The sequence below is a fragment of the Paracoccus cavernae genome (assembly GCF_042430175.1).
Taxonomy (GTDB): Bacteria; Pseudomonadota; Alphaproteobacteria; order Rhodobacterales; family Rhodobacteraceae; genus Paracoccus; species Paracoccus cavernae.
In genome coordinates this window covers 1-55,877 of sequence record NZ_JBHMDZ010000015.1, presented here as the reverse complement: position 1 = coordinate 55,877, position 55,877 = coordinate 1, and the positions used below count along the sequence as shown (strand labels likewise).

Annotated in this window: 52 protein-coding genes and 5 pseudogenes (1 of these 57 running past the window's edge); 38 read left to right on the top strand and 19 right to left on the bottom strand. The window is 59.6% G+C overall.

Annotation, left to right across the window (positions count from 1 at the left end; all coding sequences use genetic code 11):
- From ACFFUC_RS11620 to ACFFUC_RS11505, 24 genes are all read left to right on the top strand, one after another.
- Positions 1-2,159: the 3' portion of a VirB4 family type IV secretion/conjugal transfer ATPase gene (locus ACFFUC_RS11620; RefSeq protein WP_377686406.1), read on the top strand. 199 nt of this gene lie to the left of the window's left edge; only the last 2,159 of its 2,358 coding nucleotides appear in the window; its start codon lies off the left edge, out of view; the stop codon is at positions 2,157-2,159.
- Positions 2,160-2,296: 137 nt separating this feature from the next.
- Positions 2,297-3,421 carry a lytic transglycosylase domain-containing protein gene (locus ACFFUC_RS11615; protein ID WP_377686405.1) on the top strand — a complete coding sequence of 375 codons (1,125 nt, stop codon included), beginning with the start codon at positions 2,297-2,299 and terminating at the stop codon, positions 3,419-3,421.
- Between the two features lie 2 nt (positions 3,422-3,423).
- Complete coding sequence (locus tag ACFFUC_RS11610; protein WP_377686403.1) at positions 3,424-4,200, top strand: type IV secretion system protein; 777 nt, start codon at positions 3,424-3,426, stop codon at positions 4,198-4,200.
- A 3-nt stretch (positions 4,201-4,203) separates the two neighbouring features.
- Positions 4,204-4,743, top strand: coding sequence for a hypothetical protein (locus ACFFUC_RS11605; RefSeq protein WP_377686401.1), 540 nt, complete (start codon positions 4,204-4,206; stop codon positions 4,741-4,743).
- Positions 4,743-5,744, top strand: a complete 1,002-nt coding sequence (locus tag ACFFUC_RS11600; RefSeq protein WP_377686398.1) for a TrbL/VirB6 family protein — start codon at positions 4,743-4,745, stop codon at positions 5,742-5,744. Before ACFFUC_RS11605 ends, ACFFUC_RS11600 begins: the two co-directional genes overlap by 1 nt.
- A 53-nt stretch (positions 5,745-5,797) precedes the next feature.
- Positions 5,798-6,469 (top strand): VirB8 family type IV secretion system protein, encoded by a 672-nt coding sequence (locus tag ACFFUC_RS11595; RefSeq protein WP_377686396.1) that lies wholly within the window; start codon positions 5,798-5,800, stop codon positions 6,467-6,469.
- A complete protein-coding gene (locus tag ACFFUC_RS11590) occupies positions 6,466-7,167 on the top strand; it encodes a TrbG/VirB9 family P-type conjugative transfer protein (RefSeq protein WP_377686394.1) in 702 nt (233 codons plus the stop codon). The genes ACFFUC_RS11595 and ACFFUC_RS11590 overlap by 4 nt, the downstream gene beginning before the upstream one ends.
- A 4-nt stretch (positions 7,168-7,171) precedes the next feature.
- On the top strand, positions 7,172-8,530 hold the full coding sequence (locus ACFFUC_RS11585) for a TraB/TrbI/VirB10 family type IV secretion system protein (RefSeq protein WP_377686392.1): 1,359 nt from the start codon (positions 7,172-7,174) through the stop codon (positions 8,528-8,530).
- Positions 8,530-9,546 (top strand): ATPase, T2SS/T4P/T4SS family, encoded by a 1,017-nt coding sequence (locus ACFFUC_RS11580; protein ID WP_377686390.1) that lies wholly within the window; start codon positions 8,530-8,532, stop codon positions 9,544-9,546. Before ACFFUC_RS11585 ends, ACFFUC_RS11580 begins: the two co-directional genes overlap by 1 nt.
- On the top strand, positions 9,543-9,704 hold the full coding sequence (locus tag ACFFUC_RS11575; RefSeq protein ID WP_377686388.1) for a hypothetical protein: 162 nt from the start codon (positions 9,543-9,545) through the stop codon (positions 9,702-9,704). Before ACFFUC_RS11580 ends, ACFFUC_RS11575 begins: the two co-directional genes overlap by 4 nt.
- Before the next feature lie 21 nt (positions 9,705-9,725).
- Positions 9,726-10,196 (top strand): hypothetical protein, encoded by a 471-nt coding sequence (locus ACFFUC_RS11570; protein WP_377686386.1) that lies wholly within the window; start codon positions 9,726-9,728, stop codon positions 10,194-10,196.
- Positions 10,197-10,208: 12 nt separating this feature from the next.
- On the top strand, positions 10,209-12,299 hold the full coding sequence (locus ACFFUC_RS11565) for a type IV secretory system conjugative DNA transfer family protein (protein WP_377686384.1): 2,091 nt from the start codon (positions 10,209-10,211) through the stop codon (positions 12,297-12,299).
- 547 nt (positions 12,300-12,846) lie between these two features.
- Positions 12,847-13,734: a helix-turn-helix domain-containing protein gene (locus ACFFUC_RS11560; protein ID WP_377686382.1), complete on the top strand. Its 888-nt coding sequence runs from the start codon at positions 12,847-12,849 to the stop codon at positions 13,732-13,734.
- Positions 13,735-13,886: 152 nt separating this feature from the next.
- Positions 13,887-15,560: a flavin-containing monooxygenase gene (locus ACFFUC_RS11555; protein WP_377686380.1), complete on the top strand. Its 1,674-nt coding sequence runs from the start codon at positions 13,887-13,889 to the stop codon at positions 15,558-15,560.
- Between the two features lie 60 nt (positions 15,561-15,620).
- On the top strand, positions 15,621-16,796 hold the full coding sequence (gene acmB / locus ACFFUC_RS11550) for a methyl acetate hydrolase AcmB (protein ID WP_377686378.1): 1,176 nt from the start codon (positions 15,621-15,623) through the stop codon (positions 16,794-16,796).
- Positions 16,797-17,332: 536 nt separating this feature from the next.
- Positions 17,333-17,587, top strand: a complete 255-nt coding sequence (locus ACFFUC_RS11545) for a WGR domain-containing protein (protein WP_377686377.1) — start codon at positions 17,333-17,335, stop codon at positions 17,585-17,587.
- Between the two features lie 355 nt (positions 17,588-17,942).
- Positions 17,943-19,577, top strand: a complete 1,635-nt coding sequence (locus ACFFUC_RS11540; protein ID WP_377686375.1) for an ABC transporter substrate-binding protein — start codon at positions 17,943-17,945, stop codon at positions 19,575-19,577.
- Positions 19,578-19,646: 69 nt separating this feature from the next.
- Positions 19,647-20,645, top strand: coding sequence for an ABC transporter ATP-binding protein (locus tag ACFFUC_RS11535; RefSeq protein WP_377686373.1), 999 nt, complete (start codon positions 19,647-19,649; stop codon positions 20,643-20,645).
- Entirely contained in the window at positions 20,642-21,622 is a 981-nt protein-coding gene (locus ACFFUC_RS11530; RefSeq protein WP_377686371.1) for an ABC transporter ATP-binding protein, read from the top strand. The genes ACFFUC_RS11535 and ACFFUC_RS11530 overlap by 4 nt, the downstream gene beginning before the upstream one ends.
- Before the next feature lie 7 nt (positions 21,623-21,629).
- Entirely contained in the window at positions 21,630-22,559 is a 930-nt protein-coding gene (locus ACFFUC_RS11525) for an ABC transporter permease (RefSeq protein WP_377686370.1), read from the top strand.
- Between the two features lie 16 nt (positions 22,560-22,575).
- Positions 22,576-23,451 carry an ABC transporter permease gene (locus ACFFUC_RS11520; RefSeq protein ID WP_377686368.1) on the top strand — a complete coding sequence of 292 codons (876 nt, stop codon included), beginning with the start codon at positions 22,576-22,578 and terminating at the stop codon, positions 23,449-23,451.
- Between the two features lie 18 nt (positions 23,452-23,469).
- Positions 23,470-24,231, top strand: a complete 762-nt coding sequence (locus ACFFUC_RS11515; protein ID WP_377686366.1) for a glycerophosphodiester phosphodiesterase family protein — start codon at positions 23,470-23,472, stop codon at positions 24,229-24,231.
- Positions 24,228-24,908 (top strand): HAD family hydrolase, encoded by a 681-nt coding sequence (locus tag ACFFUC_RS11510; RefSeq protein ID WP_377686364.1) that lies wholly within the window; start codon positions 24,228-24,230, stop codon positions 24,906-24,908. The genes ACFFUC_RS11515 and ACFFUC_RS11510 overlap by 4 nt, the downstream gene beginning before the upstream one ends.
- Position 24,909: 1 nt before the next feature.
- Positions 24,910-25,734, top strand: coding sequence for a sugar phosphate isomerase/epimerase family protein (locus tag ACFFUC_RS11505; protein ID WP_377686362.1), 825 nt, complete (start codon positions 24,910-24,912; stop codon positions 25,732-25,734).
- Positions 25,735-25,959: 225 nt separating this feature from the next.
- Here the strand turns inward: ACFFUC_RS11505 and ACFFUC_RS11500 are convergent, their stop codons facing one another.
- A complete protein-coding gene (locus ACFFUC_RS11500) occupies positions 25,960-27,036 on the bottom strand; it encodes an IS3 family transposase (protein WP_377686360.1) in 1,077 nt (358 codons plus the stop codon).
- Between the two features lie 544 nt (positions 27,037-27,580).
- On the opposite strand from ACFFUC_RS11500, the gene ACFFUC_RS11495 reads away from it, so the two are divergent.
- On the top strand, positions 27,581-28,153 hold the full coding sequence (locus ACFFUC_RS11495) for a hypothetical protein (RefSeq protein WP_377686358.1): 573 nt from the start codon (positions 27,581-27,583) through the stop codon (positions 28,151-28,153).
- Positions 28,154-28,268: 115 nt separating this feature from the next.
- Here ACFFUC_RS11495 and ACFFUC_RS11490 read toward each other — a convergent pair whose 3' ends face one another.
- Positions 28,269-28,736, bottom strand: coding sequence for a DMT family transporter (locus ACFFUC_RS11490; RefSeq protein WP_377686356.1), 468 nt, complete (start codon positions 28,734-28,736; stop codon positions 28,269-28,271).
- Between the two features lie 73 nt (positions 28,737-28,809).
- Between ACFFUC_RS11490 and ACFFUC_RS11485 the strand changes: the two genes are divergently transcribed.
- Both ACFFUC_RS11485 and ACFFUC_RS20020 read left to right on the top strand, forming a co-directional pair.
- Complete coding sequence (locus tag ACFFUC_RS11485) at positions 28,810-29,742, top strand: IS5 family transposase (RefSeq protein WP_377686354.1); 933 nt, start codon at positions 28,810-28,812, stop codon at positions 29,740-29,742.
- 34 nt (positions 29,743-29,776) lie between these two features.
- Positions 29,777-29,934 (top strand): annotated as a pseudogene (locus tag ACFFUC_RS20020) (IS5/IS1182 family transposase); the annotation flags it as partial.
- Between the two features lie 456 nt (positions 29,935-30,390).
- On the opposite strand, the pseudogene ACFFUC_RS11480 reads toward ACFFUC_RS20020, so the two are convergent.
- Positions 30,391-30,777, bottom strand: a pseudogene (locus ACFFUC_RS11480) (ATP-binding protein); the annotation flags it as partial.
- Positions 30,734-30,922: a terminase small subunit gene (locus ACFFUC_RS11475; protein ID WP_377686485.1), complete on the bottom strand. Its 189-nt coding sequence runs from the start codon at positions 30,920-30,922 to the stop codon at positions 30,734-30,736. The gene ACFFUC_RS11475 and the pseudogene ACFFUC_RS11480, both read right to left, overlap by 44 nt.
- A gap of 499 nt (positions 30,923-31,421) precedes the next feature.
- Between ACFFUC_RS11475 and ACFFUC_RS11470 the strand changes: the two genes are divergently transcribed.
- Both ACFFUC_RS11470 and ACFFUC_RS11465 read left to right on the top strand, forming a co-directional pair.
- Complete coding sequence (locus ACFFUC_RS11470) at positions 31,422-31,856, top strand: TspO/MBR family protein (protein WP_377686353.1); 435 nt, start codon at positions 31,422-31,424, stop codon at positions 31,854-31,856.
- Between the two features lie 206 nt (positions 31,857-32,062).
- On the top strand, positions 32,063-32,551 hold the full coding sequence (locus ACFFUC_RS11465) for a YciE/YciF ferroxidase family protein (RefSeq protein ID WP_377686351.1): 489 nt from the start codon (positions 32,063-32,065) through the stop codon (positions 32,549-32,551).
- A gap of 715 nt (positions 32,552-33,266) precedes the next feature.
- Here ACFFUC_RS11465 and ACFFUC_RS11460 read toward each other — a convergent pair.
- On the bottom strand, positions 33,267-33,548 hold the full coding sequence (locus tag ACFFUC_RS11460; protein WP_377686349.1) for a DUF982 domain-containing protein: 282 nt from the start codon (positions 33,546-33,548) through the stop codon (positions 33,267-33,269).
- 112 nt (positions 33,549-33,660) lie between these two features.
- Positions 33,661-33,867: a cold-shock protein gene (locus ACFFUC_RS11455; protein ID WP_377686347.1), complete on the bottom strand. Its 207-nt coding sequence runs from the start codon at positions 33,865-33,867 to the stop codon at positions 33,661-33,663.
- Between the two features lie 740 nt (positions 33,868-34,607).
- On the opposite strand from ACFFUC_RS11455, the gene ACFFUC_RS11450 reads away from it, so the two are divergent.
- The gene (locus ACFFUC_RS11450; protein ID WP_377686345.1) at positions 34,608-34,772 is read left to right on the top strand and encodes a hypothetical protein; all 165 of its coding nucleotides are present in this window, start codon (positions 34,608-34,610) and stop codon (positions 34,770-34,772) included.
- Positions 34,773-35,059: 287 nt separating this feature from the next.
- Here ACFFUC_RS11450 and ACFFUC_RS11445 read toward each other — a convergent pair whose 3' ends face one another.
- From ACFFUC_RS11445 to ACFFUC_RS11435, 3 genes are all read right to left on the bottom strand, one after another.
- Complete coding sequence (locus ACFFUC_RS11445; RefSeq protein ID WP_377686343.1) at positions 35,060-35,725, bottom strand: hypothetical protein; 666 nt, start codon at positions 35,723-35,725, stop codon at positions 35,060-35,062.
- The gene (locus tag ACFFUC_RS11440; protein ID WP_377686341.1) at positions 35,722-35,988 is read right to left on the bottom strand and encodes a hypothetical protein; all 267 of its coding nucleotides are present in this window, start codon (positions 35,986-35,988) and stop codon (positions 35,722-35,724) included. Before ACFFUC_RS11440 ends, ACFFUC_RS11445 begins: the two co-directional genes overlap by 4 nt.
- Positions 35,989-36,298: 310 nt before the next feature.
- Positions 36,299-36,730 (bottom strand): hypothetical protein, encoded by a 432-nt coding sequence (locus ACFFUC_RS11435; protein ID WP_377686339.1) that lies wholly within the window; start codon positions 36,728-36,730, stop codon positions 36,299-36,301.
- Between ACFFUC_RS11435 and ACFFUC_RS11430 the strand changes: the two genes are divergently transcribed.
- From ACFFUC_RS11430 to ACFFUC_RS11420, 3 genes and pseudogenes are all read left to right on the top strand, one after another.
- Entirely contained in the window at positions 36,720-37,145 is a 426-nt protein-coding gene (locus tag ACFFUC_RS11430; protein ID WP_377686337.1) for a hypothetical protein, read from the top strand. The two genes, ACFFUC_RS11435 and ACFFUC_RS11430, sit on opposite strands and share 11 nt — an antisense overlap.
- Positions 37,061-37,960 (top strand): annotated as a pseudogene (locus ACFFUC_RS11425) (transposase); the annotation flags it as partial. The gene ACFFUC_RS11430 and the pseudogene ACFFUC_RS11425, both read left to right, overlap by 85 nt.
- A gap of 16 nt (positions 37,961-37,976) precedes the next feature.
- A pseudogene (locus ACFFUC_RS11420) lies at positions 37,977-38,273 on the top strand (transposase); the annotation flags it as partial.
- A gap of 44 nt (positions 38,274-38,317) precedes the next feature.
- On the opposite strand, the gene ACFFUC_RS11415 reads toward ACFFUC_RS11420, so the two are convergent.
- Entirely contained in the window at positions 38,318-38,518 is a 201-nt protein-coding gene (locus ACFFUC_RS11415) for a hypothetical protein (protein WP_377686336.1), read from the bottom strand.
- A 100-nt stretch (positions 38,519-38,618) separates the two neighbouring features.
- Here ACFFUC_RS11415 and ACFFUC_RS11410 point away from each other — a divergent pair, with 100 nt between their 5' ends.
- A complete protein-coding gene (locus ACFFUC_RS11410) occupies positions 38,619-39,287 on the top strand; it encodes a S24 family peptidase (RefSeq protein WP_377686334.1) in 669 nt (222 codons plus the stop codon).
- A 378-nt stretch (positions 39,288-39,665) separates the two neighbouring features.
- Positions 39,666-40,882, top strand: a protein-coding gene (locus tag ACFFUC_RS11405) for an IS3 family transposase (RefSeq protein WP_377686333.1) whose coding sequence is annotated in 2 segments (ribosomal slippage) — positions 39,666-40,622 and positions 40,625-40,882 — 1,215 coding nt in all. Because the reading frame shifts where the segments join, the coding sequence is not laid out codon by codon here.
- A 1,236-nt stretch (positions 40,883-42,118) separates the two neighbouring features.
- Here ACFFUC_RS11405 and ACFFUC_RS11400 read toward each other — a convergent pair.
- Complete coding sequence (locus tag ACFFUC_RS11400) at positions 42,119-42,337, bottom strand: hypothetical protein (RefSeq protein ID WP_377686331.1); 219 nt, start codon at positions 42,335-42,337, stop codon at positions 42,119-42,121.
- A gap of 96 nt (positions 42,338-42,433) precedes the next feature.
- A complete protein-coding gene (locus ACFFUC_RS11395; protein WP_377686329.1) occupies positions 42,434-42,694 on the bottom strand; it encodes a hypothetical protein in 261 nt (86 codons plus the stop codon).
- A 259-nt stretch (positions 42,695-42,953) separates the two neighbouring features.
- Between ACFFUC_RS11395 and ACFFUC_RS11390 the strand changes: the two genes are divergently transcribed.
- Positions 42,954-43,331 carry a hypothetical protein gene (locus ACFFUC_RS11390; RefSeq protein WP_377686327.1) on the top strand — a complete coding sequence of 126 codons (378 nt, stop codon included), beginning with the start codon at positions 42,954-42,956 and terminating at the stop codon, positions 43,329-43,331.
- 66 nt (positions 43,332-43,397) lie between these two features.
- Here ACFFUC_RS11390 and ACFFUC_RS11385 read toward each other — a convergent pair whose 3' ends face one another.
- A complete protein-coding gene (locus ACFFUC_RS11385; protein WP_377686325.1) occupies positions 43,398-44,330 on the bottom strand; it encodes an IS5 family transposase in 933 nt (310 codons plus the stop codon).
- Positions 44,331-44,519: 189 nt separating this feature from the next.
- Here ACFFUC_RS11385 and ACFFUC_RS11380 point away from each other — a divergent pair, with 189 nt between their 5' ends.
- Positions 44,520-45,251 (top strand): CatB-related O-acetyltransferase, encoded by a 732-nt coding sequence (locus tag ACFFUC_RS11380; RefSeq protein ID WP_377686323.1) that lies wholly within the window; start codon positions 44,520-44,522, stop codon positions 45,249-45,251.
- Between the two features lie 107 nt (positions 45,252-45,358).
- Here the strand turns inward: ACFFUC_RS11380 and ACFFUC_RS11375 are convergent, their stop codons facing one another.
- From ACFFUC_RS11375 to ACFFUC_RS11350, 6 genes are all read right to left on the bottom strand, one after another.
- Entirely contained in the window at positions 45,359-48,436 is a 3,078-nt protein-coding gene (locus tag ACFFUC_RS11375) for a glycosyltransferase (RefSeq protein ID WP_377686322.1), read from the bottom strand.
- 156 nt (positions 48,437-48,592) lie between these two features.
- Complete coding sequence (locus tag ACFFUC_RS11370) at positions 48,593-51,211, bottom strand: tetratricopeptide repeat protein (protein WP_377686321.1); 2,619 nt, start codon at positions 51,209-51,211, stop codon at positions 48,593-48,595.
- A 176-nt stretch (positions 51,212-51,387) separates the two neighbouring features.
- Positions 51,388-52,404, bottom strand: coding sequence for a Hint domain-containing protein (locus ACFFUC_RS11365; RefSeq protein WP_377686320.1), 1,017 nt, complete (start codon positions 52,402-52,404; stop codon positions 51,388-51,390).
- 2 nt (positions 52,405-52,406) lie between these two features.
- Positions 52,407-52,907, bottom strand: a complete 501-nt coding sequence (locus ACFFUC_RS11360) for a toxin-activating lysine-acyltransferase (RefSeq protein WP_377686317.1) — start codon at positions 52,905-52,907, stop codon at positions 52,407-52,409.
- Positions 52,908-53,124: 217 nt separating this feature from the next.
- Entirely contained in the window at positions 53,125-53,424 is a 300-nt protein-coding gene (locus ACFFUC_RS11355) for a transposase (protein WP_377686315.1), read from the bottom strand.
- A gap of 525 nt (positions 53,425-53,949) precedes the next feature.
- On the bottom strand, positions 53,950-55,029 hold the full coding sequence (locus ACFFUC_RS11350) for a helix-turn-helix domain-containing protein (RefSeq protein WP_377686314.1): 1,080 nt from the start codon (positions 55,027-55,029) through the stop codon (positions 53,950-53,952).
- Positions 55,030-55,534: 505 nt separating this feature from the next.
- Between ACFFUC_RS11350 and ACFFUC_RS11345 the strand changes: the two are divergent.
- Positions 55,535-55,877, top strand: a pseudogene (locus tag ACFFUC_RS11345) (transposase); the annotation flags it as partial.

Here is a 55,877-nt window from a genome sequence, read left to right as displayed (position 1 = left end):
ACCTGCGCCGCGGCTTTGCCTCGATCCTTGACGGGCTGGACGAGCGGTTCAGCTTCTATGTCCACCGCATGATGAAGCCCGCTGCCCTCGGCCTCACGCCGATCTACGGCGAGAGCTTCGAGGCGGATCTCGACCAGCGCTGGAACGCCCATCTCGAGGCCCAGAAGCTGCGCGACTTCGTGGTGGTGCTGACGGTGGTGCGTAACCTGCAAGCCCCGCTCAAGCTCCCGTTCCTTGCCCGCAAGGCCAAGCAGATCTTTGATGGTGACACCGCTGCGCGCCATGCCGAATTGCGTGAGGTGGTCGCCATTTTGGAAACCAGCCTGCCGGTCGGAACGCGTCGGCTGAACATCAGCGACGGCTCGCTTCTGGGTTTCTACAGCGCGATCAACTCCGGAATTCTTCGCCCCGAGTTTCGCGGCGATCTGAGCCTGATTGCCGAGGATGTGAGCAATGTCGGGCTGCGCTTCAAAGGCCGCGTGATCACCCTCGAAGAGGGTCTGGACCAGCCTCGCTACGCGGCCGTGCTCGCCGTCAAAAACTATCCGACCATGACCGAGCCGGGGATGCTCGATGCCCTCGATACCGGCATGGATACGCTTTTGACCCATAGCTATACCCCGATCGCGCGCCAGAAGATCGCGGATCTCGCCAAGCTGCGCATCCAGCAGATGCGCGCGGCCGATGATGCGGCGGGCTCGATCGAGGATCAGCTTGGCGCGACCTATGACGATGTGGAAAGCGGCCGTCTCGGCTTCGGCGAGCACCAGTTTACCATCACGGTTTTTGCAGATAGCCCCGATGCGCTGGAGCAGCGGGTCTCGCAGGTGCGCGGGGTGGCCGAGCAAGCCAAGCTGCGCCTGACACGGCTCACCTCCACCATGGAGGCGACGTTTTTCGCCAACCATCCCGGCAATCGCGACTATCAGGCATGGGAAACCATCGTCAGCTCGATCACCTTCGCGGATCTATGCAGCCTGCATATGACTGATAGCGGCACGCCCGCTTCGCGCCTGCCGTGGAAATCCCCGATCACGGTCTTCCAAAGCGTGACGGGCGCCGCGCACCGCTTTTCCTTCCATGATGCGGGTGATCCCAAAGCCGAGCCGACCATCGGTCACACGCTCATTCTTGGCCCCTCGAACAGCGGCAAAACCGCGACCTTGGCTTTTCTGGCGGCGCAAGCGCGCCGGACCGGCGCGCGCATGGTGCTCTTCGACAAGGACCAAGGCTTGCGCATGGCGGTCGCGGCCCTCGGCGGGCGCTATGCCGAGATCAAGGCCGGTCAGCCCACGGGGCTCAATCCGCTCGCGACCGAGAACGGCCCGCGTGGCGAAGCATGGCTGATGGATTGGCTGGCAACTCTGGTCGAGCGTGACCACGAGGTTATGACCCCACATCAGGCTGATGCGCTCAAGAATGCGGTGCGCCAGAACGGGCAGGCCGCTCCGGATCTGCGCCGCTTCGCGCATTTTGCGACCCTGATCGGTGATGCGCGTGATGATCGCGCGCTGGCGGCGCGGATTGCGGAATGGGGACCGCAGGGGCGCTATAATTGGGTCTTCGGTCAGGCAGAAGCGCCTGTGGTGGATTTTGACGGACTCGATGTGCTCGGCATCGATCTCACAGAAATCCTCGGTCTGCCGACCGAACGCTCGGCGCTTCTGTCCTATATCTTCCGCCGATTGGAGCTGATGTTCGAGGCCCGCCAGCCGATGCTGCTGGTGATTGACGAGGCATCGACGGTTTTTGACGATGCGTTCTTTGCGCGCTGGCTCCCCAAATGGCTGGTCACGGTGCGCAAGATGAATGTGGTCGTGGTGCTGCTGACGCAGTTCCCGTCGCAGATCAGGAACAGCAAATCCCGCTCGATCCTCGAAGGATTGCCGACCCAGATCCTCTTTCCGAACCGGCGCGCACAGCCCGCCGATTACGAGGGCTTCGGCCTCACGGATAACGAGACCGACTTTCTTTTGGCCGGACGGACCGGCGCCCGTCAGGCGCTTTTGCGCAGCCATAACGGCCAGACGCTTCTCGACGTCGATCTCTCGACCCTCGGCCCGCTTCTGACCGCGCTTGGCGGTGGCGAGGCAGGCCGCGCGGCCTTCGGCACCGATTTTGAAAGCAAACCGTTTTTTTGGAGAACAGACCATGCGTAAGGCCCTTTTGCTGCTTGCCCTTCTCCCGCTCCTGTCGGCCTGCGCCAGTGAGGCTCCGATCAAGAAGGCCAATTGCTGGTCCGCCATGAGTTTTGTCGAAACGCGCGATTGCGCAGCGCAGCGTTGAGGGCGGGCGCATGGGTCTCAAGCCCCTCCTTCTCGGCAGCTCGCTTGCCCTGACGGCCTTGCCGGTGGCTCTGTGGTCTCAGGGCGTTCCGGCTGTGGACATGAAGAAAGTCGCGCTGGAGATCATGATGATCGACGCCGAGCGTGCAAAGACCAGTGCGGAAGTGGACGAGAATGCCAAGCGCGCGGAGATTGCGCGCTATCAGGCCGATCAGACTGCCGCTCTGGACGAGACGCTGAAGCTTCTGACCGGCACCAGTGCCTTCATCCCCGATCTGGAAACCGGCGCGGCTTACGCCAGCGAGGCGGTCTATGCCATTGATGACGACAATCCCTATGCCGAGCGGCTGTTTGGCGATGCGCCGGCCACGATCGAGCAGATGATCGCGCAAACCGTGGTCAAATACAGCAATCATCCGGCTCTGGCGAAGGCGGGGATCAATGCGGTCGAGTTCCGCTGCTGGTTCCAAGGGCTGGTGAAGGCGGAATCCAACTTCTCGATCGGGGCCAAAAGTCCGGTCGCGGCCTTCGGCCTGACCCAGATCATGCCGGGAACCGCCAAAGAGCTCGGGGTCTATCCGGCCTATTACGATGATCCCCGCGCCCAACTGGACGGTGGCGCGCGCTATCTTCTGCAACAGCTCAACAGGTTCGGCTCGATGGAGTTGGCGCTGGCCGCCTATAACGCCGGTCCCGGCGCGGTCCAGAAGTATAACGGCATCCCGCCCTATAAAGAGACGCAGGGCTATGTCGTGCGCATCCGCGGCTATTACCAGGCCTATGCGGGGCGGGTGAGTGGTGCCGATGATCTCGGCACGCTTGATCCCAAGGATATGGTGATTGCGGAAAGCTCGAATGTCGCGGACGCTGGTTGGCATTATGCGGCACATTCCATGGATACCATGGAGGGGGCGGCCACCCGTCTGCGCTCGATTGTGACGCAGATCGAAGGCACGGGTTCCGTCAAGGAAGCCATGGATCTCAATACCTATGCGCGGGCCGAGGTCACGCGCATGGCGATTATTCAAACCCGTCTGAAAGCGGTCCGGCAACGCATTGATGCCGCGCGCTACGCGCTCTTGCTGCAAGCCTATGCCGAGGACGAGGTCTTTTTGCGCGTGTCGATGGAGGATTAATGATGAAGCAGTTTTTTGCAGCGGCAACACTCGCGCTCACCTTGGGCCTTCAGGCCGGAGCGCAAGGGGTGCCGACGATTGACGTGACCAGTCTGGCGAAGCTGACCGACCAATTGGCGGAAGCGCGTCTCCAGCTCAAGGAGCAGATCGCCGCGAACCTCAAGCTGGATGACCAGACGCTGAAGATGATCGAGCAGATCGCGCTTCTTCAAAGTCAGATCGCGGCGCTGAAAGAAGGCTTCTCGCTGGCCGATCTCGGTTTTGACCCTGCCTCATTCCTCAAGGATATTTTGCCGCAATTTGCCGATCTCACGCGCTCGCTCGATGCCGCCAAATCCGGCAATTGGGAGCGTGCTCTTGCAGGCGGCACGCTCGGCGGCGGCACGGTTGCGGCCCATGTCGATCGCACCTTTGCCTCGGCCGGCATGAGCCGCGAGCAGGTGAAAACGCTGACGGAAAGCGAGAATGCGGCCACGGCACGGATCGGGACGGCGGCCAACGTCAATGCCTTCATGTCGGCGGCTGCGGAAAGCTCGTCGCAGCAGGCCAAGGAAAGCCTGATCCGCATCGACGGTTTGGTCGGCAAGATCGAGGAGAGCGAAAACCTCAAACAGGCGATCGACCTCAACACCCGCGTCACCGCCGAATTGGGCATCGCGCTTGCCAATCTCTGGGCGATGGAAGCGGTCCAGACGGTTGGCATGGGCGAGGCTGGCGTGATGGATGCCGCGACGGCCGCTGAGGAAGAAAAATTCTTGCAAATCAAGATGGAGGAGTGAGAAATGAATAAATTGGTTTACCTCTCCATCGGAGCTCTGGTCGGAGCTCTGGTCGGAGCGCTTGCGGCGAGCGCGGCCTTCTTTTCCTTCCCGCAAAACGCGGCCGATCCGCTGGTCGACATCACGGGCGCACCGGCGCTGACCGAGGCGGAGCTCGATGCCGAGGATGACTTCCTGCGCATTGATATGGGCAAGGACGACGCGTCGGTGGCTGAAATCGAGCCGCTGAAAAACGCGGGCAATGTGCGCTATATTGCCTGCGAAAAACCCGCCGATCTTGTCGAGGTTCTCGGCAAAAAAGGCGACGAGAATTTTGTCGTTCGTCGCAACATTGATCGCTATCTCCGACTCACCAATGTTCTGGCGACGAAAGATTGTACCTGCACCGGCAAACTCGTTCCGGCCAGCGCCATTCTCGCTTTTGAAGAAGAGCTGAAAGAGATCCACGGTGTCGAAAAGCTCACGCATGAGACCGGCGCACTGCTGACGGAGACCCATGGCTTGTTCGATCAAGCCGAAGAGATGTGCGGGAGACCGTTCTGATGGGGATTGTCAGCAGTATTCTCGCCTCGATCGACCAGGCGATCCAATCCACGGGCGGGCAGTTCTTTGAATCGACCGCCCAGGCCATGGGGCCGGTTGCGGCACTGCTTGCCACCATTCTTGTCATCGCTGTCGGCCTGAATGTGGCGATTGGTGCCTATGCCCTGACAATACAGGATTCCATGCGGCTGATCTGGCGCATTGTCCTGATTTTTACCTTTGCGTTGAGCTGGCGCAACTTCGGGACCCTTTATGTGGCGCTCTCGGACGGGGCGGCCAATCTGGCGATGAGCTTTTTTGATATTGCCGGTGGCGGCCCGCGCTCTCCGGGCGCGGCGATGGACGCGTTTGCGACCCAGATGGGGAATACGGCCGATACCGTCCTGACCTCGCGGGGCGCGATTGCGCGCGGTGTTTTGGGCGCGGTTCTCTATCTGGTTCTGGCCGGCCTCATGGCCGCCTATGTGCTGGTGGTCGGTTTTGCCAAAATCATGATCGCCTTCCTGCTCGGGGTCGCGCCGCTCGCTATGGTCTTGACCATGTTCGAGCGCACCAAAGGGCAGTTCGAGGCCTGGCTCTCGGCCTTCGTCGGCTATCTGCTCTATCCGGTTGCTGCGGCGGCCCTGATCTCCACTATTGCAATGGTGGCGGAAGCGCAGTTCGCACCACAGGAAAACGTCAATGTCGTGTCGGATCTCTTGGGCTTTCTGGTCGTGGCGCTGGTCGGCATCAAGGCCTTGCTGACCATCCCGCAAGCCGCTTCCCATCTCTCGGGGCACATCCATCTTGCCTCCTTTGCACCCCAAGCGATGCATATGGCATCGGGCGGTCAGCGCGGCGCAGCCTTCCGGTCCGGTCTGATGACCGGCAAGACGCCCGAGCAGGCGGCCGCGCGACGGGATCGGGTATGGGCCGAGCATGGTGGCAACATCACCAAGGCTGCCGGACGTGGTGCCAGCCGGATCTCCGAAAAAATCCGCAACGCACAAATCCTGCGCTGATCGCTCGGTCTGACCGGCCTCTGCGCTGAACCATTCAATTCCGAGGGAATGCCATGACAGACCGTGTGTCTGAACAGAGAACGATTCTCGAAAGCGAACTCTTTCTTGAAGGAAAACGCCGCGAACGGCTCGGCTTCATCATCGGGACATTGGGGCTGGTGATCGCGGCTGGTGGCGTTGGTGCAGCCCTTTCCGTCCTGCCCTTGAAAGAGACCGAAGCTTTCGTGGTGATGGTGGACAAGGACACCGGCATGGCGAGCCGGATCGTCCAGGTCGAGCCTGCGGGCATGGCCGAGGCCGAGGCCGTGCGCAAAGGGCTGCTCTTCAACTACGTCATGGACCGCGAGACCTATGACGAAAGTGACAACGAGAACCGCCTGCTCAAGGTGTTCCGCATGTCGAGCCTCCTGGAGCAAAACAAGCTGCGCAGCCTGTGGAACCCCACCAATCCGAACTATCCGCCAACGCTTTACGGCGCTTCCGGCAAGGTCGCGATCAAGGTCCAGAGCATCAGCGAGGTGAACGAGAACACCGCCACGGTGCGCTTTACCAAGACCTTCTCGCAAGCCGGCGAGGATGATCGCGTGGGCAAATTCTACGCCACCGTCACCTATGACTTCCAGCCCTCGACCGAAAGCGCGGTTGAGCTGGTCTGGCAAAACCCCCTTGGCTTCATCGTCAGCAATTACCGCATCACGGCGGAATCTCTGGAGGATCAGGAATGAACAAGGCGCTGATAGCGGCTGTGCTTGCCGCCATGACCCTGCCCGCTCTTGCCCAAGCCGAAGTGGCCCCGCGTTCGGGCTCGCGCGACGGACGCATCACCTATGCCACCTATCAGGAGGGGCAGGTCTATACGGTTGCGACCCGCGTGCGCAACATCACCATGATCGAGCTTGGCGATGGAGAAACCATCCGCTCGATCGCGGCGGGCGACACGGAAAGCTTTCAGGTGGAAAAGCTCGAAGGCAACAACGTCTTCACCATCAAGCCGGTGATCGACGGGGCGCAAACCAACGTCACGGTCGAGACCAACCGCCGCTTCTATTTCCTCAATGTGGTCGAGGGCAAACGCGCCCCCGCATGGTCGATGAAAATTACCGTGCCGGGGTCGGGCGCGGCCAGCCGCCGTTCGACCATCGCAACCGTGCCCGAAGCCCCCCTGCCCCAAATGCGCTACCGCGTGCTGAGCAAAACCAAGGGCGCGCGCTTTGCGCCGATCGCGATCTCGGATGATGGGGCGAAGACCTATTTCCAGATCCCGCAAGGTGCCGCCACCCCGATTGTCTTCCGCGTCGATGCCAAAGGGCTGGAATACGCGGTCAACAGCACGATGAACGGCTCGGTCATTGTCGTGGCCGGCCGCTCGGATCGCTGGGTCGTGCGCTACGGCGACGATCATGCCTGCATCGAGGGAAAGTGACGCCATGGCCCAAGACACCACAACTCGCGTGCAGGAACGCCTTGACGGTCTGCGCAAGCTGCCGCCCAAGCCCTCGCCGTTGAAAACCTATGGCCCCTATGCTGCGGCTTTGGCCGTGGGCCTCGGGATCGGCGGCTATGTCGCCTCGATCCCGAGCGAGGCGGAGCAAAAGCCTGCGGTGCGCACCTCTGATGCGGCGGAGTTTCAAGAGGAGTTGGGGCTGTCGGGCCTCACGACGCGGGTTCCGCGCGCGCAACCGGCCGAGACAGTCCCGCCCGCAGATCCCGCGCCCGCGCAGATTATCGTGACGCCGGTTTCTGACCCCGAGGCCGAGGCGCTGCGCACGGCTCTGGCCGAGATGCAGGCCCAGATGGATGCGCTCAAGAACCAGCCTGCAGAAATCCCGCCCGAACTGGCGGCGCTTCAGGCCGATATGGAAAACCTGCGCGCGCAGGCCATGGATCAGGAGACGGCCTATGCCGAGCTTGAGCGGGAAAACCTCCGGTTACAAACGCAGCTTGGCACGCAAAGCCTGCTCGGTCTTCCCATTCCCCCGGACGATAATGGCGAGGCGCAGCGGCTCGCGGAGCTGGACGCGCGCCGCGCGGCGGCCGAGGCGCAGCGGGCCGCCCAGAATAGCTCGCCCATGGTGGCCTATCGCGCCGGGGGCGGATCATCTTCTGCGCAAGGCCAAGGTGAAGGCGGTCAGCGATATGAGGGCGATGAGGCATTCGTGCGCGCAGGTGCCACGCGCGCGGAAGTGACCCATGCACAGGTCATCGCCAACCCCTCGAAGACTGTGGTGCAAGGCACGCTGATTGAAGCCACGCTTCAGACCGCGATCCAGTCGAGCCTTGAGGGCAATGTCATCGCGACGGTCAGCTATGACGTCTATTCGATGGATATGAGCAATGTGGTGATCCCGCGCGGATCAAAACTCTTCGGGCGCTACAGCTCGGATATTGGTCGCGGCCAGCGTCGGGTGCTGGTGGCTTGGGATCGGGTGGTGACGCCGGACGGGCAATCGGCGGATCTGGCGGCTTACGGCACCGACCGGATCGGGCGCTCCGGCCTGACGGGCAAGGTGCGCAATCACACCCTTGCCCGCTTTGTCGGTGCTGGCGCGGTCTCGATCATCGGCGGCCTGCCCTCGATCATCTCGGCTGCCCTTGAAAACGAGAGCGACAGCGGTCGCGGCAATACGCGGAGCGCATGGTCCGATGCGGCCTCGGATGTGAGCCAGAGCGCCACGGGGGCTTTGAGCGACGTCATGCAGGGCTATCTCGATATGCCGACCACGATCAGCATTGATCAGGGCGCGGTGGTGATGGTGCAGGTCAATGCCGATGTGGAGATGCTGTGATGCAAGGCTATCTCCACGCCTATCTCGACAAGATCGGCCCGCTGATCCGCGATCCCGCCATGATCGAGGTTGCGCTGAACGGCGACGGCCGGATCTGGGCCGAATGGGCTGGCGAGGCGGTGATGCGGGAAATTCAGGTTCCGGGTCTCGATGCGGATTTTGCCCGCGACCTTGCCAAGCAAATCGCCAACGACCAATCGCTCTCGCTCAACGAGACCGCGCCGATGATTTCGGCCTCGGTCTCCTTCGAGGGGGTCAATTTGCGCTGTCAGGCGATCGTGCCGCCGGCTTCGGCGCAGGGCACGGTGATCGCGCTGCGCCTCTTCCGGCCCCGACCTTCGGGGGCGGAACCCCATCGCTTCGGCCTTTTGCGTGATGTGAAGCGCTCGATGGAGGAAGAGCGCGCGGCCACGCTCGGACGGCTCAAGGCCGAGCTGTCGCTTGGCTCGGAGGAGGCGTTCGATGCTTTCTGCCGCGAAGTGGTGAGCAAGCGTCTGAATGTCTTGATCTCGGGGATTACCTCTGGCGGGAAAACCGAACTCTCGCGCCGCCTGCTCTGGATGGTCGAGCCCGATCAGCGCCTTGTGCTTATTCAGGATGCCAACGAGCTGCTGCCGGATCTTCCGAATGTCGTGAGCCTGATTGCCGACCGTAAAGAAAGCTCCGTGCGCTCGGCCGAACGGCTGCTGGAGGCCACTTTGCGTCTTCGTCCCGACCGCATCATTCTTGGCGAGTTGCGCGGCATCGAGGCGATCACCTTTTTGGAGGCGATCAACACCGGCCATGAAGGCTCGTTCACGACCATTCATGCCCAATCGGCACGCAAAGCGCTCGACCGTCTGGCCTTCATGGTCGCCAAGGGCGGTCTCGGTATGAGCTACGGTGAGATCCAGCGCTATGTGCGCGGCGCGATCGACGTGGTGATCCAGGTTGGTCGCGCGGGCGACCGGCGCGGCGTCATGGAAATCTGGATGCCGGCATTGGACGGGTTTGATCCCGAGGCGGTTGCGCCATGACGAGCTGGGATTATGCCGCCGCGCATCCGCAACTCACCGAGGCCGAGGCCGAAGATCTGGTGCGCGCTCATGGCCTCGATCCGCAGGAGGCCCGCGAAGAATTGGGCCTCGAGAACTTCATCACCACCGCGGAACTGATCGGCTGGCTTGGCTACTGAACGCACATTGGAGGACTGGATATGGCTGAAGACCAAAAATCGCTCATCGCCCGCGCCATGGATGCGGTTGAAGACAGGATGCGCTCCGGGCTCACGCAGAACCGGCATGTGATGGCTGCCACGGCAAAGGCCGTGGAGCTGGAGAAACGCGAGATTATTGAAGAAGCGCGCGCGGCCCGCATTGATACTGCGCTTTCCGAGATGGCCGATGCGGTGATCGCGGGCGAGCGCCCGCGTTTCCGGAGCGACGAACAGGCAATGGCTTTTCTGCAGGACTTCGAGACCCGCTATGGCGCGGGGGCGATGGAGCGTTTGCGCGCGGGCGACAGCACGGATCTCTCCCGTGACGAGCCCGACCCTTCCCGCGTCACGATCAAGGGTGCGGCCCTGCGCATGGTCGCAGAAAGTCATGCCGTTCTGCGCGGTCAGACCCGTGAGCAGGACCAAACCCAAACCCATGATCGCGACAGCGATCACGGGCTCGATCTTTGAAGGGCCGCTGACATGAAACGCATCCTTCTTGCTGTTCCCTTTGGTCTGATCTGCGGCGCGGTCCTGGGCGCGGTTCTCGGCAGCATGTGGCTGGCGTGGCATCTCGGCCAGAACATGAATTCCGCCAATCCGTTCCTGCTTCTGACCGACTTTCCCGGATTTGGTGCGGCGCAAACCGCCCCATGGCGCTTTGCCTATACCATTGTGCTTCTCGTCTCTGCGGCCTTCGGGCTGGTCGCGGGGGTCATCAGCTTTGGTCACAAACTGACGCAATATGGTCAGGCCCACTTCCAGAGCCGGACGGAAATGCGGCGCAACGCTCTGCTTGAACCGATCGGGCGCGGCTTGGTCTTTGGCAAGCTCTACCGCTTCGGCCCGCTCGGCCGCCGCTTCCTGAAAGGCCGCTTCATCTCGGCGACCTATGACTTATTCCCACATTGCCTTGTCGTGGCTCCGACCCGCGCCGGTAAGGGCGTGGGTTACGTTAACCCGAACGTCCTTCTGTTTCCGGGCAGCGTGGTCATTCTCGATGTGAAGGGCGAGATTTTTGAGGCCACCTCGCGCCAGCGGGTCTCGCTTGGCGATGAGGTCTTCCGCTTCGCGCCGTTTGATTTCGAGCATTCCAGCCACCGCTATAACCCGCTGGAGCGCGTAGCGAAGATCGAACATCCTGCAGAACGCTATACGGAGCTGGCGAAGATCGCCGATTATTTCCTCGCCGTCTCGGAGCGCGGAAACGCTGGTGACTTTCTGTCGGAAGGCCGCCAGCTCTTTGTCGCGGCCGGCCTGCTCGCGATCGAGCGCGGCCACCCCACCATTGGAGAGATCAACCGTATCCTCTTTGGGCAAGGCGCAGACCAGAAGGTCTATGCCGCCCATGCCCTTGAGGTCATGCATCCGAGTGCCGCAGAGACTTTCCGCAAATTCTCGGCCTATGACAGCAAAGTTCTGTCCTCGCACGCCTCTGTTCTGGGCGGAGCCGGTATGGCGCTCTGGAACAACCCTGCGATCGACTTCGCCACCAGCGAGAATGACTTTTCTTTCTCGGATCTGCGCCGCAAGCCGATGGCGGTCTATCTCGTCGTCAATTCTGATGCGATCCAGACGCTGGCCCCCCTGATCCGCCTCTTCTTCGGGGAGTTGATTGCCACGCTGCGCGCGACCATGCCTGATCCTGCCCGCGAGCCTTGGCCGGTCAAGATGATCCTCGATGAGTTCGACCAGCTCGGGCATATGAAAATCGTGGTTCAGGCCCTCAAACAGCTCGCCGGCCACGGCGCGCGGGTCTCGATCATCACCCAATCCATTCCGGGCCTGGAAAAGATCTACGGCAAGGAGGACCGCCTTTCGATCGAATCCGCCTGTGGCATGAAGCTCTATCTTGCCGCCAATGACAAAATGACCGCGCAAGAGATCTCGGAATCGCTTGGAAAGACCACGCGGCTGTCGGTCAGCGACAGCTATTCGCCGAACAAGAGCGGCGTTCTGCATCGGTCAATCTCTCGGCGCAACGAAGAGCGCGCGCTGCTCTCGCCTGACGAAATCACCCGTCTTGATCGCGACAAGGTCATTCTGATCCCCGAGCGTCAGCAGCCGATCATCGCGCAACGCATCGTCTATTATGAAGATCCGTTCTTCCAGAAGATCATGGCCGCCCAGACCGGCCCCCTGCCCTACCCGTCACAGGCCCACCGAGAAATCGGGGCGCTGAGCCAGCAGGTTCAGGCCCTGATGGGTCAAGTCGCGAAGCTCTCGAAAATGCGGGTGATCGACTATGAGGTGACGAAGGGTAATGACGGTTCGGAGCCGGATGCGCCCGCAAAGGTGGAGTCGAAGCCGGACGGACCGCCGCCTGCGGGTGCGGACAGCGAGCCAGAGAAAGTGGAGCTTACCGAACAGCAAGTAGCGATTGCCGAGGCGGTGGAGGAAACTGCCGAGGTTGCAACAACAGTGCAAAGAACTACCGCATCCTCCCCCAGCACTCCTTCAAAAACGCTGGGGCAGAAAAGCATGGACTTCCGAGCGATCATTGCCGCAACGCGGCCCTCTGATGACGAGATCCGCAAACAGTTCGAAGAATTCGACGCAGCTGTGGCTGGATGATGAAGCACAGTTTCGGAACGCAAGCGATATGCTTTTCGAGCAGTCGGGCCGGCAAGGATGGCGGCTTAACCTGAGCAGATTCCGCTGGGTCAATACAATCGTCAGCATGGTCGATCCGAAGGGCGGAGAGCGGTCGGAGGCAAGTCGGCTTGGAAACACCGGCGGAGTGCCGAACCGGACGTTTGGGCAACGCATCGAAACGACCTGATCATCCATGGCCGTTTGGTCACTCCGAGCCCTCAAGAGACATTTGGGCAAACCGCAGAGAAGCAGGACTCCTCGCTCCCGCAGCAAAAAACAGAGCCGTGAGCGGATGGTCTTGCCAAATCTGATCGGCAACCGGGCGGAAATGAACGGCCCCATATTCTATGCGCAACAGCAGTTAAAAAGGCCTGAAACGCAAACGATCAGGACGAAAGTCCGATTGATGCTATTTTGTCTGGCACTAGAATCGGTTGGTTATTTGTATTCCCGTGGCACTTTCACTCGAACGGCGTATGCCAACGTTTACCGTAGTCTTAGGTCTTCTTGAGCTGGAGGGAATTCGGTGACCGACCTTCTGATCCCTGCCGATGAACTGCCGGTTTGGGTGCCGGGCGAAACGCTTGTGGAAAGTAAGGGGCTTGGTTGGGCGGGCGTTTCGCAGCGCAGCTTTCTCTATAAAGGTCAGGACGTTCTGATCCCGCCGATGGATGACTTCATGATCGTTCAATATCGGCAGGGGCTGACGCCGATGGACCGGGAATTCGACGGGCGCTGGACCCGGACGCAATGCGGGCCGGGTGATTTCTCCCTGCTGTCGCGCGCGATGCAATCCCATTGGAGTTGGACTGAGGGGCTGCATGTCGCGCATATCTACCTCAGCAATGACCTGATGGCGCGGGTTGCCCGCGACATCTGCGACGGTGAGATCGGGGTCGTCTGCCTCCACGATGTGCTTCAGGGCAATGATCCGGTAATCGGCCATATCGCCGATCAACTGACGCTGGAGGCGGCGCAAGGCGGGGCGGCGGGTGCGCTCTATGCCGAGGCGCTCAGCATCCAGATGGCCGTTCATCTGCTGCGCCACTATGCCTCGATCACCCAGAAACCCTGCGAACGCAGGCACGGCTTTTCGCAAAGCGAGATGAAGCGGCTCGATGAGTTTATCGACGCCGAGCTGGCCGTCGGGCTGACGCTGGAACAACTTGCCGGAAGCCTTGGACTAGGCGTCTGGGCATTGAACCTGCGGCTGCGCCAGACAATCGGCAAATCGCCTTACGCCTATGTACAGGAAAAGCGGGTGGCGCAGGCCTCGGATCTGTTGTGCAAAAGCGATATGCCGATTAAGGCCATCGCGGTGGCCTGCGGCTTTTCGGATCAGGCCCATATGACGCGGGCGCTTCGCAAGGCACTCGGCACGACGCCTGCCCAGCTGCGCAAATCCGCCTCCTAACTATGGATCATTCAAAAAATCCCTCTCGGATCTTCAAGACCGAACCGGATGGCGCGCTAGGCTGATGGTCACGGGCGATGCGCATCGGGATTGGGAGGTCCCGCGCAAACGCCCGACGTCGACCGCAATGAGCGGTCATCTAGGAGGATCTCATGCTGGACTCACGTCAACCCGCCCCAGTGGCGGACCGGAACCCCATTCCCGAAACGCTGGATGCTTTGGTCATCGGGGCCGGCGTCGCAGGACTTTATCAGCTTTACCAATTGCGGGCACAGGGACTGAAAGCCCATGCTTGCGATACCGCCAGCGACGTCGGCGGGACCTGGTATTGGAACCGCTATCCAGGCGCCAAATTCGACAGCGAAGCCTATATCTATCAATATCTCTTTGACGAAGACCTCTACAAAGGCTGGACCTGGAGCGAGCGTTTCCCGGCCCAGCCCGAGATCGAGCGCTGGATGCACTACATCGCCGACAAGCTGGACCTGCGCCGCGACATCAGCTTTTCGACCACGGTCACAGCAGCCAAGTTCGACGAGACCCGCCAGATCTGGCGCGTCACCACCAATCAAGGCGAGGTCATCGAGACGCGCTTCCTGATTGGCTGTACCGGTATGCTATCAGCCCCGCTTGAGGATCGTTTCCCGGGGCAAGCGAGCTTCAAGGGCAAGATCCTGCACACGGCGCGCTATCCGCGTGGGGGGCTTGATCTTGCGGGCAAGCGCGTGGGGGTGATCGGCACCGGAGCGACCGGGATTCAAGTAATCCAGACCATCGCCGCCGAGGTCGGTTCGCTGCATGTTTTCGTCCGCACACCTCAATATGTGCTGCCGATGAAGAACCCGAAATACGGGCCAGATGAGGCCGCATGGTATAAGGCGCGGCTGAACGAATTGCGTCAGAACCTGCCCCATACCTTCACTGGCTTCGAATATGATTTCGAACATAAATGGCATGACCTTACGCCCGCTGAGCGCCTCGCGGTGCTGGAGGAGATCCATGCCGACGGCTCGCTGAAGCTGTGGTTGTCGTCATTCGCAGAGATGTTCTTTGACGAGGATGTCAGCGAGGAAATCTCGGAATTCGTGCGCCAAAAGATGCGGGATCGGCTGAAGGACCCAAAGCTGATCGACATTCTGGTCCCGAAGCCCGGCGATTATGGGTTCGGAACGCATCGCGTTCCGTTGGAGACCAACTATCTCGAGGTTTACCACCGCGAGAATGTCACCGCCGTCAGCCTGCGCGACAATGGCATCGCCGAAATTGTCCCCGAGGGCATTAGGCTCGAGGATGGCACGGTCTATCCGCTCGACATCATCATCATGGCGGTAGGTTTCGATGCAGGTTCGGGCGCGCTTTGCCGGATCGATATTCGTGGTCGGAACGGCCTCTCGCTGCGCGAGGAATGGGCCAAGGACATTCGCACCACCTTCGGGATGATGAAGTACGGCTTCCCTAACCTCTTCATGACTGGCGCACCGCTGGCGCCTTCAGCCGCGCTTTGCAATATGACGACCTGCCTGCAGCAGCAGACCGAATGGATCAGCGATTGTATCCGGCATCTGGAAGGAAGCGATCAGGGCTTGATCGAGCCTACGCTTGAGGGCGAGAATGCCTGGGTCGAACATCATGACGAAACCGCCAATGCCAACCTGATCTCGCGCACGAACTCGTGGTACACCGGCTCAAATGTGCCGGGAAAACCGCGCCGCGTCCTGTCCTATACCGGCGGCGTCGGCACCTATCGCGCGAAATGCAGCGAGGCGGCGACGAACGGTTATGCCGGTTTCGCCCTTGGCCGCAGCAATATCGAACAACCCAGCTGATCTAGGCCAGCTCCGCCGGTTGACGCGGTGGAGCGATCATCCCCTATTCAGGAGCCCAAGATGAACAAGATTTTCAATACCGATGATGTCCTGAGCCAGAGCGTTTCTGCCACGCCGGCTGTACCGGGCGTCGTCGCGATGGTGACCGACCGGAACGGTAACCTCTATGAGGGCGCGGCGGGTCTGCGGCGCCTTGATCGCCCGAACCCGATGACCACGGACAGCGTCTTCGCCCTGTTCTCGACCACCAAGGCGATCACCAGCACGGCGGCCCTTCAGCTTGTCGAGGCTGGCAAACTCGATCTCGACGCGCCCGCTGCCTGCTATGCGCCCGAGATTGCCCAGTTGCAGGTCATCGACGGGTTCGAGGCAGATGGCGAACCGCGCCTGCGTGCCCCCAAGCGCCAGATCACCGCCAAGGATCTGCTGCTGCACCGCGCGGGGTTCGGCTATGATTTCTTCAACGAAACCTACAAGCGCCTCGCCGAAGAAAAGGACCAGCCGAGCATCATCACGGCCTCAAAAGCCGCACTGATGACCCCGCTTCTGTTCGATCCGGGTGAAAAATGGGAATATGGCTCGAACATCGACTGGCTGGGTCAGGTGATCGAGGGGATCACAGGCGAGCGTTTGGGCGCGGTTTTTCAAAAGCGGATCTTCGAACCCCTCGGCATGACCGAGACGGGGTTCGAGCTGACCGATGCCATGCGTGCGCGTCTGGCAGGGATGCATCAACGCGGGGCAGACGGCACGCTTGAGGCCATTGATTTCGAGCTTCCTGCCGATCCCGAAGTCCATATGGGCGGCCACGGGCTTTACGGCACGGTGGGCGATTACATGCGCTTCATCCGCATGTGGCTGAATGATGGTCGGGGCGATCATGGTCAGGTGCTGCGCCCTGAAACGGTGGCCATGGCCGAGCAAAACCACCTTGGCGATCTCAAAGTCACCCCGCTGCCGGGGGTGATATCGACGCTCTCGAATGCTGCCGATTTCTTCCCTGGTCAGTCGAAGTCCTGGTCCTATGGTTTCATGGTAAACGACGAGGACGCTCCGACCGGTCGTCCGGCAGGGGCTCTGGGCTGGGCGGGGCTGGCGAACCTCTTCTACTGGATCGACCGGAAGAACGGCCTTGGCGGCTTTTGGGCGACGCAGATCCTACCGTTCGGGGACTCAGCATCGTTTGGGAGCTATCTTAGTTTTGAAGAAAAGGCATGTTCGTCTTTACTCGAATAGAAAGGCTTGTGGGTCGGCGTAAATGCCGGCTCATTCCTGCCCTCAGCAGCGCTGGCTTTCGCGCCGCGGCCTGCTCGATAGGCCGCATACACTCAACTGGACGATCACGGGATGGTTCAGGCAGACTTCCCTCCTGCACCTGCAAACGGCAGGCTTCCCACATAGCAAACCTTCGCGCCGCATTCGGGGGCAAACCTGAGCGGCAGCTTTCGACTATGCAGCTATGGGCCGAACACGTCGACGCTCCCTGCATGTCGCCATGCCCCCTCAGGTTGCAGCGGCCAGAACCGGTGTCGACGGGCTTGAACTGGTTGCCTCGGACGGGCGGCGGTTGATGCTTCTGGTTGCCGGCGGGTAGGCACGGGCGCCGCCCTTTGCCCTGCAAACGCCTGAACGCGCGGCTGGAAGCACCAAGCGCAAACCGGCCGCGCATCCTCCGGTCCGTGCGTCCGCCCTCACCGGCGGCCGCGACCATTTAGCTCGCAGCCCCGCAGGCTCGGGGCGGCTGGGTGACGGATCGCCCGGAGGTTCCATCTGTGAGCCAGAGCTATCTCGAAAAGCGCATCCCCGCCAAGAACCTCGCCCGCTACTACCGGCTCGAGGCGACCCCGAACCTCTTTGGCGAATGGAGCCTGATCCGCGCCTGGGGCCGCATCGGCACCAGCGGACAGAGCCGCATCGCCTGGTTTGCCACCGAGGCCGAGGCGATGGCCGCGCTCACTGCAATCGAGGCCGCCAAACGCCGGCGCGGTTATTGGAAAGAGCCCCTGCAGCTCGTGATGTTTGAGTGATCCCAAACCCTCCCAAAAGAGAATAGATTCTGTCGCCGGCTTTCGTCTTCCCTGAACTCTTGACGGACAGAAAGCGCGACGATGGGGGACACAACCGACAGTTTTGCGATCTTCCAGAACCCGGTCCCCGATCGCGGTGCAGCTGCAACATGTTAGCTTTCACGACCGGCCGCTGGCCTTGCTCGTGCGGAAGCCGGTGCCGACGATCAAAGTAGCGATAACTCGGACATGGTGCGCTTTCTCGGAAAATGTTTCTCACAACCGTCACAGCTCCGCAATCAATCCGTCGTAGCGGCACTCTATTCGCCTACTCATCGAACCGGAGCTGCCTTCGGTGAAATCAAACGAGGCCGATATGCAATTCACTCGCCGCCAATCTCTCAGCTTTCTCGCTGCTGCCGGGGCCAGCACGCTGATCTTGCCGCGCTCTCTGCGTGCTCAGGGCTCGCGTCGTTCGATCACGATCGCGGTGCAGAAAATCTCGAACAACAATACGCTCGACAACTGGGACGAACAGTCGAACGTGGGTGAACGCATCTTCTATCCGAACCTCTGGGAAGGGCTGATCGACCGCAACTGGATGGGCGATCAAGGTCCGGTTCAGGGTCTCGCAACCGAGTGGAAGATGATCGACGAAACCACGATGGAGTTAAAGCTCCGTCCGGGCGTCAAATTCCACAACGGTGACGAAATGACCGCCGAGGATGTGGTGTTCTCGTTCTCGGACGAACGCCTATTTGCCGGCACCGAGCCCGCTGGTGGCAAGACGCTCTATCCGGAGAACTTCAAGCCGCAATCCGCGAAAGAGCTGCCCGCCGCGATCCCTGGCACCGCTCGCCGGACGTGGCCTGGACTGCGCGGCGTCGTGGCTGTCGACAAATATACGGTCCGTTTCCACAATGCCACGCCGGACGTCACGCTGGTTGGCCGCTTCTATTCGGCCGGATCGCAGATCACCTCTAAGCGTGCTTGGGACGAAGCTCCGACCTACGCCGATTGGGCGCGCAAACCAATTACCACGGGCGCCTATAAGGTCGAGGAATACAAACCCGACGTCTCGCTGACGCTGGTTGCCCATGACGAATACTGGGGCGGCCAACCACCGCTGGAACGCATACGCTTCGTCGAAGTCCCCGAGGTTGCCAGCCGCGTGAACGGTCTGATCTCGGGCGAATATGACTTCGCCTGCGACCTGCCGCCGGATCAAATCGACACCGTGGCCGCCGTGCCAGGTCTCGAGGTCCAGTCGTCGACGATCTGGAACCACCGCATCTCGGTGTTCAACACCCAGAACGAGATCGTCGCCAACCCGCTGGTCCGTCGCGCCATGACGCATGCGCTGGATCGTCAGGCGATTGTGGACGCTTTGTGGGCCGGCAAAACCGTCGTGCCGAAGGGGCTGCAGTTCGACAGCTATGCTGCCTCAAACATGCTGATCGCGGATTGGACGGTGCCGGAATTCAACCCCGAACTCGCTCGTGATCTGTTGAAGCAAGCGAACTACAAGGGCGACGAGATCCCCTACTTCCTACTGAACAACTACTACACTAACCAAACCGCAACCGGTCAGATCATCACAGAAATGTGGCAGCAGGTCGGCCTGAACGTCCAGATCCAGATGAAGGAAAACTGGAGCCAGATCTTCGCCGGCGAGGGCGAGCGCGGCGTCCGCGACTGGTCGGCATCGAACCACGTCAATGATCCGGTCACGCCGATGGTTAACCAGTTCGGCCCGAACGGTCAGGCCCAGCAGAACCACGAGTTCACCAACGCCGAGCTAAACCAGCTGTCGGTAGTTCTGGAAAGCTCGACCGACCACGCCACGCGCCGCAAGGCATTCGCGCGGATGCTGGAAATCGCCGAGCGCGAGGACCCGATGTACACGCTTCTGCATCAGAACGCGGTGTTCACCGGCATGAAGTCTGACCTGAAATGGAAAGCCGCTCCGGCCTTTGCCATGGATTTCCGCACCGAAAACTGGCCGGTCTGATCCTCCTCCCTCGGGGCGGCTCGCGGCGGCCGCCCCATTTCGATCCACACGAAATGAAAGGATGGGCTGGTGTCGTTCATATCGATCAAAGACCTCCGCGTTTCATTTGATGATGTGCAGGTGCTGCACGGCATCGACCTTGAAATATCAAAGGGCGAGGCAATCGGCCTCGTCGGAGAAAGTGGCTGCGGCAAATCCGTGACCTGGCTTGCCGCGCTGGGGCTGCTCCCGTCCAAGGCGAAGGTGTCCGGCTCCGTGACCATCGCCGGCACACAGCTTGTCAAAGCGCCCGCTCGCACGCTGGAAAGCGTTCGCGGCGCGCGGATCGCGATGATCTTTCAGGACCCTTCGTCGTCGCTGAACCCCGTGCAGCGAGTCGGCAAGCAGATCATGGAAAGCATCCGGCTGCATCGCGGCCTCAAAGGAGCTGAGGCGCGGACCGAGGCGATTCGTCTGCTGGATATGGTCGGAATCCCCTCTGCCGCGACCCGCATCGACCTCTATCCGCATGAGTTCTCGGGCGGTCAGTGCCAGCGCATCATGATCGCCATGGCCTTGGCCGGAGAGCCTGATCTTCTGGTCGCCGACGAGCCGACAACCGCGCTCGACGCGACCATTCAGGCCCAGATCCTCGACCTGCTCGCCCGCATCCGGCGCGAGGCGGGCATGGCCGTCGTCTTCATCAGCCACGATCTGGCCGCCGTCTCGGCCGTCTGCGACCGCGCCGCCGTCATGTATGCGGGCCGCATCGTCGAGGAGAACGACATCGCGACGCTGTTCGACGCGCCCCGCCACCCCTACACGGTGGGCCTCTTCGAGGCGCTGCCTGAACTCGACGGGCCGCGTCAGCGCCTTTTGCCCATCGAAGGCACTGTGCCCGACCCGCGGCACCTGCCCGCGGGCTGCTCTTTCTCGCCCCGTTGCAGCAGAGCCAGCAATTTTTGCCGCGCGGAACGCCCCCGTTTGCTGCCGCAGGCAGCAGGCGGAGAACTCGCCTGCTTTCACCCCGCCCCGGCCCCTGCCGCCAAGCTGCGCCAAGCCGCCGCAATGCCGGAGTGGGCGCAATGACCACGATCCTCAAGGCCACCGACCTCTTCCAGCACTACGCCACAGGAAAATCGCTGCTGCGCGCGCCCTCGATGGTCAGGGCAGTTGACGGCATCAACCTCGAAGTCCACGAGCGTGAGATTCTGGGCGTCGTCGGAGAGTCCGGCTCGGGCAAATCCACTTTGGGGCGGATGCTTCTGGGGATCGAGGCACCGTGGTCCGGCAGCGTGACCTTTCAGGGCAAGCCAATGCCGCACCCCAAGACGGCCGAATGGCGTGCCCTGCGCCGTGAGATGCAGCTGATCTTTCAGGATCCGCTGGCCGCGCTGGACCGCCGCATGACCATCGCCGACCAGATCGCCGAGCCGCTGATCATCCACCGCCTCGCCGGTCCCGATGCGATCCGCGAGCGGGCGGCCGAGCTGATGCGCAAAGTCGGGCTGCGCGCAGATCAGGCGGGACGCTATCCGCACGAGCTGTCCGGCGGCCAGCGCCAGCGCGTCGTGATTGCGCGGGCGCTGGCGATGTCGCCCAAGTTTCTGGTCTGCGACGAGCCGGTCTCGGCGCTCGACGTCTCGATTCAGGCGCAGGTGGTGAACCTGCTGCGCGACCTGCAAGAGGAACAAGGCCTGACGATGGTGTTCATCAGCCACGACCTCAAAGTCGTCCGCAATCTCTGCGACCGGGTCGCGGTCATGTATCTGGGCCGGGTCGTCGAGCAAGGCTCAGCGGATAAGATCTTCGGCAATCCCCAGCACCCCTACACGCGAGCGCTAGTCTCATCCGTGCCGCGTCCGGGCAAGGGCATCGGTGAGCGGATCATCCTGCAGGGAGAGCCTCCGAACCCCGCCCGGCGTCCTTCCGGCTGCGCATTCCATCCGCGCTGTCCGCTGGCCGACGCGGCGTGCCGCAGTGAGGTGCCAGCGCTGACCCTATATCGCGGCAGGCTGACGGCCTGTCTCAAGCTGCAAGCGGCGGCGGCACCAGAGCTGACTTGATCGACCCATGGTATATTTCATCCTGACCCGCTTGCTGCGCGCCCTCCTGACCCTGCTGCTGGTGATGACCTTCGCGTTCTTCGTCCTGCGCCTGTCCGGCGATCCGGCGGTGATCCTGCTCGGCCCAGACGCCCCGCAGGACTCCATCGACGCATTCCGCGAACGCTGGGGCCTCAACGACCCGCTGTGGCAGCAATATCTTGCCTACCTGCTGCAACTCGCCCAGTTCGATTTCGGCGTGTCCATGCGCGATCAGGTTCCCGCGATTGATCTGGTCCTTTCGCGCATCCCCGCAACGCTGGCGATCACCCTGCCCGCGCTGATCCTCAAGGTCGGCATCGGCATTCCTGCCGGCGTTTATGCCGCGCTGCATCGCCAATCCGTGGCGGATCGCAGCGTGATAGGGCTGTCGATCTTTGGCTTCACCATCCCGTCCTTCGTCATGGGTCTGCTGCTGGTGCTGATCTTCTCGGTATCGCTCGGCTGGCTACCCTCGGGCGGCCAAGACAGCTGGAGACACGCGATCCTTCCCATCGTCACCCTGTCCGTCGGCGGGATCGGGATCATGGCGCGGTTCTCACGCTCGGCGATGATCGAGGTGCTGGGACAGCCCTATGTCCGCACTGCGATGGCCAAGGGGCTGAGCTGGCGCGGTGTGGTGTGGAAACACGCGCTGCCCAACGCGGCGGTGCCGATCGTCACGCTGATCGGCTTCATGCTCGGCTCGCTCATCGCCGGAGCGGCGGTAGTCGAAAGCATCTTCTCATGGCCCGGCATCGGTCGCTTGATTGTCACCTCGGTCGCCAACCGCGATCTGGCAGTCGTGCAGACCATCCTTCTAGTGATCGCAGCGTCGATGATCATCGCCAATTTTCTTGTAGATCTGACCTACGGGCTGCTCGACCCGCGCCTGCGCGCCAAAACCGCCGCGCATTGAGCGCGAGGGATCCCAAATGACCGACCAATCCGCAATTACAGCCGAGACCTTCGCAAAGCCCCGGATCCTGTCTCGCATCCGCGCGAAGGTGCCGTTCCTGATCCGGTTATCGGGGCTATGGCTCATCGCCATGGTTGCCGTTGCAATCTTTGCCGACGTGCTACGGCCTTATGAGATCACCAAGATGGACCTCTCGGCGCGCTTGGCCCCGCCCGGCACGCCCGGCCACTGGCTGGGGACCGACGATCTGGGACGCGATGTTCTGTCTCGGCTGCTTCAGTCCGTCCGCGTGTCGTTAGTCATCGCCTTTGGCGCCACGATACTGTCGGCCGTGTTCGGCACGACGCTCGGCTTTCTAGCGGGGCAATTTCGCGGCTGGGTCGAGCAGGTCGTCATGGCGCTGGCCGATTTCCAGGCCGCGCTGCCGTTTCTGATCATGTCGCTCGCCGTGCTGGCGTTTTTCGGCACGTCAATGGTGCTGATCGTCTGCCTGATGGGCTTTTACGGCTGGGAGCGTTACGCCCGCATCGCGCGCGGTCTCGCGATTTCTGCCAGCGCGCAGGGCTACGCCGGAGCAGTGGTGCAGCTCGGCGCAAAGCCCTGGCGCGTTTACCTGCGGCACATCCTGCCGAACGTCGCCTCGACGCTGATCGTGTCGATGACGCTGACCTTCCCCGAGATCATCCTGATGGAGTCCGGCCTCAGCTTCCTCGGCCTCGGCGTTCAACCGCCCGAGACGTCGTTGGGCAACATGGTCGGCTTTGGCCGCGAATACATGACCCGAGCGCCTTGGATCATGCTCGCCCCGTCGGTGATCATCGTGCTGACCACGCTGTCCATTTCGCTGCTGGGTGACTGGCTGCGCGACTGGCTCGACCCAACCATCCGCTAACACAGAAAGCTGACTGACATGTCTCGTATCATGGCACATCGCGGTGCCCGCAATCTTTGGGCCGAGAACTCGATGCTGGGGTTCCGCAACATCCTGCCGCACGGCTTTGATGCCGTCGAGTTCGACGTCCATCTGACCGACGCGGGCGAGATGGTGGTGATCCACGACGCAACGCTCGACCGCACCACGACCGGCAGCGGACCTGTCCGCGCTTTGACGCCCGAGGCGCGCCGCGCGCTGCGGCTCAAGGGGCCGGACGGCGCGGTGATCGACGAATGCCCACCGCTGCTGGAAGACGTGCTAGCGCTGTTCGCCACGGCCCCCTCGATTGAATTGTGGATCGAGCTGAAATCCGACGCGGATGGCATACCCTACACCGGGCTGGTCGAGAAAGCCGCCGCCGCGATCAACGCCACCGGTCTGGACGAACGCTCGGCACTACACAGCTTTGACATCTCGGTGGTCGAGCAGGTCCGCGACGTTGCCCCTGACCTGCTGCGTCTGGTCTCGGTCGACGCCCGCACGGCCAAGGCGCATGGAGGGATGGCCGCATTTCTCGATCGGGTCGGCAATCTGGCCGATGTCGTCGGCATCCATCACGAGCTGTTCGAGGCCGAATACGATCTGATCGCGGACACCATCGGTCTGAACCACGCTTCGGTCTGGACGATCAATACGCCGCAGCTGATGCAGCACTGGATCACGCGCGCTCCCGGCTTCCTCGTCTCGGACGACCCTGTGCAGCTGAAAGCGCTGATGGCCGAAGGCGTGCCCGCATGAGGCATATCGAGGCCATTCTTTTCGACTGCGACGGCGTCCTGCTGGACAGCGAGCCAATGGGCTGCGGCGCTCTTGCCCAGGCATTGACTGCCGCAGGCTATCCGATGACCATCGACGAGGCGCGAGCCGTGTTCTCGGGCAACGCGGCGCATGACAGCCGCGACTGGATGGCGGCTCGGGGACTGTTGGCAGACGAGATTGTCCGAGAAAGCGACCGGCTTTTGTTCGAGCAGTTCGACCAGCACGTCCCGCTGATCCCCGGCATCGAGCGGATCATGTCAGGGTTTTCCGTGCCGATGGCGATCTGCTCGAACGCCTCAATCGAGCGGCTGAAACGGTCGGTCCACCGGACGTCCCTCGCACCGCGATTTGGCCCGAATATCTATTCGGCCGAGCATGTGGCCCGCCCCAAGCCTGCCGCTGATCTGGCGCTTTACGCCTGCGCGAGGCTTGGCGTCCCCCCTTCTCGGGCCCTCTTCATCGACGACAACATCCACGGCATCCACTGCGCAAGAGCCGCAGGCTGCCTCGCCGTCGGCTTTATCGCGCCCTCCGAGAACCGGACGGGCCACGCCGCGACACTGCGCGCTGCCGGAGCGAATCATGTCGTTCACGGCATGGAGCAGTTCCACGCACTCTTGAAATTTCTGACGATCGAAACCCTTGAGGACGCCTAAAATGACCAATCTTCCCTTGCTGGGCGCAGCGATGACCGTGCCTGAACTGGAAACGCTTCAGGACTTCATCCTGTCCGAAAACCGCGATCTCGAGCTGCAAGATTTCTGCGAGATCGGCGCGCTGGATCGCGACTGGAAGCTAGTCGCCGACCGCGCCAAGCAATTGCTTTCGGGCTATCAGGGCCGCCTTGGTATCCACGGGCCGTTCTGGGGGCTGCACATCGCCAGTCCCGACGCCGAGATCCAAAAGGTCGTCACGCGCCGAATGATACAGGGGTTGGAGGTTTGCGAGTATCTAGGTGCGACGCAGATGGTGATCCATTCGCCCTACATCACTTGGGACTATCATAACCTCGACAATTTCGCCGGACGCAAAGCCTATCAGAACGTGCTCGACAACACCCATGCGACTATGGACGCGGCGGTCAAGCGCGCCGAGGATTTGGGGGTGACCATGGTAGTCGAGAACATCATGGACAAGGACCCCGACATCCGCCGCATTTTGGTCGAGGATTTCCACTCGCCCGCGATGGCCGTCTCGATCGACACCGGCCACGCGCATTACGCCTATGGCTCGACCGGAGCGCCGCCCGTCGACTATTTCGTCCGCCGCGCGGGCAATACGCTGCAGCATATCCACCTTCAGGACGCTGACGGCTATGCCGACCGCCACTGGACTATCGGAGAGGGCAACATCATGTGGCACGCCGTCTTCCGCGCGCTGGGAGAGCTAAGCTCGAACCCGCGCCTGATCCTTGAACTGCGCCACAAGTCGGGCATCCCGCCATCGGTCGAATGGCTGCGCGCGCGCAACTTGGCGCGCTAACAACGGTCTTGGTGAGCGGCGGTAATTCTCGTCGATTGATCGGCGAGGATTACCGGGTGCCCTGCCCTGCACATCTTGCGTCGACTGCGAACTATGCAGCGGCGCACTGCACAGCAGGAGAGTGTCCGGTCTTCTGTGTATCGCTGAACCGGTCCATGCTTCCTGAAGGGAGCACTGACGATGACAATTTCCAACGAACTGCTGGATTGACCTGCCCCTGAACTTTCATCCAGTCACGACCGGAGCCCTGTGGTTATTTACGCCGATTGGCGCGGGTTGAGCAATCGCCCGGCGCGCGGAGCTATCATCTCGCGCAGCGAGGCGGGCGATTGCGTTGATCATGTTCAGGGCGAAGCCTGCAGGTGTCTGGTATCCAAGCGATGAATGGGGCCGTGTGGTGTTGTAATCACTCACCCAGGCATCGATCTGATCGCGGGCATGCACGAGGTTGCGGAACAGGGTCTCATTGAGAAACTCGTCCCGCATGCGGCCGTTGAAACTCTCCACGAAGCCGTTCTGCATCGGCTTTCCCGGCGCAATGTAGTGCCATTCGATCCGGTTCTCGGCGCACCACTTCAGGATCGCGTTCGAGGTCAGTTCCGTCCCATTATCACTGACAATCATGCCCGGCCTACCGCGCCGTTCGATCAGCGCCGTCAGTTCCCGCGCAACGCGGCGGCCGGAAATCGATGTATCCGGAATCGCCGCCAGGCATTCGCGGGTCACATCGTCGACAATGTTCAGGATGCGGAACCGGCGGCCGCAGGCAAACTGGTCATGGACGAAATCCAGCGACCAGCGAGCATTGGCCCGTGCCTCGATCAGGATCGGTGCGCGGGTGCCGATCGCCTTGCGGCGCGCGCGGCGTTTACGAACGGTTAACCCCTCTTCGCGATAGAGCCGGTAGATGCGGTTGATCCCCGATGGCTCGCCTTCACGGTGCAGCAGAACGAAAAGCCGCCGGTAGCCGAACCTGCGTCGTTCGTTGGCCAGATCCCGCAATCGGCCCCGCAGCGCCGTATCCGGCGCCCGCTGTGACCGATAGCGCACCGTCTTTCGGTCCACCCCGGCAATCCGACACGCCCGCCGCTCCGACAGCCCAAGCAGGGCCTTCAGATGCGCGACAGCCTCGCGCTTCACAGCGGGCGTCACCACTAATGGGATGGCCCGCCCCGCGCCCCAGCGTAGCATCGGGGATACCACCACCAAACGGAGAGAAAGGATGCGTACCAAACCTGATCCCAAAGCGAAGGCCTTCGGCATCGATATGATCTGCTCTTCGCTGTATCTCGTTCGCTTCATGGTCCGTCCTCTGGTTGGGGCGGACTCTAGTCGCAGATGGAGGAAAAATCCCGTGGCAGGTCAGTGAAGCAAACTCTACATTAAACCGAGGGACGCTCCCGGGGGCAGGTCAACAGGACTACGACTAGTGGCGCAGGGTTATCGGAGAAGAGACGGAACAGCCGCAGTGTTGACGTTGATATCCGGACCTGTATGCCCCTCTTCTGGTGGTAGCCTTACAGCACTGTCTCAGTTATTTATATAAATTGTCGATTGACAATTTAAGAGCGCGGAGTATCTTCTTTGCCAAGGAAGAAGCACACGTCGAAGGAAATTGAAGCCGTCATCCAAGAGCTCGAAGAGCTGGGATGGGATCTTATCGAAGGCAAGGGGCACGCGTGGGGGATCCTTCGTTGCCCCGCTAACGATAAGGAGTGCCGCTGCGGTGAGTTCTGCCAGATGTCCGTGTGGTCGACGCCCAAGAACCCGCAGCAGTTCGCGAAGAAAGTCCGACAAAAGGCTCTAGCCTGCGTGAGGCTTGAAAATAAAGGCGAAGGAGAAGCCGATGGCTGAAGAATTCGAATTCGAACTGGTTTTCGCACTTCCCGAAGGTGAGCATGATGCATTTGCGCTGTCCGATGCCGTGTTCGAGGCAGGCTTTGAGGATGCCCTCGTGGGAACCGGTCAAGCTGGTCTGTTGGGTGTAGAGCTGGAAGCCGTCGGAGATGATGCCGAGAGCGCGATCCTCGATACGGCGCGAACGTTGATCAAGGCACTACCTGTAGGAACTCTTCTGCGCGAGGTCCGGCCGGACTTGGTGAGTCTCGCTGATGTTGCGGAAAAGCTCGAAGTAAAGCGTCAGGCGCTCCAGCAGCGCAAGATGCCTCTCCCCGTTGCTGGTGGCCTTTACCGCATTGATGAGATGATCGAAGTGGTGATGGAGGCGTCCAAGCCGAAGGAGGGCCAGCGCCGCCCTCGCTTCAATTTGAACTCGGCATTAAAATGGTTTCGCGCGGGACCTGCTGCGCGCAGGGTGAATGCCCTTCTAACGATGCGTGAGATCAATCCTGCCACGATCGAGCGAGCGCATCGACCGGAGTATGAAGAGCCTAATCTGTTGATTTCCGTCGAGACGTGACCGGGTCACGTCTCGACGGAAATCAACACCCCATCTTTTGGACAGGATCTGGCGTAATTTATGCTACTCGTTGCACCTGCTGATCGGGTTGCGGTCGTTGACTTGATGGGCTGCGTCAACCCCGCATCAATGCATTCCATTGGGTGGCCGCAGCACCGAGGATGACCATCATCACACCGATCAGCCGCACTGGATCGACAGGCCGCGCCTTCAGTCCGACCCCGCCAAACTGGTCGATGATCAATGAGGCAATGGCTTGACCAGCGATGACGGCAGTCATGAAGCCAGCAGCCCCCAGCCTTGGCATCAGGAGGATCGCGGCGGTGATGTAGATTACGCCTGCGATCCCGCCAATCCACACCCACCTCGGCTGCTCCGCCAAGTTGCCAAGCGCCGGAAGGGGCACCTTGGTGACGATCATCACCGGAATGAGGCAGGCAGCACTGATGGCGAGTGAGATGAGTGTTGCCCACAGGGGATGCCCTAATGCCCGACCTAGTGCAGCATTCGCTCCACCTTGAAACGGAACGAGAGCGCCGGCGACGGCGGCGGCGGCGGCAATGATGAAAGGTATGGACTGCATCTGGTTGGCGTTGTTGCAGAACTGTCCTCTCCGCAGGATTCACCAAGCGAATTCTGTATGTTAACATCTCGGTATGACGAAGCCCGCACCAGCCCGCTACCGGACGAAGAACTGGAAATCATATAACGAGGCGCTGAAGCGGCGTGGCTCGCTACTTGTCTGGCTGGACCGGGACATGGTTTGGCTTGCCCCCAGGGCTGGACGTCCGGGGCGTCCGCCGGTGTTCAGCGATGCCGCGGTGCAATTCTGTCTCATGGTAAAGGTCCTGTTTGGTCTTCCACTTCGGCAAACGACAGGGATGGTTGCCAGCATCTTGAAGCTGGCTGATCTCGACTGGCCGGTGCCAGACTTCTCAACCCTGAGCCGCAGACAGGGGAAGATCACGGTCCAGATCACAAACCGCCGCGGCCCAGGACCCCTGAACCTGCTGGTCGACAGCACAGGGATCAAGTTTCTCGGCGATGGTGAATGGCTGGCGCGCAAGCATGGCACGCATCGTCGCCGCCAGTATCGCAAAGTCCATTTGGCTATGGATACGGCTACCGGCGATATTCGGGCGGTGGAGTTTACCTCGAGCCGCGAAGGTGACAGCCCGGTTCTGCCTGAGCTTCTGGACCATATCCCGCCAGATGAGGACATCGGGACCGTGACGGGCGACGGTGCCTTCGACACACGGCGCTGCCACACCGCAATTCTGGATCGTGGCGGCACGGCGATCATACCCATCAGCAGAAACGGTCGCCTGTGGAAGGAGGACTGTCCAGCCGCCAGAGCACGTAACGATATCCTGCGCGCGACCAAGCGCTTCGGCCGGTCCACTTGGAAGCAATGGGCGGGCTATCATCTCCGAAGCCGGTTCGAGGCGAAGATGCGGTGCCTCAAATCCTTCGGCGAGCGCATCGCCTCACGCGATCCCGATCGTCAGACCGCCGAAATCCACATCCGCATCGCACTGATGAACCGCTTCAATGCCCTCGGCACTGCCGAGATTGAGCGCGTAACTTAAACCCGTTCGGGAAAGGGGGAATTCCGAACCCGCGCGGAATTCTGCAACAACGCCGATGCATTGCGTAAAGCTGCTGGAGCAGAGCCTCATGGCAAGCGACTTCGGTCTCCAGGCCGCCGACTCCAGATCCGAGCCGCCGTCCTGAACGGTTGCACGGCGCTCGGTATACCTGTCATAAAGCCCGCAGTATAAGTGCGTCCGGGATAAGGGGAAGTCCGAACTCCACCTGCTTTGCGTAACATAGCCAAACCTCGTGCACCCAAGCCGTCAGCGGGGCACGCCCCGAATACCCCAAGGCACGCATCGTCCATGAAATGCAGCGCCCTTGGATGAAAAAATGGTCGAGAGCGACTTGCTTTTGCTCCTCAGAGAATTTGGGCGGTCGCGGCGCTGATGCGATCAGAAAACTCTAATGGCCCACATACTCGCGATAGCAGCCCCTCAGGGCATTCTTCGATGGATATCCCTATTCGCGGATCGTCGCATCCACGCGCTTGCCGAGCTCGATATAGAGGGCGACCGCCAGCATCCATTCTTCGTAAGAATACATGAACTATCTCCAAGATAGTCCAACTTTTCGTCCGCACCCCGGCTTTTCCACCGAGAACTAACCCACCTTTAGAGTATGCGAAGCGGGTCATGTTTGGGTCAAGTCATCGCAGCCTCCTTCTTCTTTCGGGCTGCTACTACAGTGCTGGCTTTGAAGCGGAAGCTGTCGTTACCGGTTTCCAAGATATGACAACGGTGAGTAAGCCGATCGAGCAGCGCCGTGGTCATCTTGGCGTCGCCAAAGACCGTGGCCCATTCGCTGAAGCTGAGATTTGTGGTGATGATGACACTGGTGCGTCCGTAAAGCTTGCTCAGCAGATGGAAGAGCAGTGCGCCGCCTGAGGCGCTGAACGGCAGGTAACCCAGCTCGTCGAGGACCACGAGGTCGAGGCGCACGAGGGTCTCGGCAAGCTGGCCTGCCTTTCCCTTCGTCTTTTTCTGCTCACGGGCGTTGACCAATTCGATGGTCGAGAAGAACCCAATCCGCATCGATTTTCGTGCGCTCGATCCGTTCGCTCATGGCCGCATCGATCGCGGCTTTGACATGGTGCAGCTGCATCAGCTCATGCCCGTATTTGGCCGCGTTTCCGGGGCTGTAGCCCGCATCCAGCGCGGCCTGCTTGGCCTCCATCGTGCGCAGGTAATGCACCACGAACAGCGCCTGCTTGTACGTCAACTCGCGCGGGACGGTTAGTTCCTTCGCCATATCGTGGCCCTTGGTGATGCCTCCGCAACTTTCTGCTTGCCATGGCTTTGGAATAAGCGCCGCATGGCAGCAGGTTAGGAGGAGTATTTAATGGGGAAATCCATCGCGATCACGGACGCTGAGACTCGCCGCACGTTGCTGTTCAGCAGTCCACCCTGGCGCTTGAAGAAGCTTAAGTGCGGGATTGGGGGGTGCCGCGTGACCCTCATTCACCAAGACGGAACGACCCACGGCATTACGACAGGCGCTGACGAGAAGTCAGTACGAGAGCGCCTGAAAGGCTGGTAGCGTCAATGCTCTGCGCCGACCCTCCCCAGCATTAGCCGCCGCAGCTTAGGACTAGGAACGGTTCAACACGCCTCGCAGTTGAGTGTAGCGATGGCCAGTCTCATGGAGGAACGCACATATGTCTCGCCCGAGGTCCTTGGATCTTTTCATTCTTTCTGTCGTCGGGATCGGTCTACTGATCGGATATCTGAACGTCCCAGGCGAATGGTATGCAGGGCTGAGTAAACCGTGGTTCAATCCGCCCAATTGGATCTTCGCACCCGTCTGGACAATCCTCTATGTGCTGATCGCAGTTGTGGGCTGGCGGACGTGGTATATAGTGCAAAGGTCCGATCTGAAGGCGCTTTGGATAGCACAAATGGTTCTCAACTTTTTGTGGTCACCAGCCTTCTTCGGGGCGCAAAAGCCCGCTCTTGGGTTGTTGGTCATTCTTCCCCTTCTGGCGGTGATCACTCTCTTCATCGCGCGAGCGCGGATGGTGGACCCCGTGTCCGCGCTGATGTTCCTACCCTATGCAGCATGGGTTGCGTTTGCGTCCCTGCTCAATGGTGCGATTGTCTCGCTCAACTGAGAGGAGCCATCGGGGGAGCAACCTGCAAGATCTTCACTTCGCTCGGGTGATTTCGGAGGGGGCCGCGCCGATTGGATCGGGGCCACGTCCTCCCCGCTCGGGAGGCGAGCGGATGGGGTAGCATTTGGTCTCTGGGAACTCGCGCTATCTCGGTCACGTTGACAACGCGACGGCCCTGAGGGACATCAAACAGGAAGGAATCCGAAATGAAGACCCTTAATGACGCTTTTGAACATACACTCCAAGACATCTACTGGGCTGAGAATGCCTTAACCAAAGCACTTCCGAAGGTATCGAAATCGGTGAGTAGTGCCGAGCTTAAGGCAGCTATCGATGAACATCTGAAGGAAACAAAGGGTCATGTGAAAACCCTGGAGGCCGTGTTTAAATCCTTAGGGCAAGAGGCTCGGGGAGAAAAATGCGATGCGATGGATGGTCTTCTGAAAGAAGCGGATGGCATTATTTCAGAGGCGTCAGGGCACGCTTTGGATGTTGCAATGATCGGAGCCGCTCAGGCGGTAGAACATTACGAAATTGCGCGCTACGGCACCTTACGCGAATGGGCCAAGACGCTGGGATATGAAGAAGCGCACACGTTGCTGTCGTCGATTTTGGACGAGGAAAAGGCTGCCAACTCAAAACTGACAGCCCTTGCAGTTACAGCTATCAATGAAGCTGGCTCTAAGAAGAAGTGATATCCTGAAACGCAAAGCGCCCGCGACGATCTCTCGTCCGGGCGCAATAATCCTTCTGGCAACAATGCAAGATCCGTTGTGGGGTGTCAACGGCTTCTTGGCCGTGGGCGCGCTTCTCTGAATTTTCCAGCCGATACTTCGCTAATCCCTCACCGCGCGTGACGAGAGAAACTGGTGAGCATCTGACCACCCGTTCGGACGGTCGAAGATGTGACCTGCCATCCCCCATACTCAGGCCAATTGCAGGAGTTTTGACGGCCTAACGGCACATCGCTACTACTTGCTGAGGCGACCTCAGGCTCTTCGCCCTGCGGCTCTTCCTGCCTCTTCCCTTTCGAGGCGTGCGGCTCTTAATCTTCGGGTCTTTTCAACACGTTCTGAGGCCTCAGCATCCCACTCCTGCATTGCTCGGGTTCGGTCTAGGGGCTGAAGTTGCGTCCTGTTGAAAGCTGTCTCCGCAGCCTGCCACGCATTGCTTTTTGTACCAGACATGTTTTTTCCTTCGTCTGTCAGAAAAATGTTCTAACTCAGTCGTGAAGAGAGATCCTTTGTTGAGAAATGTGTGTTAGAGCGCCTAGAAGCATTCTTACGCCTCTGGTTCACTGCGCCGGAGATCGGCCAAGCGAATGACAAAAGTTGCTTTCATTCTAGCACCGGACGCACGTTGTGGGATATTTCTGCGGTCCGCGACGGCTCAAAAGTGCCCAAAACAACGTCACTCCCATGACAGGCTACGATCCTGATCGTCTTCAACGCTATTTGAAATGAAGCCGGCCGTAATGGCTGCAGTGACGAAGGCTCGTCTAGCCATTTCAACTGGCGCAACACAATCCATCGCAGCTTCTACCTGCTTCAAGGCGCTTGAGCGCGCTTCGTCCGCGATCGGCCATCTTTTCTGTAACCAGTACTTTACTTTCTCGATGGTACTGAACTTTTGTACATCCCCCTGAGGAGACGTAACTAAAAAATGGGGTTGCCCCCAGTTAATTTCGATCAATCAGAAATCTTTCTTAAGACGCGGAGGGGTGATGCCAATCGCATCTCTACCGTTCCTGAGAAAACGGGTCCGGCGTCCAGCCGATCCCGCTTTCAGTATTTTGGCCTGGATCTTACGCGAGAGCGAGGTTGGTCGCGGATTCCCGGCCATTGCGATCGGACTCGAGATCAAAGGTTACAGCCTGACCATCGTCGAGACCTCGGATGTTGGCACGCTCCAAAGCGGAGATGTGGACGAATACGTCCCGCTGACCATTTTCCGGTGCAATAAAGCCGAAGCCTTTGGTGGAGTTGAACCATTTCACGGTGCCATTGGCCATCGTGATATTCCTTTTATAAGCGCCGCCCGCAAAATGCGACGGCTTGGCAGAGCTGACGGTCGAAAGCTGAGCCGAAAGGAACAGGTCCGAGAAACATAAGATGCATGATCTATATAGGGTAATCCGCGTTGATTTGCTACGAGCGAGTCGACGAATCCGGGTCGCCAGCGCTTAGCCATTGTTATTGCTATAAAGAATTTGCAGTCAGTTCGTCTGCATTGCCGTTGGGCCAGCTGCCATTGCGCATGGTGCAGGAAACTGGGCGCGAAGAACATGATCGTTGAGGTGGATGACACGACGCCCAGCTGGATCAAGGACTAGGGGCGTTAATGCGTAGCGACCGGCGAGCCAAAGGCTGCACGGTCACTGAACTCTCGCACTCGTTACAATCACCACGCAAACTGGTTACGGGTGGATAACGCCAAAGGCTCGCGCGGGTTGCTTGTCTAAAAAGGCATGGGCAAATCTACCTATGAGCACCTGCGCTCCCTCTCCGCCGCTTATGCATAGGCGAATTCGTATGTGGTCTTCGATGCGATCCCATGCGTCTTGGATCGTGGGCGTGCCCTTGGTTGCTGTGGGGCAGCGGCTTCACAATGGATAAATTTTGCGAATTTTGTTTCGTTTGATAACAGGACTGTGGAAGATAGTTTCGCGCTTCCGTTAGGCGGCAGGCGAGCAGACCACTATATCAAGTTAATCCGCGGCGTATCCCGACGCGGATTTATGGAGGATCCCTTATGGGCCCCGACGACAAGCAAGGTCAAAAATCTGACCAAAGCGCCGCTAAACAGCCGCAACAAGCTCAGGAACGCGACAAATCCCCTCAGCAGGCTGACGACCCTGCGCAAGGGCAAAAGCATCAAGCCGATGCGGATAAAGGCAAAAGCAGCCAGCGTTCCTAAGCCTTAGATTGCTTAGGTATCAGTCGTGGTAGACGGTCTTGACCGTAGCCACGCTTTCTTGGCGAAGTTGTGTGGACAAGGCTGAGTCCCGCCGGGCTGCAGCTGGCACTGCCAATGTTTAGTAGCCGAGAGGCGAAGCGGTAGGATCATATCCTGCCGCTTCGTCCTTTGTGCCGATTTTAGCTTTCTTTGGGACGCGCCGGTTGCCGTAGCGGGCAAGGGGAACGTGGCCGCTTTCATCCGAGATGCCGCTGAGGCTGAGGTCGCCCGCCAGGAAGCTGCGCAGGTCACGCCGAAGCCTCCCAAGGGCTGAAATCGGGCAATTCGTCGGTGATCTGGATGCAGAGCGCGCGCGACAGGTGCGCTTGCAAGTAAATCAGCGCCTTTACCCATCCTTGGTAATTTTGGCGTGTGGCGCTGATGCTGGCTGCGGTCCCGGTGTAGGTGACGGAGCAGAACTCCCCGCGCCTCTGGCGCTTGCGGTAACGCTCGTCGGTCCAGTGCCAGACACTGCCGTCCTCGCGAACCTTACCCATCAAGAACAGATCGCGTTCGTCCATCTCGAAGCCCTCAGCGGGCACGCAGGCCATGCGAACACCCTGCCCCCACTCCGGCGCTTTCCGCGCGCGGGTCAGCTCGACGACCTGCAACGCCATGCGGCGCCCGCCGAACTCGTCGGGCAGCGTCTCGACATACGAGGCGATGATCTGGGCGTCATGCGCGGGCGGGTTCGAGCCGCCGCCCTGGACCATCGTCCCGAGGATCTTCATCTTCGCGGCGCGCCACAGCGGATCGATGCCCACGCGATCGAACTCGCAGGCCCCGAACTGGTCAAAGTCGATGCCCGCGCATTCGTTGACGAATGTCCATTGCAAGGCCTGCTCGATGCTCAGGCGCTCGGGCGCGCGGTACGGCACGCGCTGGCCCATGTTGATCGGGCGGATCATGCTCATTTCAGCGACCTTTTCTTGCCGGCGTTGGTGATCGCCACGCCGCGGCGGTTGCCGCTCAGCGGGTGACCTTTGGTCGCGCGAGCGGACGGTGTTCCGAGATGGAAATGCCCGCACGACTGGCAGCGGTAGACGTCGCAGGCCCACTTGCGGCGCTTGGCAACCTTGTGCGCCTGCTTGGCGCTCGCGAATGCGCCCTTTCCTTCGCACATGGCCGCGATGCTCTCCGCGTCGAGCGGGTGAAACGTTCCGGGGTGAATGCTCATGCCGCTGCCCTCCTCTTGCCTATATCCAGCTCGCTGCCGCCCTTGGGCGCGGCAATGGCTGCCGCGGCCCGATCGATCTCGCGGGGGCCGAATTCCCAGCCGCAGAGGCCCACGACCTCGCGCCCGTCGCGGCTGGCGAGATAGGTCTTGACCTCCTACTCGACGCGATCACGCTGCGAGGGGTATTTCACCCATTCCTTGCGCCACTCTAGCAGAAGGCCGGAGAGGGCTGAGTGCCAGAGGTTGCGCATTCTGATGATCTGCGGGTCTGCGAGGGTCATGGCGTCCCTCGTTCGTGTTTTTTCGTGGTTCAGGCGGTGGGCTGGATGCCGTCGATCGTTCTGACGGCGAGCGGGTCGCGAATGCCGACTTCGGCGAGGATCGCCCTGCGAGCTTCGTCCGACATGCGGGCGCGCGGGGCTTCTGCCGGCGGTGCGATGGCAGCCTTGACCGCCTCGGCATTCCGCTTGCCCCAGCCCTCTTTCAGGATCGCCAAAACATGGCCCGGGTTCGGCTTGCGGTTGGGCTGGTCCTCGCGGTGCTTGCGCAGCGCCCACCGGACTTGCTCGACGGTCCAGCCTTCCATCTCGTCGCACCAGTCGGCGAGGATCATGGCGCGGGTCCGGTCGGCCATCTCGTCACGCCAGTAGCCGTGCAGGACCGTCTCGATCACCTCAGAAAGCTGGGCCCGATGGTGAGCGAGCTGTTGCGGCGGCAAGGATGATGTGTCGATGGCGCTCATCGGCGGCAGCTTCGCTGCGATTACTGGCAAATGGGCGTTCATGGCGTGGTCCTTCTATTTCGGTGGGCTGGAGCGGTGGCGCTTGAAGCTCGGCGGCTGTGCGCTGCATGACTGGGGTGAAGTACCGGAAGGACCTGGGCGGCCCGTCCCTCTTTCCCGCGATAGTTTCGGCCAGCACTGCGAGGATGGTGGGGCGATCGAGGTTGAGGTCGCTTGCCCACTGCCTTGCAGTTGTCATGTCGGCTACGGCACCGATGAAGCGGGAGGGTCCGACAATCCCGTCAGGACCAACGCCCATCGCTTTGAGCATCTGCTCGCGCCAAGTCGGATCGGCTTGCCGTTGAATGCTCGGGCAGCTACGGCGCGGGTCTCCTGCGTTACCTGCGAGCTGCATCTCTGGAGGTTCTTGAAGTGACGGGACCGGACAGGCTCGCACGCAGGCGTCGGGGTAAAAACGATACATTCGATGCAGAGAGCGCGGCTCATGCGGCCTATGCGGAGCGCCGCACGGTGACACCCCGCAGCCGGGATGTTCTGGTGGAAAGCCTCAGAGTTCTAAGAGTTTGCCGAAAGACGGCCCCGCAGGCGCGCCGGATTGCACTGCAGATCATCCAGACCACTATCGTCTGTGCGCCAGACAAACTGCGCGATCAATTGCGGAGCATGACCCGCATGCAGTTGATCCGCACGCTCGCAGCCTCGCGACCGGACATGACGGGTTATCGGCAGGTCGAAGAGGCTTATCGGATATCCTTGCGATCACTGGCACGCCGTTATCTCGAACTCCATGATGAAATCGCGGATCTGGACGTCATGTGCGAGGCAATCGTCAAGGATCTGGCACCTGAGTTGCCTGCGAGACCTGCGGTCGGGGTCAACAGCGCCGCGCAACTCCTGCTGACGTCCGGCGACAACCCCGAGCGCCTCTCCTCTGAGGCGGGCCTCGCGGCCCTTTGCGGTGTCAGTCCAGTGCCTGCATCATCTGGCAAGACCACTAGGCATCGCCTGAACCGCGGAGGTGATCGCGCTGCCAATAGCGCCCTCCACATTATCGCGGTTGGACGCCTGTGTTTAGACGAGACCACGAAGGCCTATTTTCGAAAGCGGATCGCGACTGGCAGCACGAAGATGGAAGCGATCCGCTGCCTCAAGCGCTACATCGCCCGCGAGGTTTACGGCATCATTCAAAGCCGGAGCAAAGAGATCAACCGAACCCAAATTGCGTCTTGACGCTTAGAAGGGCGTCCAGGGAAGCCAGTTCACCTCCACCAACTTCATCAAGGTGCTGGCCGCCCGCGAGATCAAGATCAGCATGGATGGCAAGGGCGCATGGCGGGACAACGTCTTCATCGAGCGCTTGTGGCGGACCGTCAAATACGAGGAGGTCTACCTGCGCGCCTATGCCAGCGTGGCCGAGGCCCGCGCCGGGATCGGCCGCTATCTCGGCTTTTACAACAGCCGCCGGCCGCATTCATCGCTTGACGGGAAAACCCCCGATCAGGCCTACTTCAACCAGCCGATGCCCGATGCGGTGGCGGCATAACTGAGGCGGAAAACCACTTAGAAAACGCCCGGGAACTGTTCAGATCAACCGAACCACCTCTGTTGGAGAAAGGCGGTCGCGACCGGATCCCAAGAGCGAAAGGTCGGGCTAACCTCCTTGCGCTTCCAGCGGCCCCAAGTCGTTTCGGCGACCGAGGCCATGCGGCACATTTCAGCGACCGGAATGCCCCGCTTCGCGAGGGCAATCTCCATCTCTGGAATGTTGTCGGGGTGGATGATGTGCATAGATTGAGCCTCCATGCACAGAATATGTATTACTGCACATCTGCCGTCAATGCATTAATGCAGCGTGACGTTGATGCATGTTTGCACATAGAGTGCAGATATGCCTGATAATTGGACCCTGAATTACATCACCCACGTCATGAGCGAGTGCGGCATGAATGCCACCTCGCTGGCGGCTGCGGCTGGCGTTTCCTCCACGACCCTGACGCGCCCCCTCAATAGTCCCGATCACAAGTTCGACCTGTCCAGAAGGACGCTCGACAAGATACAGACCGCGACGGGGGTTCCTTACCTGCCATTCATGCCGGGAGCTTCGGGAACCATAGTCAGCGCGCCAGCACGCGACGGCGACGACAACAACGGCTCCGCGATGGTTGACGTACACGATGTGCGCGCGAGCGCCGGCCACGGCGCGATAGTCGAGGCAGAGGATGTAATCGACCGGATTTCGTTCCCGCTTGGATACCTCGAGAGGGTCACCAAGACGCACCCGCGCTTCCTTAAAGTGATCGGGGTGAAGGGCGAAAGCATGGATCCGACAATCAAGGATGACGATGTGGTCATGCTCGACACGTCGAAGACGAGCCTTGATTACGACGGGCTGTTCGTCCTGCGCTTCGGGGATGCGCTGCACGTCAAGCGCGTGGGGCGCGCGTCAGATGGTGACGTGATGATTATCTCCGACAACTCGGCCTATCCGCCAAGCAAGATGGCCCGAACGGATATTCATGTAGTCGGCAAGGTGATCTGGCTGGGGAAGAAGGTTTAATTCTGGCACTGTCGGTCAGTAAGGTGGAGCGACTGTAGTCATGACGCAGATAGTCAAGGAATAGAGTCTGGAAAACGATCAGTTCGACGCAGCTGCGAACCACTTGCTTCAAATCATCTATTTGACCACTCAAAATCCTGGGCTGATCAAGCCCGTCGATTTAGAGAAATGGCTCACCGTCGCCGCGCAAGAGCGAGAAAGGAATGGCGATCACCTAGCTGGTCAGCTTCTCATGAAGTGGGCAGACGATGCAGCCAGGGTTGCCAAGAGCACGCTGCCTCACGCTGTTTAACGGATGCGGCACAAGAAGGAACGGATCTGAATAGCCCCATGTTTCGTGGACGCCTTCTTTGCTAATTTTGAGGCAAGGAGGCCATGATGGGCACAGCCACTTTCAGCGACGACTTCAAGCGCGATGCGGTCGCTCAGATCACGGAGCGGGGCTACCCGGTCAGCGAGGTTTCTGAAAGGCTCGGGGTGAGCAAGCACTCGCTCTATGCCTGGAAGCGCAAGTTCGCGAAGACGGCATCAGGTGAGACCGAGAAGGATGCCGAGATCCGCCTGCTGAAGCGGGAACTGGCACGGGTTTCCGAGGAGCGCGATATCCTAAAAAAGGCGAGCCATTGTCCGCCATCGGTCCGAGGACAGTGGCGAGCGCGTATTTCGCTCGGTATGCAAAGTGAGTGGAGCCATTGGAGCGCCATTGGTTCAAGCCCAATGGCGACGGCGTTCGTGGCCGAGCATCGGGGGCAGGTTTCTGTCCGAGCCATGTGCCGGTGTTTGCGCATCCAGCCGAGCGGATTCTATGCTTGGCTACAGGCCCCGATGAGTGCGCGAGCTCAAGAAGACAGGCGCCAGACTGAACTGCTGCGGAGCGCCTGGACGGAGAGTGGGAAAGTCTACGGATATCGCAAGCTGCATGACGATCTGGTTGAGCAGGGCGAAAGCATCTGTCCGAACCGGGTGGCCAGATTAGCCCAGCTTGCGGGGATCAAGGCGGAGATCGGCTATAAGCGCCGCCCTGGCAGCTATGGTGGCAAGCCATCGGTCGTGGTCGACAATACTCTCGACCGGCAGTTCGACGTCGCTGCGCCAGACAGGGTGTGGGTGACGGACATCACCTACATCCGGACGCAGGAGGGCTTTGCCTACCTCGCGGTGGTCATCGACCTCTATTCCCGGCGCGTGATTGGTTGGTCGATGCAAAGCAGGCAAACAACGGATGTCGTCTTGCAAGCTCTGCTCATGGCTGTCTGGCGGCGAAAGCCGAAGGGAAAGGTGCTGATCCACTCCGATCAGGGCAGCCAGTTCACCAGCATGGATTGGGCTGCGTTGCCTCACGCGCCCACAACCTTGAGCATTCGATGAGCCGCCGCGGCAACTGCCACGACAACGCAGTCGCCGAAAGCTTCTTCAACCTCCTCAAGCGCGAGCGGATCAGGCGCAGGACCTACCGGACCCGCGAAGACGCAAGGCAGGACGTGTTCGATTACATCGAGATGTTCTACAATCCGAAGCGCAAGCATGTGAGGAACGGAATGCTGTCGCCTGCCGAGTTCGAGCGGCAGCAGATGATGAGACGCGAAGGTGTCTAAGAAACTCGGGGCTATTCAATCTGATGGATTACCCCGAGCATCCCGACCAGTGGTCGGCGGCAACCCGCGTCATTCTCGGGCTGCTTCGGCTCCAGACTGAGCAGCCGGGGCGGTCGACATCGAGGAGCTCCCTGCCCTCCTTCAGATGGCAGCTGACGAGCGCGTGAAGCATGGCGACTTCGGGGCCGCGCGGCTGCTGGAGGCTTGGTCGGTGAGGCTGACGCGGCCAACGACGGAATGGGATGACTGAGGTGTCGAAACCAACAGATAAGGAGGCAATCGAGGCCTTCCTACTCGATTTCCTGCTTAATCCACCTCAACATGCCCCAGGGCGCTGGCAGGATCTGGCGAGGCACTATGAGGCAGCTGCTCACGCGGTACACCCTGCAGTGGCGGAGGTCCTGCTGAAGGCGGCGAAGCTGATCCGGAACAGTTGACGGCATCGGGGTTGTAGTGGACACATGCCCCCAACCACCCCGCCCTTTGGCGGGGTTCTTATTTTTTCCCTCCTTGCCTATAAAACCCTCTTAAGTAAGGAGATCTGCATTGAGCGAACATACGCCAGTACTGAGCTTTCCCTGCCCCTCCTGTGGTGACAGCCCTGCGAAAATCACGCTTCCAGATGGTTGGAATGATGACACCATGGCGCACTGCAACAGCTGCGGCGTCAGCTTCGGGAAGTATGGAGAAATTGCCGAGCGCATAAGGCAGGCCCAAGAGATAGAGGGGCGCCGACCACCCCTTTCTGCCTGATAAATAAAATTCGCCTGTCCAACAGCTTGCCCTAACCGGCGGGCTTTTTGGTGCGCAATTGAAAAGCGGCGAGGTTTCCTCGCCGCAAACTGCTTCAACCTACCAAACCCAGCCACATCAACACATCACTGTGGCGCTTGGCTATAGCTACCGCTGAGTGGTCGATTATATGCTGTTCGGCAACGTTGATTGATAGATCCAGCCTATCGATGGCGCGTTGGTAGGCAATGTCAGCCTCTAGGGCTGTCATTTTGTGGCTCAGGTAACTAGCGGCCGGGATCTGGCTACCATCCCTATGCTTGCCGCTTCTCGGATTGTGACCCATGTGCAGGCCTTTCCATAGCACCGCGTAGCGATACCGCGCGGATGTATCGATTATAGCATATAAAGACGAATTTGAGTGAGATGTATTGGCATAACCGGCGGAAATTTTGTGCTATCGAAAGGCGGCGAGGCGCTCCTCGCCGCCTTTCTAGATGCAGGCTATGATCCGCCAAGCGCATCGAAATGGCGTTTCCAAGTCGATATACGGTCTTCTTCAAGCTTTACTTGCATTGCGCTGACCTCATCCCGATCAAGTTTGTCGACTGCATCTTTAAATGCCTGATCAACTTGTTTGTTCGTTCTGAGGTTGTCGATCTCATCTGCGGACGGTTGCAAGGCGGAGTAGCGTCGCCGACCATCTCTTGGATTTTGGCCCATAAGCAGGCCCTCCATAACACCCAGCGGGCATACCGTCGGGATAGCCTAAACTATCATAACGACCCGAATTTACCCACAACCAAATAAGACGCGATATCAGCGCACCTTGCTCAGATCGTGGATGCCTCGCCATGCAAGATCTCGCGTAGCTTCTTCCCGTTTCGCCTTTTTGGCGATGCGATCGCTCTCACGGCGCACTACAGCTCGTGCTGCAAACTCATCCCTGCGCTCCATCTCATCCAATGTTCGTGATGCGCGCTCATCGAGTTCGATATCTGAGGGCGATGGTTTCAGCGCCTCGCTTGCGCGGCGCAACATCGCTCTCTCTCTCGCGCGCTCTTCTCGTTCGCGGACCATGTTTGGTCCTCCAATAGCACCGAACGGGCATACCGAACGGATTACTGATCATACACGATTACGGGAAATTTTACACCCCATGTCGGAGTGATCCTGCTCATTCACCGACGGGCTTTTTGCTGTCCGATCGGTGGGCGCCGGTTAGGGCGGGGCAGAATGTGCATTTTGGCTACGCAAAAATATGTATTAATGCATTTTCCTCCCCATCAGCAGCGACGAACCCGAGCCTGCTGAACCCCATTTTCACCGGGAGAATGCAATGTTCGACACCCCCGACAGAACCGGCCTGATTGCCGATGAGATCCACGCCCGCGCTATGGCCCGCGAAGCAAGCCGCAAAGGCGATGCCGAGGGCCGCGCCTACTGGATCGACCGCGCCGATAAGGTTTCGGCGATGATCGACGCGCTGGCCGATTTAGCCGCGCCTGCTTACCGCACCGGCGTTGCCTATGCGTGGAAGGGTGGGGAATGCCCCGTCGCCCCTGATGCCCGTGTCGTGCTGCGCTACCGCCTGCCGCGCGACCATGCTCATGCGATTGCCCCGCGCATCGCCATGCTTGCCAGTGCGGTCAATTGGGCGGTCCCACTGTTCGCCTCGTTCGAGGTTCTGCCTTCCGTTTCGGAGGCCGAGGCATGACCCATTTCCACGGGCGCTGTTGCGCAAATCAGCTGATGACCGCACTTCCCCTTTCCCCGGATACACTTATCGTGCGGCCACGGTCATGGGGATACCGAGTGCCGTGAAGCGGTTGAGGACCGCCGCGCGGATCTGGACCTCTGCCACCTGGCGGTCGAAGTCCCGCGACATCAGCCGCTGGCCGAGCAGCTTCACGCAGTTCATTTTCGTTTCGACCCGGCTGCGGCGGTGATACCCGCTCCAGTTCCGCCAGAGCGCCCGGCCCAAGTGCTTCGATGCTCGCAGGATCTCGTTGCGCGCCCGGGCTCCGGCTGTGTCCGGCTTCCATGGCCTCGCATTCCGTCTCGGCGGGATGATAGCTGCAGCATCGCGGGCGGCGATGGCGTCATGGCAGGCGCGGGTGTCATAGGCACCGTCGGCGGTGACGCTGGCGATCTCCTCCTCCGCCGGGATCTGGGCAAGCAGGTCCGGCAGCATCGGCGCATCACCGACATTGCTGGACGTGACCTCGACGGCCCGAACCTCCAATGTTTCCTCGTCGATTCCGAGGTGGATCTTGCGCCACACGCGCCGTTTCGAGCCGCCATGCTTGCGCGTGTGCCACTCGCCTTCGCCTTCAACCTTGATGCCGGTGCTGTCCACGAGCAGGTGCAGCGGCCCCTTGGAGCCGCGATACGGGATGGTCACGTTCAATGTTTTCTGGCGGCGTGACAGAGTGCTGAAGTCCGGCACGGACCAGCCGAGCCCGGACAGTTCGAGCAGGCTCGCCACGAAACCGGTCGCTTGGCGGAGCGGCAGCCCGAGGAAGACCTTGAGGGTGAGGCAGGCCTGGATCGCCGCGTCGCTATAGGCCTGCTGACGGCCGCGACGCCCCGACGGAATGGCTTCCCACTGCATCGAGGGATCGAACCAGACAGTCAGCGACCCGCGCTGCCTCAGCGCCCGATTATACGCTTGCCAGTTGGTGGTCTTGTAGGTCGGCTTCGAAGGTTTGCTCATGCTGCCCAGCTAGCATGCTGGATTCACGAGATGAATCCCCCCGGATTTGCGCAACAAGGCCCTCCTGAAGCGAAAGTAGCGTCGACCTCTGTGCACACCGAACTGAGCTCGATAGGTTTGCGGTACAGTCTATCTACTTACTGCCGCTTCAAGTAGATAATTGCAAATATTATACAAACCGAGGACCCGATGCCTGTTGATCGTCTTGATCTTACGGAACTGAAAGCCAGAGGGCTTGATGTGAATATTCGCAGCATTAACTCTCTGGGGTCTCTTTCATTCGAGCCTCCGGCCCGCAGCAATCGTGCCTCATTCAGCGGAAAGTGCTGGCTGGGTGCATTTACCTATCTTGCGGATGGTCGGGTATATACAACTGATATTGGCCGTTACTGCTCTATTGCAGCAGGAATTGTAATTGGGCAGCCAAATCACCCCACCAAGTGGCTCTCGACAAGCCCATTCCAATATCAACAAAGCTATCGCTTTAATATGAATGAAGCCAAAAAATGGAGTAACAGAACGGACTATCAGACCGATGCAGTTGACCCGCAACTGACTAGGAAGGCACATGCCGAGGTATTGCGCCGTACGGTCATCGGGAATGATGTCTGGATCGGAAACAACGCGATTATCATTGCGGGCGTTAATGTTGGGGATGGAGCTATCATTGGCGCAGGAGCTGTGGTAACAAAAGATGTGGCCCCCTATGACATTGTTGGCGGTGTTCCTGCCCGAAAGATAGGCGAGCGCTTTGATGAAAAAACCAAGAAGCGGCTGCTGGCGTTAAAGTGGTGGCGCTATGCCCCTTGGCAAATGCGCCATATCGTTTTTTCTGATATAAACGCCGCGATTGAGGCGGTTGAAAAGATGAATGCAGACAATGCGCCTCAGTATCATCCAGAAATCGTGAGTGCGGTATAGATTGCGCATGTAGAGAAAATTCATTGTGCAGTGAAGCTTTCACTGTCTGAATATTATAGTTAAAGATCAATCGGGTGCCGTCACAAGACGCGACGGCACCCGATATACTATGCGGAAGCGTCAATGTGTTCGGAGTGCTCAGGCTTGGTAATACGGTGAGGAATCCTCGCCTGCTGTAGCGTTTCTAGTAAGTTAGCAGCCAAGGTGACAGGCACGGCGTCGATCTGCACCAGAGCGCCGTCTAGACTGCCAATCTCCAGATTGGCCAACAGTGCTTGTGCCGACATAGCAACACAAATGCACTCGTCTTGTGTGGTCGGGTCCACCTGTTGCCAGACGCCACCTCCTGCTGACAGTGCCTTATCCTCGGACGCCGACACAACGCCGACCACCGGCAGGGTATTTTGTCCCTGTGCCCTGCGGTACAGGTTCAGATAGCGCGCAGCCATAAGCCCGGTCGATTCCGCCATTCCTGGCCCGCTCTGCCAGGCTGCAACCGCCAGATCAGCGCGATTCTGTTCAGCAGTATCAAACGCAATTTCAAGAAGTTTACGGTAAAGTTGCTCGATATCCTGATGTGGAAGAATCCAGCCCGCACCGCTGGCGCGCACACGACCCGCCACTGTTGGGAAATCAAATACCAGCGCTGGAACGCCCGCTGACCACAATTCGGTCAATGTGTGGCAATAGGTCTCGTCCCATATCGAAAACACCGCACCCAGATGGATGTTCAAGCTCTGGACACGGCTGGTGAATTCCTCGCGGTTATAGACGCCATGCCCGATGAGCCGGGGGTCGTTAATCTTCACCGAAGACTCTGTGCGACCCAGTACGTGAAACTCCAACAGGTGCTCGCGGTCTATCTCAAGCAACGCACGGATCACGCCCAGCCCTTTCGCTGTGCTTATATTGCCCGGCACCAGAATGCGGATCGGCTGCCCATGTCGGGGCACCTGCCGAAGCCGCAGCAATTTAGAGAAATCGCGGCCATGCGGGATGACGAAAAAACGCGCGGGCTCAATCGCCGGCAGTCCCGCCAGAAGTCGAGCTCTGGCACTGTCCGAAGTGGTTACAAAAGCATCGCAGCACGACAGTGCTCGGTCGAAGCGTTCGCGCCAGAAGCGGATCCAACCCATTCCGGCGGGCGGCATGGTATCGGGCTTCCAAAGCTCGGGGGTAACCTCGCCGGTCAGCTGTTGCAGGTCACCGCCGTAGAAGACCCCATCGTCCTGCAACAACTTGATCGAGGGGCAGATCGTATAAAAATCATGGAACGAGAACACCACCGTACAACCTGCCAACTTAGCCAGCTGCGGCAAATTCAGGCTGTGCCAGGCCAGATGGCGGATATGAACGACTTCGAATTCAAAGCGTTGCAGCCAGCCCGCCACTGTTTCATCATATTCTGTCGAGACATGGCGGATAGGTTCGATCGGGTCGCTAAGTTCACGACTGGCAATCTCGACCAGCTTGCCATCCTGCAAATGTGACAGCACTAAATGCTTGGAATCGCAGCGTAGCAGCCAGGCATCGCGGCTGTCTTGTAGTGCGGCCATTAGATCCAGATTGGTCTGCGGAGTGCCGCCCGTCTGGGTCGCCACGACATATAGCGTCCGAGGCAGAGAGACGCGTGGGTTCAGGCAATCGGCTTGTGAGCGGCGCGCCTGCATCCGGGCCAGTGCCAGGTCATCCCCATGCGAAAAGACTCGGATGGCCTTCTTGTATTCAGGGTAGCGGGCGTCGATCACTGCACGACCTGCCTTCATCAGCCCATCTTTGGCACTGCCAAAGCTTTTCGAGCGGTCATGAAACACATAGGTACGATCGTCAATCAGATGCAGCCAACCCGCGCGACCTGCTCGCATACAAAAATCGTTTTCTTCGCCATAGCCGCGAGGAAATGCCGCGACATCCAAGGCACCGACTTCATCCAGACAGGCGCGATGAATGAACATGCAAAAGCCGTTGCCGGTGGGCACTTGAGGATAAAGGCCAAGCGCGCGGCGCCGGAACGCACGGGCAAAGGTGATTTCATCAACGCCTGGTGGCAGGCCGTTGTCATTGCCCAACTCAGGCGCAGAAAAGGCACCGGCGCGGTCCGACATCGGCGTCACCGTAGCGACCCGCGGGCGTGACCTTGCGGCCGCCAACAGGCCGGCAATCCAGTTCGGCGTTACGCGAGCATCGCTGTTCAGCAAGATCGGATGCTTGCGCCCAACCTCTGCCATGCCTCTGTTTACAGTGCCGGTGAAGCCCAGATTGTGGTTATTGCGTAGTACGCGCAAATTCGGGATATCTCGAGCCTGCTCCAGCAGCCTAGCAATTTGCGGATCGGGCGAGGCATCGTCGACGAACAGGATATCGACCTCGGGCGGGGTATAGGCCCGCAGGCGTTCTAAACAGATCGCCACGTCCTCAGCTGCGTTATAGACCGGCACAATTACCGCGCAATCGGCAGGCGCGATCCGCGCGGTTGGGGCGGGTCGATAGTGATCGCCTCGGACTTCGACGGTCTTGCTGATCAGCTTGCCATCGGGAAATTGCAAAGAGACTTCATGCGTCCCCCTACCAAGCTGGCGCAGAGGCAGGGAAATCCGCACGCCGCCGGCCCCCTTGGACAGACCCTGACGCACAAGATCGTCGCGGGGTTGATCATTCAGCGCCTTGCAGAAAAAGGTGCCGTTGATCAGCACATCCGCTCGCAAGATCTGGCTGACATTCTGGCGATTGGTCACCCAACCACGCAGGTAGGTCTCGGTTAGCTTTTCAATGCGGCCATCGCAGTCCAATATGGTGGCGTCTGTTTCGGGCGAGCGCAACGTGATTTGCTGTTGCATGAGTGTTTGCGGCGTACCGGCAAGGCGTAATTCGATAAGCACGCTCTGGCCATCCTGCCAGGGTTGGCCATAACCATCGGTCGTGGGCATGGTACAATGGAAGCCGTGACGGCCATCGCCGAACCCCGCTGCCTCGACATCAGAACGATGATCATCAGCCGTAATCGTCAAGGCGACTTCCTGACCATCTACCAGAAGATCGATCGTCAGCGGTTCGGAACGCCCATTCATGTGGATCCAGCCGACGATATCTTGGTCACGGATGCCGTCAATATGGCCCGCGATCTCGGGCGGGGTGGCGCTTGTCTCGGACCGGCGGAATTGAAGCTTACTGATAATGCGGTTCATGTCGAAATCCTTTGCAACAGCCCTAGCATGAGGCCTGGCGAAAAAGCGAAACCACCCTAGCGGACAAGGTGATGTGATTTTGATTGCGGCCAAATCGTTGGCGTCCATATTCCCGTGCCGTCGGGCTGCTTGAGTCAGCGGTCATGTCTTTGCCACTTACACGGGAGGGAGATGGGCGGCTAGGCCATTGAGTGCACCTGCCACATCTTGGCGATTCCAGTAGGATTTGCTGGATTTGTACGACAGCGGGCTGTGAAACTGGACGATCCGTCCCAATTGCCAGCGGGGCAGAATACGCAGCGACGGCGCGTTGCCAGACGCTGCGGCTTTCTGGATGTGCCAGGCGACTGCCCGGGTCAGAAGACCCGGCCCGGTTTTTCCCCAGATGGTTTCATTGTGTCGCTCCTCCAACGCGCGCTTCGCGCAGATCGCTGCCCACAGGATTGCCGGATGCCGAGGCGGAGCGACGATCAAATTGTTGCCGACCGCCCCCGTCGGTTCGCGAAAGACCGTCAGACAAGAGGGGCCGCAGACTAGTTGGGCAGCATCTCCGGTCAGCCAGTCATCGCAATCGGCGTAGATTCCTCCGAGCAAGCCGAGATGACACAGGCGGAAGAAATCGCTTTCCTCTGTTGCAGAACCGGCTCGGCCAAACGCACGTAGCCAGTCAGCGCCCAACCGCTCCAGCAGGAAATCTTTCGCGGCATCACGGTCAAACAACTGATGCGCAAAGCCTGCCGCGCCCTGCCACGAAGTTACGGCTCCGGCGACCTGTGGTGGTGGCGTGCCCTGACTCCAGAACTGCACGATGCTGTGCGGCACCGGTCGGGAGTATGGCGCAGGGTTGCGTTCAGGCCCTTCGGTCCAACGCGCAACAACCGCCATGGCGTGTAAGGTTGTCTCGGTGGCGTCAAGGGCCGGGACCCCGAGCTGCACCGCCTCAGCCAGCAGAAACCCCTGTATCGACGGCGCGAGATGCCGCCGCGAGTTGTCCTGCCATAGGCGTTGACGTAAAGGATTCAGCGCCTTGGCCTCCGTTCGCGACAGCGCATTCGCTACATACCAGTCGGCATGCGGGATCATTGCCGCATCGCCTTCGGCCCAAAGATCTGTGGCGCGGGACAAGTGATCCAACTCGGCCCAGCCCTGTGCGATGACTCGGCGCCAGTTGGGCGACATCTCGGGCTGACGCAGGGTCGCGGCTGCCAGCACTTGCTTGGCGCGGGCACCCAGTCCGGCCCCACAGAGGCTGCTGATATATTCCCGCAGCACAGTTGGATCGTCGGGGTTGTGCCGCCAGACCAGCCCCAGATATCGGGCTGCTACTCGCGACCGGCCTTGTTGGCGCAAGAGCATCGCAATCTGCAGCCCTGCATCCGCTCCTGCGCGCGCCGGACTCTTGTGCCGAAGCGCCAGCGCCTTTGCAGGCAAGCCCGACAACGCCGCCAGATCCATCAGCACTCGGGCGCGATCGATGGCCGGGACACGATCGGAAACATGCAGGCCAATCCGGTGCCAATGTGGTATGCCTGCGCGATAACTGGCTTGCAGGATAGCTCGAGCCGTGCTGAGCCCGATCTTGTCTTTATCCATAAGTGCGCGTGCCAAGGCATCAAACTGCGGTCCGTGCCCCATAAGATCGGCCCGGCGGTAGATCGGCCAAATCAGATCAACAGACAGTTCAGTACCTAAAGTGACCAGCCTATCGCGATTGCGCCGCAGCAGCTCGCCCGCCTGATCATCTGCAAGATGGGCCAGACCCCGGCACAGCAACCTGCCAAAAGCCAGACGCTGCGCCGATTGCACAGCAACCGCCCAGTGATCCGCTAGCTCTTGCACGAGGCGCGATAGTTCTTCGGCATGTCCGGCCAGATGAAGTGTTTCGAGCTTTTCCTGAAGAGCGCCGCAATGTTGTGGATCTTGAGCCAACAATCGGTCCAGAATCGCAAGGCTCGCGACATGCTGCTGCCCATGGCGATAGGCACGCGCCAAATTCAGCAGAATATGGGCATTGTGCGGCTGCTGCTGCGCCAAGGCTGACAGAAACCTGATGCTCTCTTGCGCGCGCCCCAGTTGGTAAAGCAGGCAGCCCCGGCGTAGCTGGATGGCGGGATGATCCGGGGTAGCTGCAAGAAAGGCCTCGGCCTGCGCGAGCGCCTCGCTATAACGGCGTAGAGCAGTCAAGGCATTGATCTTCTCCAACACCAACCGCGCATCGCCGGGCGTTTGCGCCAGTGCCGCCGAACAGGCCGCCAGACAGTCGAAAGGACGGCCATCAGCCTGGGCGATGAAGGCTAGTTCGGCCTGAAGACCGGGCAGATCGGGTTGGCGCTGGTGCAGCTCTACCGCTAGATCCTGCGCACGTGCGATCTGCCCAGCCTGCCGTAGCAGTCCGCAGCGGCGAAGCTGAAATGGCAGGTGATCCGGAGCGGCGTCGCATGCAGCGCTCATATACTCCAGCGCCTGCGATAAGCGGTTCAGCCGCAGGGCGGTGTCCACCCGCCCGCCCAAAGCGGCGATATTGCCGGGTTGAACCGCAAGGATCTGATCGCAAAAGCTGATGCTGTCGTCGTAATTCCCCGCCAGCCGATGCGACAGCGACAGCCCGTACCAGATTTTCCCATGACGGGGATAGATGCGCAGAAGATCTTCAAGGCACAAGATACTTTGCTCGTGTCGCCCCTGCTGGCGCAACTCATGAGCGCGCAATAGGCCTGTCTCCACTGGTGCGGAGAGTGTGGGTGCGGACGAGCGTGATTGCGCTGTTGAGGTCATGGTTCGCTCAACCCGCATTCAGGCGCGACGGTCGGGTTGGCCGCGGTTCTGGACCAGTGATCAAATGGGGGCAGAATCCGAAACATAGTGTAATTGTGTAAGTGATAATTCAGGCTTTAAGGCGCAGCCGGCCACCTTGAAGATGGCCGGCCGTGATGTCGAACAAAGCGTAGAGCTTAGGCTGCCTTGCCAAATGCCTCGATTTGGGCCTCGACCCCGTCGCTGAATGCGGCAATCCCCAGCTGGTCGCGCAGTGCACTCGGAAGCTGACGGCGCGAGGCAATACGCAAACGCTTCATTTCTGGGATGATTCGATCGCAGCCGTAAAGGTCCAGATATTCCGCGTAATTGTCGAAGCCTTTGCGACCGATGTAGTCGACCAAGGTTTCAGCGCGCAGACCATTAGCCAGAATTTCGTCATGCGCTTCGGTTTCGATATGGTAATAGGTGAATTCGGAAGGCATATCAGCTAGATCGACGAAGCAGATCGTGCCCCCGTTCACCAACGCCCCGGCATTCACCACCATACCGGCGACGATCAGCCCGTGATCGGCCGACAGCAGCAGATCGCTGTGCGGCAAACCACCGCCAAGTGCCCCCGCTGCAACGCGAACTGGCGCGGCCTTGTCCGACAGCATGACGTGATTTGTGATCAACTTGCGCCCGATCCATTTGACCGGAACGGACCGTCCATCTGCACTCGTGATCAGATCGCCGATGGCCAGCTTCTCAACTTCGGTTTCCCCCGCTGGAGTGGCGATCATCGTACCGTCCAGGAAGCAGGTGATGACCAGCTTCAACAGGTCAGAATCACTGTTCTGGTTGGCATATTTTCCGACGAAGTAAACGTCATAGTTCTGCCCAGCAAATTGCTGCAACTCGGCGACAGTGAAGCTCCAGTTCATATTGCCAGTTTGCAGATCGACGGAGAGATTTCCGAAGAACATACCGCCGCCGGGGTTCGGAATCTGTGCCGCGACGTATTCGCCGCCGTTCGTCGTTTCGTCACCATCAAGGTCGGGGTTGTCCGACCGACCCCAGTCGCCGGTGATGGTGATCACCTGGCTGGGGTCGCTGAACTGGTTGATGTCGATGGTGTAGGTATAATTATCATAGTTCCCAGGGCTTTCCTCAGTCCCATGGGACAGTACGATAGCCGGGTTATTGGTCGTATCCGTAAGGTTGATACCCATTCTTAATTCCTTTCAGCTTCAGTCCTAATGATTTTTGCCCCCCACGAGCCATCACGCAGGCGTGTCGACTTCACGACGCGCCGCACTTTGCCCGCAGCGCTCACTCGCAAATAGTGGAAGCTTTGGATGCCATCGGGAATGTGCTCCATGAATGCTCTAAAGGCGTTGGCCCCGGTGCCTTGTTCATAGGGTGCTATGATTTCCATCAGCCATAACTGCGGTCCACTGCGCCATTGAGCAGGTTTCAGAGAGGCCCCGGCCAGAAGCTGACGCTCGGCCTGGTCATTAAGGTGCGCCCAAGTACAAGCCGCGCGGGGCACACCGTCGTAATAAAAAATCCGGGTCTGTTTCAGGTCGACAGGCGGCTGCACGATCCGGCGAATATCGCGTAAGGACCATTCTGCATGGCGCGAGGAGTGCATATAAAGAAAGCTAAGGGCGCCGTAGGCAGAGATGGCTTCTGGGCTAGGAAACTCAGGTTGGATATTAGGGGGGGACGTCACGGGAACCTCGGATATCTTGCCATTTTTGTGTCTTTTTTTCGAGCCAACCGTATTTTACGTTTCGACTATTCCAACAGGTCGGAAGAAGCGACAGCGACAAAGGCGTCTACCATCTCAGAACACGCCATCTTAGTTTTTGCTATCCATATTCCGCACGAGATCAAACTTAACCTGACCTGGTAATCCTCCCCGTCTTAACGGGGTTTGGCCGTAGACTTCACGCAGCCATTTTCAGTTTCTGGGCGGGTGTGATGCCGGTGCTGTCCACCAGTAGCTTCAGCGGACCTGGCGCCCGGCGGCTCGATATCCCGACAGAGATACTCTTCTGCCTGCGGCTCAGGGTGGAAAAATCGGGAACCGGCCAGGCCAGTTTTGCCATCTCCAGGATGCTGGATACCATCCCGATCGTCTGCCGGAGAGGCAGCCAAACAACACCTTCACCATCAGGCAGAACTGTATCGCAGCATCGGAGAACACCGGCGGTCGGCCCGGACGCCCAGCCTTGGCGGCGAGCCAAACCATGTCCTTGTCGAGCCAGATCAACAGCGAGCCACGCCGCTTCAGGGCTTCGTTGTAAGACTTCCAGTTCGTCGTGCGGTAGCGGGCGGCTTCAGGCTTGCTCATGACAAGCCTCTTAACCTACCGGATTCGCAAGGTGAATCCTGCCGGACACGAGTTCTGCAACAACGCCATTCGAATCTCCTCAGCGCTCGGCTCACGAGAAAACTCTACTTATGCAGCACCTTAATCATAGAGAGGATTATCCACCTGCCGAGTCAACCGACCACCTTATTTTGCGCACGTGATGGAGGACGGCGGCTCGGCATTATCGCCAATCTGGACAATTCTAACCAAATGAACAATACCATACCGCCTCGCCATAGTCTATTTTTCGTATGTGGATTGCTCCTTGTACCGGAGCAATCGGCGATGCACAGTCGAGAAAACACCGGATCGGCTCCCAGGGAACTTTCCGACAAACCGATGCTGTACCCGGTAATCCTTCCCATGATTTGAGATTCAGTGAATCTCTTCTTCTTTATCAGGAGGTCTTCATCGATTCTGCTGAGGAAGTTCTACTCACGCAGCCCTTATCATGAGGAGGACTACTGATTAATCTCCCAGTAGCCTTGCGCAGTGTTTCTGACGGTAATTCGCCGTACATCTGTCGATAGAAAGCCGAAAAACGACCCAAATGTGTAAATCCGTGATCCATAGCGATAGAGGTAACCGTCCTTATCTCGCGGGGAGTCAGCAGAGCCTGGCGCACACGGCTAAGACGACGCCGTTGCAAGTAGGAATGCGCGGTCATACCCATACGGCGGCGAATGATCGATTCGATAGTTCTCAGCGAAAGCCGGGCACCTTCGCATAGCTCTTGCAATCCGATCAGGCAATCACTGTCCTCATCAATCAGCTGATCGATCCTACGCATTGAAGCAGTTTGCAGTCGATGTGCCAAGTGATCGATCTTCAAGTCGCCTGTATCAAGAAGCTTGACTATACCGGTGATGATTCCATCACCTGCAAAGTCCGTCAGTGCCCTGCTATTTGCGGCGGTGCCCCACCTTCCGGCGTCGACCATGGAGATTATGTCCGAGTATCGGCAACGTAGGTTAGCCATCTGAACCATATCGGCATTTCTCAACATACCTCGAACTAACGGCGTCGCCATTTTTTCTTTGCCCGTCAATGCTGACAAGGCACGCTGAAGAGTCAAATCCGGGATACACACCGCGCCTATATCGAGTGCACTCGACGTCTTGAGGTTCGAAACATCTCCGCTACGGCGCATAAGAACGGCATTAGTTCTCAGGTGAATACCATCTACTGCTGATTGCGGGTCTGCAGCGTTGTTACCCACAAAGAAAAAAGAGTGAGTTGCCCCCCCCACACTAGCCAACTCGGTTCTAAAAGAAACCGGAGCGTTAGCCCAAGCAGATTGCAGCGCGATATTGTGCCCAAGCTCAACCAATCTAGCTTTTCCGAGGAAATCAACATGCCCTGTTGGCAGAGAATCCACCTTTCCCCCAGGAATGCTTGCCGCTAAGGATTCGCTATCAGTAAATTTATTTGAAAAATATTGAAGCTGAGTGGGCGTGAAACACTCCTGCTCGATCATGCGTCGCGCTTTCCTTTTTGCGATTTCGATCTCGCAATTTCAAGCAGCCTCATGAAGTGCTTGCAATGCACAGGCCACTCAGTGACCGTTATCTGCAGACGCTTCATGGGCTGGAACTCGACAAAGTCCATGCGACCTCTAATAACGCTTAACAACATAAAGTTGGTTATAGTTTGTGCTATCAGGCATTCTTTCGAGTGCCCTCGTGCGTGATAATTATTCGTTGCTATAGGCACAACAATAACCATCAACTTGCACGCACAAATGAATGCCCTAAACCTACCGGCGGCTGTATGCTATCCATATTACGCATCATTTTTCCTTCCCGTGGAGTTAATCCCTCTTGGGGTCAGGCCCATTGGTTCTAGGCTTCTGGCGCGACTCGGTCGCCGCAAAGAAATCTGATCGATCAGCAATTTTTTTCTGGCTGAGCGACGCAGCGTTGTTGCAGAGCTGTCCGTTCGGCAGGATTCGTCAAGCGAATCCTGTATGTTAACATCTCGGCATGACGAAGCCTGCACCAGCCCGCGACCGCACGAAGAACTGGAAATCATATAACGAGGCGCTGAAGTGGCGCGTCTCGCTACTTGTCTGGCTGGACCGAGACATGGTTTGGCTTACCCTCAGTGCTGGACGTCCGGGGCGTCCGCCGGCGTTCAGCGATGCTGCGATACAGTTCTGCCTGATGGTGAAGGTGTTGTTTGGCTGCCTCTCCGGCAAACGACCGGGATGGTATCCAGCATCCTGGAGACGGCAAAACTGGCTTGGCCGGTTCCCGATTTTTCCACCCTGAGCCGCAGGCAGAAGAGTATCTCTGTCGGGATATCGAGCCGCCGGGCGCCAGGTCC

What these genes read in the sequence shown, in the direction of transcription:
- ACFFUC_RS11410 (WP_377686334.1), top strand. Translation starts at nt 38,619, where the DNA reads ATGCCTGATAATTGGACCCTGAATTACATCACCCACGTCATGAGCGAG.
- ACFFUC_RS11580 (WP_377686390.1), top strand. Translation starts at nt 8,530, where the DNA reads ATGCAAGGCTATCTCCACGCCTATCTCGACAAGATCGGCCCGCTGATC.
- ACFFUC_RS11465 (WP_377686351.1), top strand. Translation starts at nt 32,063, where the DNA reads ATGAAGACCCTTAATGACGCTTTTGAACATACACTCCAAGACATCTAC.
- ACFFUC_RS11510 (WP_377686364.1), top strand. Translation starts at nt 24,228, where the DNA reads ATGAGGCATATCGAGGCCATTCTTTTCGACTGCGACGGCGTCCTGCTG.
- ACFFUC_RS11455 (WP_377686347.1), bottom strand. Translation starts at nt 33,867, where the DNA reads ATGGCCAATGGCACCGTGAAATGGTTCAACTCCACCAAAGGCTTCGGC.
- ACFFUC_RS11395 (WP_377686329.1), bottom strand. Translation starts at nt 42,694, where the DNA reads ATGGTCCGCGAACGAGAAGAGCGCGCGAGAGAGAGAGCGATGTTGCGC.
- ACFFUC_RS11565 (WP_377686384.1), top strand. Translation starts at nt 10,209, where the DNA reads ATGAAACGCATCCTTCTTGCTGTTCCCTTTGGTCTGATCTGCGGCGCG.
- ACFFUC_RS11525 (WP_377686370.1), top strand. Translation starts at nt 21,630, where the DNA reads ATGGTATATTTCATCCTGACCCGCTTGCTGCGCGCCCTCCTGACCCTG.
- ACFFUC_RS11485 (WP_377686354.1), top strand. Translation starts at nt 28,810, where the DNA reads ATGACGAAGCCCGCACCAGCCCGCTACCGGACGAAGAACTGGAAATCA.
- ACFFUC_RS11450 (WP_377686345.1), top strand. Translation starts at nt 34,608, where the DNA reads ATGGGCCCCGACGACAAGCAAGGTCAAAAATCTGACCAAAGCGCCGCT.
- ACFFUC_RS11605 (WP_377686401.1), top strand. Translation starts at nt 4,204, where the DNA reads ATGAATAAATTGGTTTACCTCTCCATCGGAGCTCTGGTCGGAGCTCTG.
- ACFFUC_RS11390 (WP_377686327.1), top strand. Translation starts at nt 42,954, where the DNA reads ATGTTCGACACCCCCGACAGAACCGGCCTGATTGCCGATGAGATCCAC.
- ACFFUC_RS11490 (WP_377686356.1), bottom strand. Translation starts at nt 28,736, where the DNA reads ATGCAGTCCATACCTTTCATCATTGCCGCCGCCGCCGCCGTCGCCGGC.
- ACFFUC_RS11595 (WP_377686396.1), top strand. Translation starts at nt 5,798, where the DNA reads ATGACAGACCGTGTGTCTGAACAGAGAACGATTCTCGAAAGCGAACTC.
- ACFFUC_RS11400 (WP_377686331.1), bottom strand. Translation starts at nt 42,337, where the DNA reads ATGGGCCAAAATCCAAGAGATGGTCGGCGACGCTACTCCGCCTTGCAA.
- ACFFUC_RS11440 (WP_377686341.1), bottom strand. Translation starts at nt 35,988, where the DNA reads ATGAGCATTCACCCCGGAACGTTTCACCCGCTCGACGCGGAGAGCATC.
- ACFFUC_RS11610 (WP_377686403.1), top strand. Translation starts at nt 3,424, where the DNA reads ATGAAGCAGTTTTTTGCAGCGGCAACACTCGCGCTCACCTTGGGCCTT.
- ACFFUC_RS11600 (WP_377686398.1), top strand. Translation starts at nt 4,743, where the DNA reads ATGGGGATTGTCAGCAGTATTCTCGCCTCGATCGACCAGGCGATCCAA.
- ACFFUC_RS11370 (WP_377686321.1), bottom strand. Translation starts at nt 51,211, where the DNA reads ATGACCTCAACAGCGCAATCACGCTCGTCCGCACCCACACTCTCCGCA.
- ACFFUC_RS11380 (WP_377686323.1), top strand. Translation starts at nt 44,520, where the DNA reads ATGCCTGTTGATCGTCTTGATCTTACGGAACTGAAAGCCAGAGGGCTT.
- ACFFUC_RS11445 (WP_377686343.1), bottom strand. Translation starts at nt 35,725, where the DNA reads ATGAGCATGATCCGCCCGATCAACATGGGCCAGCGCGTGCCGTACCGC.
- ACFFUC_RS11590 (WP_377686394.1), top strand. Translation starts at nt 6,466, where the DNA reads ATGAACAAGGCGCTGATAGCGGCTGTGCTTGCCGCCATGACCCTGCCC.
- ACFFUC_RS11385 (WP_377686325.1), bottom strand. Translation starts at nt 44,330, where the DNA reads ATGAGCAAACCTTCGAAGCCGACCTACAAGACCACCAACTGGCAAGCG.
- ACFFUC_RS11500 (WP_377686360.1), bottom strand. Translation starts at nt 27,036, where the DNA reads ATGAAGCGAACGAGATACAGCGAAGAGCAGATCATATCGATGCCGAAG.
- ACFFUC_RS11615 (WP_377686405.1), top strand. Translation starts at nt 2,297, where the DNA reads ATGGGTCTCAAGCCCCTCCTTCTCGGCAGCTCGCTTGCCCTGACGGCC.
- ACFFUC_RS11505 (WP_377686362.1), top strand. Translation starts at nt 24,910, where the DNA reads ATGACCAATCTTCCCTTGCTGGGCGCAGCGATGACCGTGCCTGAACTG.
- acmB (WP_377686378.1), top strand. Translation starts at nt 15,621, where the DNA reads ATGAACAAGATTTTCAATACCGATGATGTCCTGAGCCAGAGCGTTTCT.
- ACFFUC_RS11350 (WP_377686314.1), bottom strand. Translation starts at nt 55,029, where the DNA reads ATGATCGAGCAGGAGTGTTTCACGCCCACTCAGCTTCAATATTTTTCA.
- ACFFUC_RS11540 (WP_377686375.1), top strand. Translation starts at nt 17,943, where the DNA reads ATGCAATTCACTCGCCGCCAATCTCTCAGCTTTCTCGCTGCTGCCGGG.
- ACFFUC_RS11555 (WP_377686380.1), top strand. Translation starts at nt 13,887, where the DNA reads ATGCTGGACTCACGTCAACCCGCCCCAGTGGCGGACCGGAACCCCATT.
- ACFFUC_RS11415 (WP_377686336.1), bottom strand. Translation starts at nt 38,518, where the DNA reads ATGCACATCATCCACCCCGACAACATTCCAGAGATGGAGATTGCCCTC.
- ACFFUC_RS11530 (WP_377686371.1), top strand. Translation starts at nt 20,642, where the DNA reads ATGACCACGATCCTCAAGGCCACCGACCTCTTCCAGCACTACGCCACA.
- ACFFUC_RS11430 (WP_377686337.1), top strand. Translation starts at nt 36,720, where the DNA reads ATGGCGCTCATCGGCGGCAGCTTCGCTGCGATTACTGGCAAATGGGCG.
- ACFFUC_RS11365 (WP_377686320.1), bottom strand. Translation starts at nt 52,404, where the DNA reads ATGGGTATCAACCTTACGGATACGACCAATAACCCGGCTATCGTACTG.
- ACFFUC_RS11520 (WP_377686368.1), top strand. Translation starts at nt 22,576, where the DNA reads ATGACCGACCAATCCGCAATTACAGCCGAGACCTTCGCAAAGCCCCGG.
- ACFFUC_RS11435 (WP_377686339.1), bottom strand. Translation starts at nt 36,730, where the DNA reads ATGAGCGCCATCGACACATCATCCTTGCCGCCGCAACAGCTCGCTCAC.
- ACFFUC_RS11575 (WP_377686388.1), top strand. Translation starts at nt 9,543, where the DNA reads ATGACGAGCTGGGATTATGCCGCCGCGCATCCGCAACTCACCGAGGCC.
- ACFFUC_RS11475 (WP_377686485.1), bottom strand. Translation starts at nt 30,922, where the DNA reads ATGGAGGCCAAGCAGGCCGCGCTGGATGCGGGCTACAGCCCCGGAAAC.
- ACFFUC_RS11495 (WP_377686358.1), top strand. Translation starts at nt 27,581, where the DNA reads ATGGCTGAAGAATTCGAATTCGAACTGGTTTTCGCACTTCCCGAAGGT.
- ACFFUC_RS11515 (WP_377686366.1), top strand. Translation starts at nt 23,470, where the DNA reads ATGTCTCGTATCATGGCACATCGCGGTGCCCGCAATCTTTGGGCCGAG.
- ACFFUC_RS11585 (WP_377686392.1), top strand. Translation starts at nt 7,172, where the DNA reads ATGGCCCAAGACACCACAACTCGCGTGCAGGAACGCCTTGACGGTCTG.
- ACFFUC_RS11570 (WP_377686386.1), top strand. Translation starts at nt 9,726, where the DNA reads ATGGCTGAAGACCAAAAATCGCTCATCGCCCGCGCCATGGATGCGGTT.
- ACFFUC_RS11375 (WP_377686322.1), bottom strand. Translation starts at nt 48,436, where the DNA reads ATGAACCGCATTATCAGTAAGCTTCAATTCCGCCGGTCCGAGACAAGC.